Origin of the sequence: Pseudomonas sp. WS 5021, assembly GCF_012985535.1 — a bacterium.
Taxonomy (GTDB): Bacteria; Pseudomonadota; Gammaproteobacteria; order Pseudomonadales; family Pseudomonadaceae; genus Aquipseudomonas.
The window spans coordinates 112478-167073 of sequence record NZ_JAAQWP010000011.1; the positions used below are offsets into that span (position 1 = coordinate 112478).

Below are 54596 nucleotides of genomic sequence, written 5' to 3' on the forward strand. Positions count from 1 at the left end.
ATGATGAACAACGTTGCCGCCAGCGCGATGCCGTTGAGCGCCATGCTCGGGGGCACTTGCTGCACGCCGATGGCGTTACGGGTGATCATCAGCACAATGATGATTTTCAGAAAGGACGTGCACACGATCAACAGCATCGGCATCAAGGCCAATGCCCCGATGAACAGCGCCAGGATAAGGGGTTCAACCCCCTGCAGCGTCATCGCGCGAAAATCACACGGGACAACTGCAAGCCCAGGCGTCCATCCATCTCGACCAACTGGCCCTGGCCAATCGGCCGGTCGCCGTAGTACAGGCCAGCCATGCCGGGGGCGTAGCCGGCGATACTCAATACCGCGCCGGGGGCCAGGTTGCGCAGCTCGCCAAGGGTCAGGTTCAGGGTGCCACAGCGTACATTCAGGGCCATGCTCAACTCGTCGAAAGGCTCATGGCCAAAGACATCCACCACCGGTTCATCAAGATCATTGTCTTCATACTCCGAGTAGTGTTGTGCTGAAAGATCCTCGTCCACGGACGTTTCCTCGATAGATGTAAGTGTCAGGCACACAGGCCCGGATTCATCGTCAATGCACCCGCGCAAGCGATGCTTGCCAGCGCGCACCTGGCCATTGCCCCGCACATCAAAAAAGGCTTGTTCGAGCATCAGCACGTCGCCGGCACGCAGGCTGCGCACCTGCGTCACGGGCAGTAGCAAGCGCCCCAGCGTCACGGCAATCGCCAACTGAAACGAGGGCGGTAATGGCAAGGCTGTCGGCTGCCAGCGCCCGGTCTCACACAGCGCCAGCAAGCTCTCGGGGGCCAGCAACAGATACCCCACCACCCTGGAGGGCCCCAGCGTCACCGTGAGCCGGCAACCGAAGTTCAGTTTTCCAGGGGCCGTGCGCAGCCGCAGGTAACCGAACAGCGCTCGCACTTGAGGGCTCAAGTGATGCTGGAATAACTCCCAGAACCAGGAGTCCGGATCATTGCCGGCCTCTGCCAGCGTCACCGGGCACTCCCCCAGCAGGCTGAACATTGGCCCTGGCTCGCTGAAGGCCAATAGCCCACAGGCACTTTCGAAGTACAGCGCGGCAGCACTCCTGGGCGCACGCCCAGGCTCGAGCAGCAGCTCTCCGTGCTGGCCTGTCACCTGGAACGGCATGCGCAGGCCTCGCCCCAGTCGCAGGCGTGCCGCAACCGTGGCGCTCTTGACCTGCGGCAGCGCTAAAGCAGGCATGATCATGCCGCGCCCACATTGACCAGATGCAAATCGACGGGCTGGCCCAGCACCTCGGCCAGGCGCTCCTGGCAGCCCTGCCGCACGCCGGTCAGCCAGCGCGCGGCAAGTTCCTGCTCTGCCGCCAGCTCGATGCTCCAGCCCCCCTGTTCACGGCGCACGCTGGCGTTGATCCGCCCCAGGCGCGGCAGGTAAAGCACCGCGTGCAGAGGCCATTGCGCGCTCCCGTGAATCCGGGGAGTCAATTGCGCCGTCATCGCCTCGATCATCAAGGCATCGGCTGACACTCCGGCTGCCGATGCCGAGGTGCCGTAACCTGCACCATCCGCATCACCGCCCAGCAGTTGGGCAAACAACAGTCCTTGCTCCCAATGCACCACACCCGACAGCGCAGGCTCCTGTTCCGCGCGTGGCTCACGGGGGCGCGGTCGCTCAGGCTTGCTTGCTGGAACTTGCGTCATAGCTCTTCCTGTACCTCTTCCTCGGTCAATAAAACGGACAACTCCTGGAGCTTCTCAACCTCGCGCAGGCATTGGGTGACCTGCTTTTGCGCAGTGGCGACGTGAACCACCTGTTCCTCGCGCCGGCCCTGTAGTGCCTGCAACTGCCCTTCTTCGCGCTGGGTTCCGGCAGCCAATGAGCGCTCCTGGGTACTCCAGGCCTTGAGTTGCTGCAGTGAGAGCACCTGCCCTTGATGCTGATTCAACAACTGCGCGGACTTCTGGATTTCCTCCAGGCGGGTTTGCTCAAGTGCGTCTTGCGCCTGCTGGATTTGCGCCAGCAAGGCTTGCTGGTGCCGCTTGGCCTCACGTAGCGCCCGCTCGGCACGGTCGGCCCGATGCCTGCGCAGGCGCCGCAACGTGTCGATTTCAGAAAGGGACATGGGTCGTCAGGCTCATCAATTGATCGAGGGTCATCGACATCGATGCCGGTTCGCGCAAGTCCTGGCGCAGGAAGCCATCCACCGCCTGGCGACTGTCCACGGCCAGGTCAGTCAGGGCATCGTTGCCGGGCTGGTACTCCCCCAGCTTGAGCATCAACTCGATCTGCTGGTACGCCGACAACAAGCGGCGCAGTGCCGTCCCGGCCTGGATATGCACGGGCTCGGCGACGTTGCTCAAAATCCGTGACAGGCTGGCCAGCACATCCACCGCCGGATAGTGGCCGCGCTCGGCCAATTTGCGCGACAGGACGATATGGCCATCGAGCAACGAGCGCACCTCATCGGCCACCGGATCGCTCATGGAGTCCTGCTCGATCAGCACGGTATAGATCGCCGTGATCACCCCCTCGCGGGTCAGCCCGGCACGCTCCACCAGGCGCGGCAACAAGCTGTACACCGACGGCGGCAGGCCGCCACGCCCCAGCGGCTCACCGGCAGCCAGGCCGATTTCACGTTGGGCCCGGGCAAAACGGGTCAGGGAGTCGATCAGCAACAGCACCCGCTTGCCCTTGCGTCGATAACCTTCAGCCAATGCAGTGGCGGTGAAGGCGGCCCGGGCACGCTCCACGCTCGAGCGGTCGGACGTCGCACACACCAACACCGCCTTGGCCCGCAGCTGGTCATCGAGTTCGTGATCGAGGAACTCGCGCAGCTCGCGGCCACGCTCGCCAATCAGGCCAAACACAATCACATCACAGTCAACGTTGCGCGCGATCTCCGCGAGCAAGGTGGTCTTGCCACAACCGGCGCCCGCAAACAGGCCGACGCGCTGGCCTTCGCCCAGGGTCAGCAGGCCATCGATCGAACGGACCCCGGTGGACAACGCCCGATGAATCCGCGGCCGCTCGGTGGGCAACGGCGCCTCGCACAACACCAGGCTGGTGTCTTCGGCCTGCGCCTCGACAAATGCACTGGCGCCCTGCCCCGTGATCGGGCGCCCAAAGCCGTCCAGTACCTGGCCCAACAGCTGATCACTGACACGCACCCGATGTGAGACGCCCAACTGCTCGACACTGGCGCCCACCCGCACGCCTTCAAGATTGCCCAAGGCGCTGAGCACCGCATCCTGCTGATCGAAGCCAATGATCTCGGCCAGCATGTAGTCGCCCGTGGCCTTTTCCACCTGGCACAAATCGCCGATACGCGCATGAGGCAAGCGGCATTGCAGCAACATGCCATTGACCCGCTGGATCCGCCCACGCACCGAGACCGGTGCGAAATTGGCCAGTGCCTGTGATCGGTCCTGCTGCCAGGCGGCCAGGCGTGCCTGCAATTCGGCACTCACCAGCGCACCTCATAGCGCTGTACGCCGTCGAACACCACCTTGCTGTTGTCGATCAGCACCAGGCGCAAGCCATCTACTTCATCCCCGACAAACAGGCGGCTGCCTTCATCCAGGACCACATGGCCATTGGGCCCGCCGACGATCTGCAGAATCTTGAACGGGAACACCGAGCTGCGCTCCTTGACCCGGCTGATCACCGGTACAGGCGTCTCGAACTGCTCGCCAAAACGACTGAGCATGCGTGATACCACCCCCACATCCTCCTGGGAAACATCACCGTCGAGCGCCACCTGGCCATTCACCACCTGTAGGCTGACGCGCTGGCTCAACTCCCGCTCGACGAGCATTTTCAGCAGTTGCTGACGGACTTCGTAGGGTGAGTCCAGCGCGCTTTTCTGGTTCTGTACCGGCATCAACGATGCCTGGGCCTCGTGCTCTCCCGTTGTGGCCAGACCCACCGCCATGATGATGGCCGCGACCACCACCGCCAGGCTGATCAACCGCTTTTGCTGCGACCCGGAGATCGACGACAACGTCAGCCCCGCAGCCGCCTCCTTGACCGACCTGGCGGGTGACGGAACAGGCGCGGCAGCCGGAGCTTGCGGCCACGGCTGATCAGCCAGGGTCACACACAGTCGAATATTGCCAATCGAAAACGGCACATCCAGTGCCAGGTCGGCAATCTGTGCCAGGAGCCGACCGTCATTGGCGCGCACCAGTCCCTCCTGGGCCTGTACCGACCAGCACTGCTCGATATAGCGCAGCACCACATGGCGCTCGGCAATCCCCTCGTCATATAGCGAAAGGTCAGCCTCCGGATGGGCACCAATACTCCATTGCCCGCCAAACAGCGGCAACGCCGCCCCCTGGCGCGAACCATCCAGCACTCGTAGCTCAAACATCGCCAGGCCTCATGCCACTTCCTCTCGAAACAGATTCTCCTGGGCCAGATCAAAACGCCCCAGCACCTTGACCTTGGACGATGCACTCAACTCAGCAAACGACAGCACCGGCACATGGTTGAACTCCTCCAGCAACAAGGTGCGCAAGGGGCTGCGCAGATCCTGCGCAACCAGCAGCACGCTTTTGCTCTTGGGGCGCACGGAGAAGGCCTGCTTGAGCAAGCTGACCAGCGCCGCACTGCTTTCGTTATCCAAAGAAAAGAACACCCCGGTCTGGGTCTGGCGCAGGGCGTCGCGCAACACGTTTTCGGTGTGCGGTGACAACAGCCAGGCATGCAGGCCATCGGTTTCGCTGTACTGGTGCAGGATCTGCGACTTGAGGGCAATACGCGCATAGTCGGCCAGGGCATCCGGCTCACGTTCATGCTGGCCGTGCTCGATCAACGCCTCGACAATCAGGCGCACCGCCCGTAACGGTACGCCCTCGCCGGCCAGGCGCTGCAACACCGACGAAAAACGCGACAACGGCATGATCCGCTGTAGCTCCTGCACCAATTCCGGCTGGTTGAACTCCAGCCAACTGAGAATCGCCTTGCTCTCCTGGATGCCGAGGAACTGCGGGCCGCTGAGCAGCATCGCCCGCGTCATGCGCTCCTGGAGCAGGCTGTAGGCCGTCGAGCGCGCCAGATGCTCGTCCGCCAGCAGCGGGTCATCGGGGGCAAACCACATCCAATCCTGTTCGTCGCGCTCCGCCAGGCCCCTGCTGCCACTTGCGGGCTCGCCCGCAAATGCCGCCATTTCCACACCCACCCAATGTCCCAGCGTGGCCTTCAATATCGGCACTTCATGCACGCAGAAACGAAACTCATCGTCGGCCAATGCCGGGGCGAACTCGACTTCAAACGGCGGTAGGGTCAAGCCAATCTGGGTCACCAGGCTATTGCGGCTCTGGCGCACCCCGTGGATCACATCCGATACCAGCGGGCTCTCCTGCAAGGCCAGCGGAAACTGCAACAGGTACGGCCGCGACGGGTCAAAGCCGCGCAGATCCTCCACCCCGTTCTGCTCTGGGGGGACAGTATCGGTGGCCGGTTCCTGCGACTGTTCCTCACGCTGGCGGCGGCGCATCAGGAAATAGCCGAGGCTGCCGGTCATCAACGAAATCAGGATGAACACCACCGTGGGCATCCCCGGCAGCGTGGCGAAGGCGAGCATGCCCACCGAGGCAATCATCCAACTCTTGGGCTCGCTGGTCATTTGCCGGGCAATCTCGGCGCCCATGTTGTTGCTGCCTTTATTGCGCCCGGAAGGCGCTACACGGGTGATGATCATGCCGGCGGTCAGCGAGATCAGCAGGGCCGGAATCTGCGCGATCAGGCCGTCACCGATGGTCAGTACCGAGTACAAAGCCATGGATTCGCCGGCACTCATGCCATGCTGGAACATGCCGGTGGCGAAACCGCCCAGCAAGTTGATCACGACAATGATCAGCCCCGCGATGGCGTCACCCTTGACGAACTTCATGGCCCCGTCCATGGCCCCGAACAACTGGCTTTCGCGTGACAGTTGCTCACGTTTGTCCCGGGCCTGGTTGCCGTCGATCAGGCCGGCGCGCAGGTCGCTGTCGATGGACATTTGCTTGCCGGGCATCGCGTCCAGGCTGAAACGCGCCGCCACTTCCGCAACCCGCTCCGAACCCTTGGTGATCACCAGGAAGTTAACCAGGGTCAGGATCATGAAGATCACCAGGCCCACCGCGAGGTTGCCGCCCACCACAAAGTTGCCGAACGCCTCGACAATGTCGCCGGCGTCCTGCTCCAGCAGGATCAGGCGCGTGGTAGCAATCGACAGCGCCAGGCGAAACATCGTGGTCAGCAGCAGGATCGACGGGAACGATGAAAACGCCAGCGGCCCCGGCAGGTACAGCGCCAGCACGATCAACAGGCAAGAAATACAGATATTGAGGGCGATCAGGATATCCACCAGCCAGGTGGGCAGCGGCACGATAAAGATAAACACAATGGCCATGACCACCACCGCGCCCAGCACCTCGGCGCGTTGTGCAACCTTCAACAGCACGCCGTTGATGGCCCGCAAAGCACTCATGCCTTCAATTCCGGCCACGTGTGGGTATGCCGCGTGCCTCGCTCCTGGGTGGCGTACTCCAGCAGGACCTGCTTGTAGCTGTTCAGTGCCTCCTCGCGCCGTCTTGCATCACACCACCAAGCCAGCGGCAAGGCCTTGAGCTCCGGGAAAAAGGTGCTCAGCGACTGTAATTGGTGAGCCCACTGATCGCCCCCCAGGTCCCGGGCCAGGTGCTTGATTTCGTGGGGCGCAAGACCGCTGGCCGCATACCCCAGCAAGCGCTGCAACAGGCCCACCGCGTCCAGGGGAAGTTCGGGGTACAACAGAAGGAACTTGCCGATCAGATCCTTGCAGCGGGCGAGCACACCACTCAGGCGGCTGCAGTCATTCAAGCCCAGCAACAGGGTGCGCAACTGGCCCCGGTCTACCGAAGAGGTCTGCGCGGCAATATCGTCGGCCAGGGCGCGGCGGATCAGCTTGAGCCCGGACTCAAAGTCCCCGCCCCCGAACAGCCCCAGCAGCGACTGCATAATGGTCGCCAGCGATTGGGTCGTGACCACGCTGGTGTAATACAGGCTGCGCACCGCCTGGCGCAGCTGCGGGTCATCACTGCCGGCCTGCAATGCCAGTGCGGTGTTCAGGCCCGCCTGGATCTGTGGTTTGTAGTGGGCCTCAAGGTCAACCAGCGAACTGCGCGCCAGGCTCGCCTCGGCGGTACGCCCCTCGGCGTCCGCCTGCAGCGCCACGTGCTTGAGCACCACATACGCGCGCGCCGGGTCGTTGCCCGTGATATCCATCAACTTGCCGACCTTGGCGCCGACCAGCAGTTGCACCCTGACGTTACGGGCAACGGTCGCCATTGTCGTCTGCGCCGGGTGCCCCAGTTGATCATAGAGCTGCGTCAACTGCTCGGCCGCTGGGGCCCGCAGGCCCAGTTGGCGCTGGCCCAGCGCCCGGCCATTGAATTCGACCTCCTGGGTAAACAGCACACTCAGATCGTCAGCAACCGGAGCGTTTATCGGAACCGGCAGCCCACCCTCAATCCGTGCCGGGGCCGGTTGATTCAGGGGCGCGGGGGTTTGCACTTCAAGATTGGGATCGACTTTCATGGGAGTGCCAGCACAAGAGATTCGTATCCTTGTGTGGCTGGGACAGCCCATACGGTTCCATCCTCATCCGCTTTGCATCAGCAATGAAAATACCCGCACAAACCCACGGCGGCTTGCGCAAGCTCTTGCATGAAAAACACCTAAAACAAGATATTTCGCTATATATATCAATTAGATACAGACAATTTCCGATTGGCACAAGCGGTGCTAACAGGGTTCTCGTCGAAGCCATTTCGACTGCTTATACCCTGAGGAAAAATCATGGATATCCCTATCAGTGTTTTAGTTAATCTTCCCCGTGCCCCTGGCCAATCCATCCAAGATCTGTCCGACGACCACCACAAACGCCTGCGCCGGTTCATTCATAAACGCGTATTGAACCCGGAGGATGCGGACGACATCCTGCAACTGACGTACCTGGAGGCCTGGCGTAACCGCCATCACTTCAGCGCGCAGGCATCATTAAGCACGTGGATGTGCGGGATCGCGCTGAATCTGATCCGCAATCACTTCCGCCGCCTCTATGCCAAGCCGGTGCATTGCGAGTTCGATGAGTCGCTGTCCCATGGACATAACGAAGAGCAGGACCTGGCGCGCCAATTCGAGATCAACCGCCGGCTGGAAAACACCCTCAGCGCAATCCAGAACCTGCCCCTGGAAATGCGCAACACCTTGTATGCCTCACTGGAAACCGACGGTAGCTACCAGGACACCGCCGATGCCCTGGCGATCCCGATTGGTACCGTCCGTTCCCGCCTGTCCCGGGCACGGGAACAGCTCAAACGTGCGACAAAATCTCATCCATTCCAATAGGAGAGGGAATGCCCATGGATAGGGCCCTCCCCCGGCTTCAAGCCTTTTTCGAACGTGGCAACAGAATCGCCAGCACCCCGAGCAGCGGCAGGAACGAGCACAGCGTGTACACGTACTCGATGCCGTGGATGTCTGCCAGGTAGCCCAGCAACGCCGCACCAATCCCGCCAAACCCGAACATCAGGCCGAAGAACACCCCGGCGATCATTCCCACATTGCCCGGTACCAATTCCTGCGCGTAAACCACAATCGCCGAGAACGCCGAAGCCAGGATAAAGCCGATCACCACACTGAGCACGCTGGTCCAGAACAGGTCGACATGGGGCAACAGCAGGGTAAAAGGCGCCACACCCAGGATCGAGAACCAGATCACCGCCTTGCGGCCGATCTTGTCGCCAATCGGCCCGCCAAAGAACGTGCCCGCCGCCACCGCCCCCAGGAACAGGAACAGATGCAACTGCGAGCTGGCCACCGACAGGTCGAACTTCTCGATCAGGTAAAAGGTGAAGTAACTGGTGAAGCTGGCCATGTAGAAGTACTTGGAAAACACCAACAGCCCCAGCACCACCAACGCACCGAGCACGCGGTTTTTCGACAGGCCGTGGGTAGCGGCCTGGCCCTGCTTGAGCTTGAACAGGTTCAAATGGTTGCGGTACCAGCGGCTGATCGCATACAGCACACCCAGGGCGAATACCGCGAACAAGCCGAACCACGCCACATTGCCCTGGCCATACGGAATGATGATCGCCGCCGCCAGCAACGGGCCAAACGCCGAACCTGCGTTACCGCCAACCTGGAAGGTCGACTGCGCCAGGCCATAGCGCCCACCCGAGGCCAGGCGCGCCACGCGGGACGCCTCCGGGTGAAAGGTCGAGGAACCAATGCCGATCAACGCCGCCGCCAGTAGGATCAGCGGGAAACTGCCGACCTGGGACATCATCAAAATCCCCACCAGCGTACAGATCATCCCGCAGGGCAGCAGGAACGGCTTGGGATGGCGGTCGGTGTAATACCCCACCCACGGCTGGAGCAGCGAGGCCGTGAGCTGGAACGTCAGGGTAATCAGGCCGACCTGGGTAAACGTCAGGCCATAACTTTGCTTGAGCATCGGGTAGATCGACGGCAACACCGCCTGGATCAAGTCATTGATCAAGTGCGCCAGCGCCACGGCGCCGATGATACGCATGACCAACGGGCTGGATTGCGCCGCGGCCGGCGTCGTAGCCACTGAAGGCTGGGAATTGGTAAGAGCCATGAGGAACGTTTCCGTACAGCAGATGGATGCACAGGTGCAGGTGCGACAATGTGCCATTTTTCGGGGCAGGAAGGCTATCCCGTTAGCAGGCTAACGAGTAGGTGAATCGATGCAGCGCTCATGGGTTGTAAAGGGCCAACAAGATGGATCCGTCTAATTTGAGGGACATTTCCTAGAGAATCCTTCGGCCTTGTACCTGGTAAGAACACCCCACATCAAAGGTGGGAGCGGGCTTGCCCGCGATGGCGGTGGGTCAGTCAACTTCTGTATTGGCTGGCCCACCGTCATCGCGAGCAGGCCCGCTCCCACACTTTGATTTTCGCGACCTGAGGAACCGCACAAATCCCCAGCCATTGGTCGCCTCACCCGATGTTTTTGCTTAAACAGTTGATAGCGTAGATAAATTTTCAAAAAAAGCGCTTGACGCATTCCCGTTCTCCGCGAATAATGCGCGCCACTTGGCTACATAGCTCAGTTGGTTAGAGCATAGCATTCATAATGCTGGGGTCCGGGGTTCAAGTCCCTGTGTAGCCACCAAGTACTAAAAACGGCTTACCGAAAGGTAGGCCGTTTTTTTATGCCCGCAGAAATCCTGGAGAGCAAGCCCGCGAGCAGCTATAGCTCACGGGCCATGTCTACACCTTAGAAGTAAGTCGTAGCCCCGGCAAAAAACGCCCGGCCCGGCACATAGAACGTCGTCGAACCATCCCGCGCATCTTCGTCCAGCAGGTTCTGCACGCCGCCATTGAGCGTCAGCCACTTGGTCACGGCCAGGTTCGCCGTCAGGTCGTAGGTGGTGTAGGACTTGACGAAGTCATTGCCCACTCCGCGCTGTTTACCCACATGCTGCGCCGACAGTTCGGTGTTGAGCTTGTCGGTGGCCTGCCAGTTGATTGCACTGAAAGCAGACAACTTGGGCGCGCTGATCAGGTCTTCGCCGGTGGACAGGTTTTTGCTTTCCAGCATGTAGGTGGCGTTGGTGCGCCAGTCCAGGGAGTCGGTCAGCGGCACGCGAACCGAGCCTTCCCAGCCGCGGGTGCGCGCTTTTTCGACGTTTTCCAGCATGGTCCACCAGCGACCCTGGAATTGGCCCAGTGGCGCATATTCGATCTTGTCTTCGAAGTCGGTATGGAAGTACGTCAGGCTGGCTTCCCAACCATCACGGTCGAAGGACACACCCATTTCCTTGTTGACGCTGGTCTCTGGCGACAGGTTCGGGTTACCGGCCATCCAGCAACTGCCGCTCACATAACCCAGGGGTTTCAACGAGCCGCAACCGCGACCGCCGGACTCGGTGGCGGCACCGGCGCTGCCCTCTTTCAGGCTTGGCGCACGGAAGCCCTTGGACACACCACCGCGCACGGTCCAGTCCGGGTGCGGATGGTAGACCAGGTACGCCCGTGGGCTGTTGTGGTTGCCGTAGTCTTGACTGTGGTCGAAACGGTTGCCCAGGGTCAGGGCCAGGTTGTCGAGCAGGTACAATTCATCTTCGATAAACGCGGCCGAGTAGTCCCCCTTGAGCGACGAGCCGGAAACCGCAGCGCCCTGATAGTCCACGGGCACCGTGCCCAGGGTGTCGCTGTTGGTCAGCTCTTCACGCTTCCACTGCCCGCCCACGGTCATGCGCTGGCTGAGGAGCAATTCAAACGGAATGTTCAGGCTGCCTTCGGCGATTTTTTCTTCGGCGCTGGATTTGCCCCAGTCGATATCGTTCTTGAATTTGTTCAGGTACAGGTCGACCTTCGAGGTGCCGAAACTCCAGTCCCCGCTGTGGGAAACGGAGTAGCTGTCACGAATCAAACGGCCAGGACCAAAGCTGCCACCAATGGTTTCGCCCCAGTCACCAAAGGTCTTTTTACTCGACCAGGACCGCTCCACACCATGCACGGCCTCGAACGACAGGCTCTGCTCATCGTTGATCTTCCAGTCGAGCAAGGCGTTGACGCTGTGGTCCTTGGCGCCGCCAGCGCCGTCGCCGTACATGAACTCGCCATCCTTATCCAGACGCGCCGTGACCTCATCGGCGGCCCGCCGGGTCAGGTTGGCGCCCAGGCGCAGGCCCACCGACTCAGTCAATGGCCCGGACAGGTTGAGGCTGGTCTGGGTGGTCTGGCCCCGGTCGGAGTCTTCGGGAATCGTGGTGTTGACGTTGGCCGAACCACTCCAGGTGCTCGATACCTTGCGGGTGATGATGTTGATCACCCCGCCCATGGCATCCGAGCCGTACAGCGAAGACATGGGGCCGCGCACGATCTCGATGCGCTCAATCATGTTCGGGGTGATCCAGTTCAGGTCCTGGCGCGCCAGGTCGCGGCGATAGCTCAAATCCCCGGAACCGCCGAGGCGTTTGCCGTCCACCAGGATCAAGGTGTACTTGTCGTCCAGGCCACGCAGTTTGATTTTCGATTGCTCGCCCACCGGGCCGAAGCCACCGGTAACGCCGGGCACACGCCGCAGCAGAGTGTTGAGGTCATACACCGGCTGGCGCTCGATTTCTTCGCGGGTAATCACGCTGACGCTCGCGGGTGCATCGCGCAGGTCCGTGGCGCCGCCGGTGGCGGTGACGAACGAGGTGTCGAGTTCGGTGACGGCGTGTTTATCGACCTCACCAATCTCTTCTGCTTGCAACGCCGGGGCGGCGATCAGCATGCCGACGGCCAGGAAAAGAGAGCTGAACAGGTAGGGGGGATTATTCATTGCAAACAGTCCTTGTTGAGCCGATATGCACCAAGACGGAGCACTAAAGGTCGCGGAGTGTAATGCAAATCTTTATCATTTAGAAAAGCATTTATGACAATACCGACACAATTCCATACATTTCAAATAGATTTATTTTCTGCTAAATACAGCGAAAATCCGATTAAATCGTCAATCAGAGGATATTTTGCAACGTTAAAGTATTTACTAAAAATTCGAATTAATGCCCTGCTCGCCGCCCCGCAATGGCCTGAATCAGGACCGTTGCGGGGCGGCAATGCCATCAGAAAGCGTATTTGGTGCTCAGCATGAAGTTTCGCGGCTCCCCGTAGGAACCGCTGTAGAAGTTGCCATCCAGGGAGCTGATGTACTTCTTGTCCAGCAGGTTGTTGAGCGTGGCAGTCGCGGACCATTGTGGCGTCAGTTGATAGCGGGCCATCAGGTTGACAGTGGCGTAGTCGCCCTGCTTGACCTTGGCCGGCTGGCTGAAGCGCCAGGAGTCCACCGTCAGGTTGATCGCGCTTTGCCAGTTCACCCCGCCGCCAAGGGTCAGGCGCTCCAGTTCGCCGGGCAGGCGGTAGGTGGTCCAGACCTTGACCAGGTCGGCGGGGATGCTGCTTTTGACGCGTTCGCGCTGCTCATCCTTGACCACACTGTGGCTGTAGCTGGCGGCAAGGTTCCAGTCGGGCAGCAGCTCGCCGCTGACTTCCATATCCACCCCCCGGGTCTTGGTTTTTTTCGCCGCATAGGCGGTCAGGGTGTCACTGCCGGCGACCATGCCGTCGGCCACGGCGTCGTTCTCCAGGTCGACCTCGAACAAGGCAACAGAGGTGTTCAAGCGCCCACCGTAGTAGTCGCTCTTGAGGCCGATTTCGTAGTTGTTGCCCTCACGCGGGTCCAGCAGCCTGCCGCTCCTGTCACGGTAGGGCTGGGGTTTGAAAATGCTCGTGTAGCTGGCGTACAGCGAGTGGTTGGGCGTGAGGTCATAGACCACGCCCGCATATGGCGTGACCTCACCATTGACCCGCACGCTGTCGTCGGTGTTGAAGCGCACCATGTTCGCCACGTTGTAATGCAGCGAGGCGTCATACCGATAGTTGCTGACCCGTGCCCCGAGGATTACCGACAGCTCATCACTGGGTTTTAGGCGCGTGGCCAGGTAAACCCCGTTCTGCCACTGGTCGATGTTGTCGTCTTCGCGGTTGAAGTTGTAGGACGCATGCGGTGCATAGTTGTTCCAGCTGTAGATATTCACCGGCTTGCCGCTGACACCGTTGTTGCTGGTGCCGTCGGCCAGCAGGTTGCCGAAGCCGTTACGACGGTTTTCGTAGTCCTGGAAGTTGAAGCCAAATACCAGCTCATGCTCGCGCCCCATCAGCTGGAACGGGCCGGAAAACATGATATCCAGGCCTTTCTGTTCCTGGGTGTTGTCGCCCTTGGTGGCGGTATAGCTCAGGCCATTGCCGGTCTGGGCATTCACGAAGCCTGTGGTGGTGCCGACGATGATCGAGTCGTAGTCGCGGGTGCCATACATGGCATTGGCGGAGACTTTCAGGGTCCAGTCATAGGCCAGTTTCTGCTCGATGGAGGCGAAGGTGTTGACCGACTCCTGGCGGTTGCTGCTGTCACGGCTGGCCGGGTTGTCGGAGCGCGAGGTGTGCAGGCGCTTGCCATTGCTGTCCAGCAGCGGCAGGCCGGTGGTGGAAAAGCCCTTGGGGTCGTTATCGAGGTATTCCACGCCCGCCGTCAGCAGGGTGGTCTCACTCAAATCGGCTTCGACCACGCCATACACAATGGTCTTTTCCTGCTGCAAATGGTCGGTGAAGCTGTTGCCCTGCTGATACGCCGCTACCGCCCGGCCACGCAGGTTACCGGTTTCGGTCAAGGGCCCGGACACGTCCACTTCGCTGCGGTACAAGTCCCACGAACCCAGCCCGGCACTGACGTAGCCCTTGAACGTATCGGTCGGTTTCTTGCGGATCAGGTTCACCGTGCCGGACGGATCACCGGCGCCCGACATCAGGCCCGAAGCGCCACGCAGCACTTCAATCCGGTCGTAGATGGCCATGTCCGACAAGGCCTGGGGCAATGCCTGACTGAACGCGAAGGATGTGGTCGGCATGCCATCGTACTGATAGTTGTCGATGGCCAACCCACGGGAAAATACATACAAGCGGTCGCTGCCGGGGCTCTGTACGTTGATCCCCGGCGTCTGCTCCAGCACCTGGCCGATGCTGCGCAGGTTCTGGTCATCGATACGCTGGCGAGTGATCACGCTGACGGTCTGCGGGGTCTCGCGCAGCGAAAGGTTGAGCTTGGTCGCGGTCTGGGTCGACGCCACGGTGTAGGACCCCGTACCCTCGCTGGTAGTCCCCAGGCCGGAAATGGTGGTAGCGCCCAATTGCAGGGTGTCGCCCTGCACCGCCGGCACCAGGATGTAAGTGCCATTGCCCTGGCGCTGGGCCTGCAAGCCGCTGCCGGCGAGCAGGCGCGACAGGCCTTCCTCGACACTATAAGTACCGCTCAGGCCCGGCGTGGTCATGCCTTGGGTCTGCTCGCTGCTGAACGACAAAGTGACGTTGGCGGCCGTGGCAAACAGGCTTAACGCCGAGCCCAGGGCGCCCGGCTGGATCTGGTAGACCACCGGCAGGCTTTGCGCCATGGCCTGGGTTGGCGCCAGGTTCAGGGCCGAAAAGGCACCAAGGGCCAATGCCAGGTGCACCGCCTTGGCAAGCGGCCGGGCGGCCCGCAGAGAGAATCGTGACATGGGGGTTTCCTTCCGTTGGCAGAACATAGCAACAGTCGTAATCGCTGCTTTCGGTACATGGCCGAACGAAAATGAAAATCAGCAACCGCCAATGGGAATAATTCGCAAAAAAAAAGCAGAGGTCGCTCAGGCAGGTTCCACCGTGACCCAGTAACGCGTCACGTAACGCACATTGACCGCGAGGGATTGGCGCAGGTTGTCAAGGACGGTGTCGGTGTCATCAATGCGAAACGCCCCGCTCAGGCGCAGGTCGGCAATCGCCGGCGCACAGCGCAGCACGCCGGCACGATAGCGCCCCAACTCGGCGAGGAAATCCGCCAGGCGCCAGTCCAGTACCGTCAACATCCCCTGGCTCCAGGCGCCTGCGCCTGCAGGGGCCGCAGTCATCGGGCCGACCTGCTGGCGATTGAAACCGGACTGCTGCCCGGCATCGAGGCGCAAGACCTGCGCGGGGTTATCCAGGGGACGCAACTCCACCGCCTGTTCGATCACACACACATCGGTGTGACCGGGCCCGCAGCGCACGGTGAAACGCGTGCCCAGGGCGCGCACCGTACCCTGGGGCGTCTGCACCACAAACGGCCGGCCCAGGGCATCGCGGGCGGTCTGCACCAGAATCTCGCCACGGTGCAGATGGATCGCGCGCAGTTGCCCGCTGAAGACAATATCCATGGCGCTGTCAGTGTTCAGGTCGACCTGGCTGCCATCTGAAAGACGCAGATGGCGACGCTGGCCGGTAGCGGTGCGTTGATTGGCCATCAGCGCCTGGTAAGGCACGGTCTCGGTGGCCAGCCAACCGCTGCCGCCCACCGCCAGCAACACCGCAAGGATCTTCAACACCTCCCGGCGCCGGGCGCGCCCACCAGCGAGCGTGGGCAACGCCACATCCGCCGGCAGGCCGGCCCATTGGCTGTGCAGTTTTTCCACCCGGGCCCACGCCCGCGCATGCTGGGGACTTGCCTGCAGCCAGGTGCGCCAGGCCTGGCGGTCGGCATCGCAAGGGTTCGTCCCCTTGAGTTGCACGTACCAGGTGGCCGCGGCTTCCAGGGTCTGGATATCCAGGGCGGTGCTCATCAATCTTCCGTGAGCAGCAGGCAGCGGGTCATGGCGCGGATCAAGTGCTTTTTGACCGTGGTGACGGACACGCCGTAACGCTCGGCGGTCGCCACATAGTTCAAGCCTTCCAGCTGTACCGCGAGGAAAATCTGCCGGGTACGTTCGCCCAGGCCGTCGAGCAAGGTGTCCACCGCCACCAGGGTTTCAAAGATCAGCAGGCGGGTTTCCGGGGAAATCTCCAGGGGTTCCGGGCGCAGGGCCAGGGCCTCCAGATAAGCCTGTTCGAGCGCACGGCGGCGGAACTTGTCGATCATCAGCGCCCGGGCGATGGCACTGAGGTAGGTCCGCGGCTCGCGAATCTGTGCCACGTCCCGGGAGGTCAACAGGCGCACGAAGGTGTCCTGCGCCAGGTCCGCGGCATCGCTGGCATTGCCCATGCGCGCGCGCAGCCAGGCTTTGAGCCAGCCATTGTGTTCGCTGTACAACACGTGCAGCGCAGCATGATCGGGAGCGGACATGGGCGGTAAAGACCAATAATTCAATTGATAATTAATCGCATTGTCTTGCCCGCACGGGATTTGCGCAAGATCGATTCTGTTACCCATCGGTTTTTGACGCTCTTGCATCCCCGCTGTTAGTGTCCGCCCTCCTTCCCCGCAGATATCTGCCAGGTGCGATTTACCGCAAAGCATCATCCCAGGGACAACAGATCATTCTCAAAATGAACGGAGTTCAGCGCGTGCTTTTCAACCTACGCTTGCAGCGCCTCACCAGCCTTTCGGTGATCGCCGCCGCCATCAGCCTCGGCGCCTGCCACAGCACCAGCCCCCCCGACCTGCCGCCCGCCCCGGAGCTGGGCTCGGGTTACCGCACCGACATGAAAGTACGCCACGCCGAGCGCCATATGGCGGCGGCGGCCAACCCGCTGGCGGCCGAAGCCGGGCGCAAGATCCTGCGCCTGGGCGGCTCGGCAATCGATGCGGCCATCGCCATGCAAGCGGTGCTGACCCTGGTGGAGCCGCAGTCCTCGGGGATCGGCGGTGGCGCCTTTATCATGCTGTGGGATGGCAAGCAGGTACGGGCCTATGACGGCCGTGAAACCGCACCGGCCAGCGCCACGGCCGATATGCTGTTGAATGCCGACGGCACACCGATGGCCTTTGCCCAGGCGCAGATCGGTGGTCGTTCGGTTGCCACCCCCGGTGTGCTGCGCGCGCTGAAAATGGCCCACGAACACAGCGGTCGCCTGCCCTGGGCGCAGTTGTTTGCACCGGCGATCCAGTTGTCCGAACAAGGCTTTGCGATTTCTGCGCGCCTGCACAGCCTGATCGCCGCCGACCGCTACATCAGCCAGTCACCGGACATGGCGGCGTACTTCCTCAACGCCGACGGCAGCCCGAAAGCCACGGGCACGCTGTTGAAAAACCCGGCGCTGGCCAATGTATTCAAGCGTATCGCCAAGGAGGGGCCCGAGGCACTCTATAGCGGTCCAATCGCCGAGGAGATTGCACGCAAGGTCCAGGGCCATCACAACACTGGCCGCCTTGCGCTGAACGATCTCCAGGGCTACCGCGCCAAAGAGCGCGCGCCGCTGTGTACCGACTACAAGCGCTGGCAAGTGTGCGGCATGCCGCCGCCCTCTTCGGGCGGGGTGGCCATTGCGCAGATCCTCGGCACCTTGCAGGCCCTCGAAGCCCGCGACCCACGCTGGGCCCTGGCGCCGCTCAAGCCGGTGCAGGCCGCAACAGCCGCCGGCCTGGAACCCGTACCCGAGGCCGTGCATTTGATTGCCGAGGCCGATCGCCTGGCCTATGCCGACCGCGCCCAATACATCGCCGACACCGACTTCGTCCCAGTGCCGGTCGCGGGCCTGGTCGCCCCCGGCTACCTGGCCAGCCGCGCCGCATTGGTGGGTGAGCGCAGCATGGGCGTGGCCACGCCCGGCCAACCGGCGGGGATTCAGGTGGCCTACGCGCCGGATCGCTCGCCACTGCGTATTTCCACCTCGCAAGTGGTGGCCGTGGATGACCAGGGCGGCGCAGTGTCGATGACCACCACCATCGAAGCCGCGTTCGGTTCCCACGTGATGGTCCAGGGCTTCCTGCTGAACAATCAGATGACTGACTTTTCCTTTATCCCCGAGGAAAACGGCCAGCCGGTAGCCAACCGCATCGAGCCGGGCAAACGCCCCCGTTCGTCCATGGCGCCGACCCTGGTCTTCGACCGCCAAAGCGGCGAGCTGCTGGCCACGGTCGGCTCTCCCGGCGGATCGCAAATCATCGAATACGTGAGCAAATCCCTGGTGGGCATGCTCGACTGGAACCTCGACCCGCAAGCCGCCATCAGCCTGCCCAACTTCGGCAGCCGCAACGGCGCGACCGAGCTGGAGCAAGGGCTGTTCAGCGAGCGATTGAAGGCGGCGCTCAAGGCGCGAGGGCACACCTTGAGCGAGATCGAGATGACCAGCGGCACCCAGGCCATTGTGCGGGTACGCGATGCCCAGGGTAAGGCGACCTGGAGTGGTGGCGCGGATCCGCGGCGTGAGGGGGAAGCGTTGGGGGATTGACCCAGGGTTGTATCGCCTTTACGGGCCTCATCGCCGGCAAGCCAGCTCCTACAAGGTTAACGGCAGGATACGCCACACCCTGTAGAAGCCGGCTTGCCGGCGATGGCGGTGGAAGCTTAGCGACTGATCTTCAGCCCCTTGCGCACCCCATGCCGCTCCAGTGCCAGTTCGATCAGGCGGCTGACCAGTTCGCTGTAGCTCATCCCCGCCGCCTGCCACAACTTGGGATACATGCTGATGCGGGTGAAGCCGGGCAGTGAGTTGACCTCGTTGATCAGGACTTCACCGTCCTCGCACAGAAACACATCGACCCGCGCCAGCCCGGCGCAGCCCAGCACTTCAAAGGCCTCAATGGCCAGGGCACGAATGCGTTCGCTGGCTTGGGCGCTGATATCCGCCGGCACCAGTACTTGGGCGGCCTGGTCGTCGATGTACTTGCTGTCGTAGGAATAGAAGCCGTCACGTACCACGATCTCGCCACAGCCGCTGGCGATGGGACGCTCGTTGCCCAGCACCGCACATTCGATTTCGCGGCCTTTGACGGCAGACTCCACCAACACTTTTTCATCGAAGCCCAGGGCCAGTTCAATTGCAGCCAGGTACTGGGCTTCGTCAGCCACCTTGCTCACGCCCACCGAGGAGCCTTGGTTGGCCGGTTTGACGAACAACGGCAAACCGAGCTTTTGCCGGGCCTGGTCGAAGGTGGTGCGTGCCGCGTTGCCGCGGTTGAGGGTGATGAAGGGCGCCACCGCGATACCGGCATCGCGCAGCAGGCGCTTGCTGATGTCCTTGTCCATGCACACCGCCGAGCCCAGCACGTCGGACCCCACGAACGGCAGGTCGGCCATGCGCAGCAACCCTTGCAGGCAGCCGTCTTCGCCGAGGGTGCCATGGACGATGGGGAAGATCACATCGACATGTTCCAGCAAGCCCTGGCCCGAGGTTTCCACCAATTGCTGGCTGGCCTTGCCCGGCACCACCGCCAGTTCACGGTTGGACTGGTTGAGGGCGATCAGCGCCGGGTTTTCCTGGTTGAGCAGGAAGTTCGAGGTGTCATTGAGGTGCCAGTGGCCGGCCTTGTCGATGCCGATCAGTACCGGCTCGAAGCGTGTGCGATCGAGGGCGTCGACGATGTTGCGGGCCGACTGCAAGGACACTTCATGCTCGGCCGAACGCCCGCCAAAAATAATACCCACCCGCAACTTGCTCATAGCCTGCCTCACATTGGAAATGTAGGGCTTATTACCACGAGCGGTCAGCAATTTGCCACCGTTGAAGCCGCGCACAATCGTACAAGACCCTGGCAGACAGCCGCCCCAGACTCAGTTAACGTAACTCCATCCGACATCTTTCGAAAAACATCCCATGGGCAAACCCACCGCAAACATCGACTGGCTGCACCGGGCGCCCCATGCCAGCGGGCTGGAGCGAATCGAGGCGTATTTCTCCGGGTTCGGCTTCGACCCTCATCGCCACGATACCTACGCCATCGGCCATACCCTGTTCGGTGTGCAGAGCTTTCATTATCGCGGCAGCCAGACTCACAGCCTGCCGGGCACGACCATGGTGATCCATCCGGATGAGGTCCACGATGGCTGGGCCGGCAGCGACGAGGGCTTCAAGTATCGGATGATTTATGTGGAGCCGGCGCAGATCCAGCAGATTCTCGGCGGCAAGCCGTTGCCGTTTATCCACAACGGGCTGTCCAACGACCCATGGCTGCACCGGGCCTGCCAGGCCTTTGTGCAGCAGCTCGACTGCCCGCTGGACCCAATGCAGGAGCAGGACGCGTTGTTCGACCTGGCCCATGCCCTGAACAACGCGTCGGGCATCAGCGTCAGCCGCAAGACGTTTGATTACCAGGCCGCCGAACGCGCCCGGGAATTTATCCACAGCGCCCTGGGGCGCAGCATCACCCTGGATGAAATGGCCGCGCACTGCGGGCGGGATCGCTGGGCCTTGTCGCGGGACTTTCGCCTGTTGTTCGGCACCAGTCCCTATCGCTACCTGACCATGCGCCGCCTCGACCTGGTGCGCAATCTGCTGGGCCAGGGCCAGTCACTGGTGGATGCGGCGCTGATCGCAGGCTTCACCGACCAGAGCCACATGACCCGGCAGTTTCGCAGCACCTTTGGCATACCACCGTCGCGGTGGGTGAAGATGCTCGGCCGCTAAAACCCGATCAACGGTGGGCAACCTATGTGGCTTCGGCTAGCGCCTCCTGCCGTGGAGCTCGCAGCCGCATCGCCACCACCGCCCCGGCCAGCGCAATCCCCGCGCTCCACCACAATGCCAACTCGATGCCCTGGGCTTGACCCGCCCCCGTCGCCCCACCGGCATTGGCCAGCGACACCAGCACCGCCAACCCCAGCGCGCCGCCGATCTGTTGCGTGGTCGAGGCCATGCCCGCCGCCACACCCTGCTCCCCCGGTTTGACACCCAGGCCTGCGGCCACCCACATCGCGGTCCAGGTCATGCCCTGACCAAGGCTCAAGATAAAGATCCCAGGCAACAACCACCAGAATCCCGCGCCGGTGGGCAGCGCCAGGCACACCAGGGCAATCCCCAGCGCCCCCGCCAACTGGCCGCTGACCAGGGTGTTGCGCAAGCCGATTTTTACCAGCGCGCGCTCCGCCAGCCAGATCCCCAAAGTACACACCAACGTCGCCGGCAAGAACGCCAGCCCGGCCTGCAACACGCTGTAGCCGTAGACCTGCTGGTAGTACAGCGCGAGGAAGTAGTACTGCACGCCAAAGCTGCTCATAAACACCGCCGTCAGCACCATGGCCATGCGCAACTCGCGGTAGCCCAGCAGGCGCAGCGGCATCAATGGGTCGCGGCCACGGTGTTCAATCCAGGCGAACAGCCCAAGCAAGGCCAGCGCCAGCAGCATGCAGCCCAGGGTCGCGGGCGCCGTCCAGCCCCACTCCGGCCCCTGCACCAGGGCGAACACCAGCAGCGTGCCGCCGACCGTGACGGTCAACGCACCGCTCAGATCGAAACTGCGACCACGGCTGCGCTCACCGTCGGCCGGGATCCAGTAGCGCGCCGCCAGGGCACAGCCACCTGCCAACGGCACGTTGACCAGAAACACCGCCTCCCAGCCCCACCACTGAGTCAGCACGCCACCCAGCAACGCCCCCAACGCCAGCCCGGCAGCGGATGCCGCGCTCCAGACCGCAAACGCCCGGTTGCGCTGCGGCCCTTCGGCGTAGTGGGTGTTGATCAAGGCCAGGGTCGCCGGAAACAACAGCGCGCCGCCCACCCCCTGCACCGCACGCGCCAGCACCAGCAGCAACGCGCTACCGCCCAGTACCGCCGCCAACGACGACAGCGCATACAACGACTGGCCCACCCGGTACAAACGGCGCTTGCCCAGCAAGTCCGTGGCCCGGCCTCCGAGCAATAGAAAGCCGCCAAACGCCACGGTGTAGGCACTGACCGCCCACTGCAATTGCTGGGCAGAAAAGCCCAGGTGGCTGCCGATCTGCGGCAAGGCAACAAACACGATAGTCGCGTCCAGGGCGATTATCAGTTGCGCAGTAGCCAGCAACATCAGCATCCAGCCCGAAGGACGGCTTGAGGGAATGGCAGGCATCACAACATCCTGTGCAAAAAAGAGTGCGGCCAGTGTCTTTCATGCCCAACAGATGATAAATAGCCATAACACTCTTTCAGTTATGACTTTAATCATGGACCTGAACGCCGTTCGCCTGCTGGTACGCGTCGCCGAAACCCGCAGTTTCACCCGCGCTGCTGCTGACCTGGGGCTCACGCAATCGGGCTTGTCCCGTGCTATCTCGCGCCTGGAGGCCGAGCTAGGCGTACGCCTGCTGCAACGCAACACCCGCAGCGTCAGCCTGACCCCGGATGGGCAAATGCTGTATGAACGCAGCGCACCGTTGCTGGCCGAGCTGGCCGAAGCCGAAAAGCTCATGCTCGATCGGCGCTGCACACCTTCCGGTTTGCTGAAAATCAGCACCCCGTCGTTGTTCGGGCGCAAGGTGGTGATGCCCGTGATCGGTGAGCTGACCTTGCGCTACCCCGAGTTGCGCATCGAAGCGGTGATGACCGACCGCCTGGTGGATATTGTCGACGAGGGTTTCGATGCATTGCTGCGCACCGGCGAGATCCAGGACCAGCGCCTGATTGCCCGCGCCTTGAGGCCCTTGCGCTGGGTAACCGTCGCCTCCCCCACCTACCTGGCCCGCTTTGGCACGCCGCAAACCGTCGAAGAACTGCGCGACCACAACTGCCTCACGGTGCGCAACCTGCGCAGCGGGCGGATGGTGGACTGGCAGTTCATGCTCGACGGCAAGGTGCGCGATGTGAATGTGGAGGGGCGGTTGATTTTCGATCTTGGCGATGCCCTGGTGGACGGCGCGGTGGGCGGCTTCGGGATTGCCCAGGTGATGGATTTTGCCGTGCGCGACGACCTCGCCGCCGGGCGCCTGGTGCCATTGCTGCAGGACTTTGCGGGGCGCAGCCGCGCAATTTCCCTGGTGTATCCACCGTCACGCCAGTATTCGCCGAAGCTGATCGCCTTTGCCGATGCCTTGGCACAGGCGCAATGGTAAGCAGAACTTGAACCCGGCGCCCCGAGTGTGAGAAGAAAGGATGCGCTATCGCCACCGCGAGGTTTTCCACGGATGAACCTGACATTGACGCCCCCCCAGTGGGATGACGTGAACGAGCTGCTGGCGTTCGAGCTGGCCAATCGGGCCTTTTTCGAACGTTGGATCAATGCCCGGCCCGAGGCGTACTACAACGTCGAAGGGGTACAGCGCGCCATCGAAAACGCACTGCTGGAGGCCAGTGAAGACCGCGCCTATCAGTACCTGATCCGCGAAAACGGCGTGCTGGTGGGGCGCATCAACTTTACCCAGGTGCGCCGCCGCTACTATCACTCGGCGTCCCTGGGCTATCGCATGGGGGCCGAGTTCACCGGCCGCGGCCTGGCAAGACAGGCCGTGGCACTGGGCCTGCAGAAAGCCTTTGGCGAGCACGCCCTCAAGCGCATCGAAGCCACTGTACGCCCAGAGAACCCGGGCTCGCTGCGGGTGTTGCAGCGCAGCGGCTTTACCCAGTACGGGCATTCACGCAAGGCGTTCCTGCTCGATGGGCAGTGGTTCGACCTGCTGCTGTTCGAGGTGCATGCCCCGGCCTTGAGCCAGGCATCTAGGTAGATAACTGATTGGCAAACTGGCCAACCGCACTCACCACTTTCTGCGCGCCGTCCTGGATCTCGACGATCACCGTGCCCGCCTCTGCCGCCAGGGACAATCCCTGCTCGGCCTGCAACCGGCCATCGGTCATCAGCGCCACGGCATCGCGGGCCATGTCCTGGTTCTGACGCACCACGCCGACGATTTCTTCAGTGGCTTTGCTGGTACGCGAGGCCAACTGCCGCACTTCATCTGCCACCACCGCAAACCCGCGCCCCTGCTCGCCGGCACGGGCGGCCTCAATGGCGGCGTTGAGCGCCAGCAGGTTGGTTTGCTCGGCAATCGCGCTGATGGTCTTGACGATGCTGCCAATCACCTGGGACTGGGCATTGAGCGCCTCGATGCCCTCGCCGGCCTGTTCCATGTGCTTGGCCAGGTCACGCATCACCTCCACCGCCTGGGTGACCACGGCGGTACCGCGCTGGGCGCTGCTGTCGGTGTGCAACGAGGTGCTGTAGGCAATGTTGGCGGCCTCGGCCACCGCGCGCTCCTGATTGATCTGGTCGGTGATCACCGTGGCGAACTTGACCACTTTGTACAGTCGGTCGTTGGCATCCAGCACCGGGTTGTAGGACGCTTCCAGCCAGACTTCGCGGCCATGGGCATCAACGCGCTTGAAGCGCCCGGCGACAAATTCACCACTGTTCAAGCGTTTCCAGAACGCCTGGTACTCGGCGCTGTTGTAATCCTGGGGCTCACAGAACATGCGGTGATGCTTGCCCTGGATCTGCGCCAGGCTGTAACCCATGCCCTGCAGGAAGCGCTCGTTGGCGCCCAGCACATTGCCATTGAGGTCGAACTCGATCACCGCCGTGGAACGCACCAGCGCAGTGATCAGGTTTTCGTGCTCGCGCGACGCCTCGATGGTGCGGGTCAGGTCGCTGGAGTACACCGAAAACCGCTTGATGCGCCCATCCGCGCCCCGCACCGGCTGCACGATGGAGCGCAACCACGCTTCCTTGCCATTGCCGCGCAGCAGGCGCACGGTGCCGGCAAAATGTTCGCCACGGCTCAAGGCGTTGTTGAAGCGCTGCTGGAACTCGTCGCGTTTCACATGCTCGGGCACAAACCCATGGATGGCATGGCCCAGCAGGTCGCTGGACTTGTAGAGCATTTCTTCGAGAAAGTTCTGGTTGACCGACTCGATCCGGCCCTCGGGGTCGAGGCTCAGGGCCAGCATCTCGCTCTCCAGGCTTTCCTTGACCTGCTGCAGGCTGGACAGTTCTTCGCGAAGAGCGGACAGCTCCTGCTTCAAGCGGGTATTGAACATAGGAACACCGGAGGGCAGTCAATAGTGGATTGTCTAACCATCGGCGCATCCAGCATTTTCTGAAGAGTGCTTGAGGCCCTGACTCAACTATTTTTTCAGCACCTCAACTGCCGTTGTTCCGGCACAATCCCATGACCTGATATTCAAGGGTCTTGAGCTGGCCGCTGGAGTCTTCATACGTCATGCGCGAGGGCACCACCTTGCAGCTACGGACCGGCGGCGTGACGCTCACCACCCGGGCGATATCCAGCTTCATCCCATACCGATAGGCCTGCACCTCAGGCGCCGGCTTGCCCTGGTTGGCAGCGTAGCGAGCCATGGCCTGCTGGTTGTTTTCCATCATTTGCGCGATGGCGCGATCCCCGCCCCCTTCGGCCATCGCCCCCATGGACAGAGCAAAAACCACTACGCCCAGGGCTCGTGTTAAACGCTTCATTAAAGTGTCCTCGTCTGATTTCAAGTCGTTGAAAGTTCAGGCTCGAGGGTAACCAACACTTCCTGTCAGCAGCTTCACGGGCGCATTACGTATCCGTAATAGAGCGCTGAACTGGCAAAATTGTAATGCGCGTGCCACCTCCGCGTTATCCGCTGTTTGCAACTATGAGCCGGGCTCCCCGCATCAGGGATAGCTCTCCAATAAGAACGCCCAAGGCGACTAAAAAAGCTCATAGCTGCCAACACCGAGGAGCGATACATGCGCACTAACCGCACACTTTCCCTTTCCATCATCGCGGCACTGGCCGGCGCTGCACCGCTGGCAGGCATGGCCGCCGAAGACAAACCCGAGGGGTTTATCGAAGGCAGTACGCTGAACGTGCTGGCGCGCAACTTTTACTTCAACCGCGATGACCGCAAGGGCCAGTCCAGCCCGACCGGCAACGGCTATTCAGAAGCGTGGGCCCAGGGCCTGATCGGCAAGTTCGAGTCCGGGTTCACCCAGGGCACCGTGGGGTTTGGCCTGGATGCGTTCGCGATGTACGGTCTCAAGCTCGACTCCGGCACCGGGCGCAGCGGCGGCAAGGGCTCATTCGGCATGCTGCCGGTGGACAGCGGCAACCGCCCCGAAGACGACTACAGCAAACTCGGCGGCGCGGTAAAAATGCGCCTGCTCGATACAGTGGTCAAAGTCGGCGACGTCTTCCCGCAAACCCCGGTGGTGCACTACGGTGACTCACGCCTGCTGCCGGAAAGCTTTCGGGGCGTGACCCTGGAAAACACCAGCCTGGAAGGCCTGACCCTGCAAGGTGGGCGCCTGCACGCCATGAGCCAGCCCACCCAAAGCGGCATGCGCGAGGGCTTTGCGACGTTTTACGCAGGTAATGTGAATGCACCCTGGGTCGGCTACTTCGGCGGCGACTACCAGGCCACTGAACATTGGAGCCTGAGCCTGTACAGCAGCCGCCTCAAGGACGCATGGGACCAGTACTACTTCGGTACAGCGGTCAATTTTCCGCTGACCGAAGAGGTGGCGATGTTTGCCGGCTTCAACTATTACAACGCCCAGGACGAGGGCAAGCGGTTGCTGGGCGAGCTCAACAACAATATCTGGAGCGCCAAGCTTGGGGTGAAGGTCGGTGCCCATCGCCTGGCCCTGTCCCACCAGCGCAACAATGGCAACAACGACTTCGATTACCTGCGCCAGTCAGACTCGATCTTCCTCGACAACTCGATCCAGTACAGCGACTTCAACTCGCCCAAGGAGCGCTCGTGGGCGCTGCGTTATGACCTCGACATGCAGACCCTGGGCATCCCCGGCCTGTCGTTCATGACCCGCTATGGCAAGGGCACGGGCGCTGACTACAGCAACGCCAACTCGGTGTACATGCGCCGCGACGCCTTGGGTGACCCGCTCACTGACCAGCGCCGCTGGGAGCGCGACATCGAGGCCAAGTACGTGTTTCAGGGCGGCAGCCTGAAAGATCTGTCGGTGCGCATTCGCCAGGCGACGGTACGCTCGAGTGCCTTTGAGTCGGACCTGGAAGAATTCCGGCTGATCATGGAATACCCGCTGGCCATCCTCTGATGACACTCAACGGCAAGTGCTTACATTCACTTGCCGTTGACTAGCACTTCTTCACAATTTGCAGCCTGTCAGAACTGTAATATGCGCCTCACGTTCTCGTTAAGTTGCACTTCATATACTGCCTGCATCGACCGACCGCGAACTAACGGCACGGGTCTTTTGCGGAGAACGTTCATGAAGCCACTGCACATTTTATTCATCGCTGTCATCAGCGCGGCATCCACCGCTGCCCTGGCCGACGACGGCGGTGAGCGATCCCGCCAGTTGCTGGTCGAGTTTCGCCAGCAACAGCAACAGATCCACGGCAGCCAAGCCGTGACCGAGCAAACACCAGCCCCCTCGGATACGCCGGCCCCAAAGGCCACCTGAGCGGCGCACCCTGTGCACATTCATCTCTTGAAGCTTTTTTTGTGGAGCTCCTTTGGAAGGAGATGAATTTTTAGCGCCCTCACGGGCGCTTTTTTTTGCCCGCTCGATATCATCCAACGCCGCCCTTGACCCTGAAGCTACTTCAAGGCTCAGAATTTTCCTACTTTTGGGACTACAGCCCTACTCGGTGTAGCTCCCGTCGCCTGTTTGCTTATCAGTAAGAGGTCAATCTGCATGCGTATCCTTGTGGTTGAGGACGAACCAAAAACTGCCGACTACTTGCATCAAGGCTTGAGCGAGAGTGGTTATGTCGTCGATCGCGCCGCCAGCGGCATCGACGGCCTGCACCTGGCCGGGCAGCAGCGCTATGAACTGGTGATCCTGGACGTCAACCTGCCGGGCAAGGACGGCTGGCAGGTACTCGAACAACTGCGCCGGGACAGCACCCTGCGGGTGATGATGCTCACCGCCCGCGGCCGTCTGGCCGACAAGATCAAGGGCCTGGACCTGGGCGCCGATGATTACCTGGTCAAACCCTTCGAGTTTCCCGAGTTGCTGGCCAGGGTGCGCTCGTTGCTGCGGCGCAGTGAGCCAATTGCGATGCCGGAGATCTTCCGCGTCGCGGACCTGGAGCTGGACCCGCGTCGCCATCGCGCCTACCGGGGCACGCGGCGCATTGACCTGACCACCAAAGAGTTCGCGCTATTGCAGGTATTGATGCGCCAGAGTGGCGAGGTGCTGACGCGCACGCAGCTCATTTCCCTGGTGTGGGACATGAACTTCGACTGCGACACCAACGTGGTGGAGGTGTCGATCAGCCGGCTGCGGGCCAAGGTCGATGACCAGAGCGAGGTCAAGCTGATCCATACCATTCGTGGCGTGGGTTACGTGCTGGAAGTGCGCCAATGAGATCCGGCAGTCTATCCATGCGCCTGGGGCTCACCGTCAGCCTGATGGGCGCGGGCCTGGTGGTGTTGCTGGCGAGCCTGGCGTACCTGGCCCTCACCCACGAGCTGGAAAACCTCGCGCGCAAGGGCCTGGAAAGCAAGATGGAGCAGATCCAGCACAGCCTGCTCCAGGACCTCAACACCCGCGACATCAGCGCCCGGCCCCATTCGCTGCTGGACCTGGTGATGGGCCATGACAACTTCTACCTGACCATCATCGGCCCGGCGCCCGCCAACGCGGTGCTGCTGAGCGTCGGCGCCAGGCCCCAGGAACCGTTGCTGCTGGACTTTGCCGCCGGGCAAACCCTGGGTTTTCTCAACTGGACCGATGGCCGCGACAACCAGATCCTCAGCGCGTCGAGCCTGATGCGCCTGCACACCGGGGAAAACGTACGGGTGTTGCTGTCCCTGGACCGTTCCGACGATCAGGCATTGCTCAGTGCCTACCTGCAATCCACGGTCATCGCCCTGCCAATGTTGCTGATCCTGATTGGCATGGGCGCCTGGTGGCTGGTGCAGCGCGGGCTCGCGCCGTTGCAGCAATTCAGCCGCGTCGCCGGCAAAGTCACCACCCAGGACCTGAGCCATCGCCTGTCCGTCGAGAACCTGCCCAGGGAACTCAGCGAACTGGCCCGGGGCATCAACGTGATGCTCGATCGGCTGGACGCTGGCGTGCAGCAGTTGTCGCAATTTTCCGACGACTTGGCCCACGAACTGCGCGCGCCCCTGACCAACCTGATGGGCAAGGCCCAGGTCACGCTGTCCCGCGCCCGGGCGCCGCACGAGTACAAGTCGGCGCTGGAGTCCAGCACCGAAGAGCTGGACCGCCTGGCCCGGATTGTCGCCGACATGCTGTTTCTGGCGCAGGTCAGCCATCCGGCGGCGCGGGCTTCGTTTACCACGGTGAACCTGCGGGATGAAACGCTGCGGGTCATGGAGCTGTTTGCCTTGAGCGCCGAAGACAAAGGGTTGAAGTTGACCCAGGCCGGCGACGCCTGGGTCCAGGGGGATCGGTTGATGATTCAGCGGGCCATTTCCAACCTGCTGTCCAACGCGATCCGCCACAGCCCGCACGGCTCGCGTATCGCCCTGCAGGTCGACAGCCACGAGCAGCGCATATCGCTGGCCGTGAGCAACCCGGGCCCGGGGATTGAAGCGCAACACCTGCCCCACCTGTTCGAGCGTTTCTACCGCGCCGACAACAGCCGCGCCCGCTCCGAAGGTGGCACCGGGTTGGGGCTGGCGATCGTGCGTTCGATCATGAGCCTGCACCAGGGCCAGGCCGAGGCCAGCAGTGTGCCGGGCGAGGTGACCCTGTTCCGGCTGATATTTCCCAACCGCCCGGCCACCCCACAAGTCCCCTAGCGCCCCCGCGATCAAGACGCTGCCTGCTCTTCATCGCGGCGATGGGCCCAGTGGTAAAGCGCAGGCAATACCAGCAACGTCAGCAGCGTCGAAGAAATAATCCCGCCAATCACCACCGTCGCCAGCGGCCGCTGCACTTCGGCGCCGGTGCCGGTGGCCAGGGCCATGGGGATAAACCCGAGGGACGCGACCAACGCGGTCATCAACACCGGGCGCAAGCGGGTCAGCGCGCCTTCGTTGATCGCCACCGACAGCGAGCGCCCTTCCTCACGCAGGTTGCGGATAAACGCGATCATCACCAGGCCATTGAGCACCGCCACCCCCGACAGCGCGATAAAACCCACCCCGGCGGAAATCGACAACGGAATATCCCGCAGCCACAGCGCCATGATCCCGCCGGTCAACGCGAAGGGAATCCCGGTGAACACCAGCAGCCCATCCTTGAGGTTGTTGAACATCATGAACAGCAATCCGAACACCAGCAGCAACGCCACCGGTACCACCACCCGCAAGCGCTCGGACGCCTCCTTGAGTTGTTCGAACTGGCCGCCCCAGGTGGTCCAGTAGCCGGCAGGGATTTTCACCTGCTCTGCCATCACTCGTTCGGCTTCTGCGACAAACGAGCCGATATCCCGCCCGCGCACGTTGGCGCTGACGATCACCAGGCGCTTGCCGTTTTCGCGGCTGATCTGGTTCGGGCCCAGTACCAGGTCCAGGCTGGCCACTTGCGACAAGGCGATAAAGCCCAGTTGCCCCGTGGTATTGCCGGCCAGCGCCGGGATCGGGATCAACAGCCGCGACAAGCCCTCGATATCGGTACGCAGGGTTTCCGACAAGCGCACCACCATGTCAAAGCGTCGGTCGCCTTCATACATCGTGCCGGCCTGGCGCCCACCCACGGCCACCGCGATGGTGTCTTGCACGTCGCCCACGTTCAGGCCAAAGCGCGCGGCCTTGTCGCGGTCGATATTGATGGTCAGCACCGGCAGGCCGGAGGTCTGTTCCACTTTCACTTCCGAGGCGCCATTGAGCTTCTGAAGGGTTTCGGCAATTTCCCCGGCGGTCTTGTTCAGCACGTCCCGGTCATCGCCAAACACCTTCACCGCCACGTCACTGCGCACCCCGGAAATCAGCTCGTTGAAGCGCAGCTGGATCGGTTGCGACAACTCGTACTGGCTGCCCGGCACAATCGCACTGGCGCGCTGGATATCGGCGATCAAGGCCTCGCGGGATTTTTTCGGGTCCGGCCACTGGTCCTTGGGCTTGAGCATCAGGTAACTGTCGGAAATGTTCGGCGGCATCGGGTCGGAGGCGATTTCTGCGGTGCCGGTGCGGGCAAACACCCGCTGGATTTCCGGCACCTGTTCCATCAAGGTTTTCTCCAGTTGCTGCTGCATCTGCACCGACTGCGTGAGGCTGGTACCCGGCACGCGCAAGGCTTGCTGGGCGAAGTCACCTTCACTGAGGCTGGGGATAAACTCGCTGCCCATGCGACTGGCCACGGCGCCAGACACCACGATGGTCAACAGCGCCAGGCCAAACGCCCAGGTACGGTGCGCCATCACCCAATCCAGCACCGGTGCATAACCCCGGCGCGCATTGCGCATCACCCAGTTTTCGTCTTCCTTGACCTTGCCGGTGACGAACAGCGCAATCGCCGCCGGGACAAAGGTCACCGACAGAATCATCGCGCCCAGCAAGGCCATGACCACGGTGAATGCCATGGGGTGGAACATTTTCCCGGCAACGCCCGTCAGGGCGAAGATCGGCAGGTACACCACCATGATGATCAGTTGCCCGAAGATCAGCGCGCGGCGCGCTTCCTTGGCGGCGGCGAACACTTCGTGCAGGCGTTCGCTGCGGGTCAGCAGGCGGCCATGGCGTTGCTGCGCATGGGCCAGGCGGCGGATGGCGTTCTCGACGATCACCACCGCACCATCGACGATAATCCCGAAGTCCAGTGCGCCCAGGCTCATCAGGTTGGCGCTGACTTTGTTGGTGAACATCCCGGTAAATGTGAACAACATGGCCAGCGGGATCACCATCGCGGTGATCAACGCCGCGCGGATGTTGCCGAGGAACAAAAACAGAATCACGATGACCAGCAGCGCGCCTTCGAAGAGGTTTTTCTTCACCGTGGCGATGGCTTTTTCCACCAGGTTGGTGCGGTCGTAGACCGTGACCGCGACCACGCCTTCGGGCAGCGAGCGGTTGATCTCTTCGAGTTTTTTCGCCACCGCCTGGGACACGGTGCGGCTGTTTTCGCCGATCAACATGAACACCGTGCCAAGCACCACCTCGCGACCATTTTCGGTGGCCGCGCCGGTACGCAACTCACGGCCGATATCGACCTGGGCCACATTGCGCACGCGGATCGGCGTGCCGTCCACGGTGTTGATCACGATATTGGCGATGTCGTCGATGGACGCCACCTGACCCGGCGCGCGAATCAGCAACTGCTCGCCGCTGCGCTCGATATAACCGGCGCCGACGTTGGCGTTGTTACGCTCAAGCGCCGTCACCAGGTCACTCAAGGTCAGGTTGTAGGCCGCCAGGCGCTTGGGGTCCGGGGCGATCTGGTATTCCTTGGCAAAGCCGCCGATGGTATTGATCTCGGCCACGCCGGGCACGTTGCGCAACTGCGGCTTGATGATCCAGTCCTGGATCACCCGCAAGTCTGTCGGGGTGTAGGCCGAGCCGTCTTCCTTGCGCGCGCCGTCTTGCGCCTCCACGGTCCACAGGAAAATTTCCCCCAGGCCCGTGGAAATCGGCCCCATCGCTGTTTCAATGCCGTCCGGCAGTTGCTCGCGGGCCACTTGCAGGCGCTCGTTGACCAGTTGGCGAGCGAAGAACAGGTCGGTGCCGTCCTTGAAGATCACCGTGACCTGGGACAAGCCCGAGCGCGACAGCGAGCGGGTCTGCTGCAAGCCCGGCAGGCCGGCCATGGCGGTTTCGATGGGGAAAGTGATGCGCTGCTCGGTCTCCAGCGGAGAGAAGCCGGCCGCCGCCGAGTTGATCTGCACCTGGACGTTGGTGATGTCCGGTACTGCGTCGATCGGCAGTTTCTGGTAGCTGGCGATGCCGACACCGGCCATCAACAACACCGCCAGCAGCACGATGATGCGCTGCTCGATGGCAAATTGAATCAGACGTTCAAACATGGGGAATCACTCGCAGGATCAATGGGCGTGCTCGGCCGAGGCCTTGCCCAGCTCGGACTTGAGGACGAAGCTGCCAACGGTCGCCACCTGGGCGCCGGCCTCCAGGCCCTGGCGCACTTCGACAAAGCCGTTTTCGCTGACACCCAGTTCAACGTGGCGGGTGACAAAGCCTTCGGCGGTGCGCACAAACAGCGAGGGTTTGTCTTCCACGGTCTGGATCGCATCCACCGGCACGCTGACCGGTGCCAAGTAGCTATCCGTCGCCACCTGCACCGCCACGAACAACCCGGGGCGCCAGGAGTCGTCGGGGTTGGCCACGGTGACCCGCACCGTCGCGGTGCGCGTCTGCTCGCCCAGCAGATTGCCGACATAGGCCACGGTGCCCATCACGTCGGTGCCCATTTCCGTGGAGCTGACCTTGACCGGCCGCCCCACCTGGACCTTGTTCAAGTCCTTGGGAAACACGCCAAAGGTGACCCACACCTGGGACAGGTCCGACAGGGTGAAGGCGGCACTGGTCTCACTCACCACCTCGCCGACGCCCAGGTGTTTTTCCACCACCACGCCAGCAAACGGCGCACGCAATTCATAGCGATTGCCGCCGGCCAGGACCGTGCTGCCACTCAGGGCGTTCATCTTTTGCCGCGCGTTGTTCAGGGCGATCTCGGCTTCTTGCAGGGTCTGGCGGGCCAGCAGGTAATCCTGTTCGGCAGAGATCTTGTCCTGCCATAACAGACGCTCGCGCTGGAACGTAGTGCGCGCCAGTTCGACCCGGCGTTCGCTGGCCGCCAGCTCGCTGCGCTGATCGGAAATCTGCTGGCTGGCGATCACGGCCAACAGCTCACCCTGCTTGACCTTCTGGCCCAGGTTGACCTTGACCGACTCCACCACACCCGCGGCACGGGGCACGATATGGGAGGTGCGGTCTTCGTCGAAGCGCACCTCGCCCGGTAGCGACAGCAGTGTGCTGATCTGCCGGGGCTGGGCCTTGGCCAATTGAATGCCGGCAGCCTGGATCTGCTGCTCGTTGAGCACCAGCACACCCTCTTCCTCTTCTTCCTCCGGCGCTTCGACGCTTACGACCGGTGCCTGGGGCGCCACGCTGGTGGCCGGCCAAAACACCATCGCCCCAAGGGCAATGGCCACTGCGACGGCCAAAGCCAGGCCTTGTTGTTTGTTCATGGGGAACTCCTGAAAGATCAAATGCGGGCGAGGTCGCCGTAAATCCGTTCGATGCGCACCCAGGCGTCGGTGGCCTGGGCGAGTGCGGCGAGGTATTGGGTACGGGCGGCGATCAGGGTGCGCTGGGCGTCGAGTACATCGAGGAAGTTGAACTTGCCCATCTCAAAGCCGCGGGTGGCACTGTCCACTGCGCTTTGGGCGGCGGGCAGGATCACTTTATTAAAGGCACTCACCTCATTGTTGGCCGTCGCCCACAGGTCCAGGGCCTGGCGGGTTTCGGTGCGCAGGCGCAGCTCGGTGGCGTTGCGCAGGTCCCGGGCCTGGTCGGCTCGGCGGCTGGCGGCCAGCACATTGCCCTGGTTGCGATTGAACAGCGGGATCGGCATCGACACGCCCACCAGGTTCACCCGCTCGCGCACGCTGGCGTCGTACTGGCTGCCGATGGATATATCCAGGTCGGGAATCCGCTGGGCCTTTTCCAGGCCCAGGCCGGCCTCCCGTTGCTGGATTTGCAACTGCGCCAGGCGCAGCTCGGCGGTGCTCTCCAGGCGCGCCAGCAGTTGGGTGGCCGAAGGCAGCGCTGGCGTATTCACGGCACCTGCCTCGACACGCTCAAAACTGATGTTGGCGCTGCCGGTGATGGCGGCCAGGCGGCGATAGGCATCGCTCACGCCGATCTCGGCGCGGCTGCGCTCCAGGCGGATTTCCGAGACCTGCACCTGGGCGCGAGTGGCTTCGACCGGCGACGACTTGCCCGCCGTGACCCGGCCATTGGCAACCACCAGGCCGCGCTCGGCCAGCGCCATTGAGCGTTGCGCCAGCTCCAGGCGTTCCTGGGCCCGCAGCGCGCCATAAAAGCCATCGATGACTTCGGCCCGCAACAGATTGCGCCGCTGTTCCAGCTCCTGGGCCGCCGCATCTTGTGCCCGCGAGGCCACATCGATGCGCGCCCCGCGCTTACCGCCCAGCTCCAGGGTCTGGCTTAGCTTGACGGTGGTGGTGCGGGTGCTGCGGCGGGTGTCTTCGGCGTCCCAGGAGGCCACCGGGTTGGGGATCAGCCCGGCCTGCTGCCGACCGCCCTGGGCGATGTCGATTTCCCATTGCGCAGCGGCCAGGTCCGGGTTGTCGGCAAATGCACTTTGCAGGGCCGATTCGAGGGTCAGGGTCTGGGCGCTTGCCACTTGGGCCATCGCCAAGACCCCCACTACGGAGCACACAATTGTTCTTAAAAACGTTGGCATAACAAGCGTTCCACACCCATGAGTTGGCGGACAAATCCAAGCAGGGGCAATGTAACTTTCGCTACTTATCAGAGGGGTGGCCGAAACATTACAAATCCGTTAGCAAAGGCTCTGGTCCGGGCTTTTGCTTTAATCTTCGCGGCGATTGCAGATACTTTCCCTTGCACCGAGGCACCCTCGACATGCGCATCCTGGTTATCGAAGATGAACTGAAAACAGCCGAGTACTTGCATCAGGGACTGAGCGAAAGTGGCTATGTGGTCGATTGCGCGGCCAGCGGCGCCGACGGCGTACACCTGGCGCGGCAACACACCTATGACCTGGTGATTCTGGATGTGAACCTACCGCTCATGGACGGGTGGGATGTGCTGCAGCGGATCCGCCAGACCAGCAACACGCGAATCATGATGCTCACCGCCCAAGGCCGCCTGGCCGACAAAATCAAAGGCCTGGAACTGGGCGCCGACGACTACCTGGTCAAGCCTTTCGAGTTTCCCGAACTGCTGGCCAGGGTCCGCACCCTGATGCGCCGCAGCGTCGAGGCGGCAGTGCCGGACGTGCTGCGGGTGGCCGACCTGGAACTGGACCAGGGTCGCCACCGGGCCTTTCGCGGCAACCAGCGCATTGACCTGACCACCAAGGAATTCGCCCTGTTGCACCTGCTGATGCGCCAGAGCGGCGTGGTGCTGTCACGCACGCAAATCATCTCGTTTGTGTGGGACATGAACTTCGATTGCGACACCAACGTGGTCGAGGTCTCGATCCGCCGCCTGCGGGCGAAGATCGACGACCCGTTCGAGCGCAAGTTGATCCACACCTTGCGCGGGGTTGGCTACGTGCTGGAAGACCGCGAATAGCGGTCAGTGCGCGATCGGTTCCGGATGAAAACCCTCGCCTTCGATCTGGATGGTGACGTGGGAAATATCGAATTGTTCGTGCAGTAACTCGGTCACCTGGGCGAGGATCTGCTGCTCGCTGCCCAGCGCCGGCTCCACCACCAGATGGCTGCTGAGCACGTTCTTGCCGCTGGTCAGGGCCCAGATATGCAAGTCATGCACCTCCTTGACCCCAGGCACCGCGCAGATGGCCTGCTCGACCGCGTCGATATCGATGCCGTCCGGCACGCCTTGCAGCAGCACATTCATGCTGGCCTTGAGCAGGGTCCAGGTTCTGGGCACGACCCAGAAGCCAATCACCGCGGCCACCACCGAGTCGACCCAGGCCCAGCCAGTGAGCATGATCACCACGGCCGCAATGATCACGCCGATGGAGCCGAGCATGTCGCTCCAGACCTCCAGGTAGGCACCCTTGACGTTCAGGCTCTCGCCACTGGCCGCGCTGAGCAGGCGCATGGAGATCAGGTTGACGATCAGCCCCAGCACCGCAATCACCAGCATGCCGGTGGACTGGATCTCGGCCGGAGCCTGCAGGCGCAGGTAAGCCTCGTAGAGGATGTAGAACGCCACCCCGAACAGCAGCAACGCGTTGAACGCGGCGGCGAGGATTTCAAAACGCGCATAACCGAAGGTGCGCTTGCGGTCAGCGGCGCGCTTGGCGACCTGGATGGCTACCAGGGAGATGGCCAGGGCCAGGGTGTCGGTCATCATGTGCGCGGCGTCGGACAACAGCGCCAGGCTGCCGGTGACAAAGGCGCCGATCACTTCGGCAATCATGAAACTGCCGGTCAGGCCCAGGGCTAGCCATAACTTGCGTTCGTGGCCGGCGCGTACGGTGGCGTGGCTGTGTCCTGCACTCATGGCGATTCCTCGTGGGGGGATGTGCGCTGATCATAGAGCGATAAGGGGAAACCTTTGGTATGGATTTCACAATTGTCATAACGCTGCCAGCGGGGTGTTAACCACATGGGGGAGCTGGCTTGCCTGGGATAGAGGTACACCCTCAAGCCCCAATGCCAGTCAGTTAAGCGCAGATCCCCTGTGGGAGCGGGCTTGCTCGCGAAGACGTCGGCCCAGCAAACATTGATGTTGACTGACCCACTGCTTTCGCGAGCAAGCCCGCTCCCACAGGGGAATGCGGCGGCTCTAAAACGCCGGGCGCCGGCCAAACCGTAATGCACTGGCCACGCCGACCGCGCCCATCACTACACAGTAAAAAACGCAGATCCACGGGCTGCTGGGCATCAATGCAATCAGCATCAAAGGCGTAGTACTCGCCCACAGCGCGTAGGCAATGTTGTAGGTAAAGGAAATACCCGACACACGAATCTGCGCTGGAAACAGGCTGACCATCACCGATGGCACCGCGCCCACCACTCCGCAGCTCAACCCCGCAATGGCATAGGCCGCGCCCAGCCACACGCCGCCGGCGATCAGGCTGGCGTAGAGCACGGCGATGCCCACCGGCAACAGCAGACTGTAGACCAGGACCGCGCGCCAGGCGCCGATGCGGTCCACCAGCAGGCCGGCCAGTACGCAACCGATGTTCAGGAAGACGATGCCCAGTGCGCTCAGGGCGAAGGTGTGGCTGGGGCTCATGCCGAAGGTTTTCTGCATCATGGTCGGCGTGATCACCACCAGCACCACCACCGCCGAGGTGAGCACACAGGTCAGCAACATGGCCGGCAGCAACGCCTGGCGATGGTCGCGCAACACCGTGCGCAGCGGCAGTTCGGCGTCGGCCTGGCGGCGCGCCTGCATGGCCAAGAACACCGGGGTTTCACTCAGCCAACGCCGCAGCCAGACACCGATCACGCCAAACACCCCACCCAACAGAAACGGGAAGCGCCAGGCGTAATCCAGGATTTGTTCTGCGGTGAACATCTGCGCCAGCAAGGTCGCCGTCAATGCCCCCAGCAGGTAACCGAAGGTCAGCCCGGCTTGCAGGAAACCCAAGGCATAACCGCGGTGGTTGGCCGGCGCGTGTTCGGCGACGAAGACCCAGGCGCTGGGCACTTCACCGCCCACCGCCGCGCCCTGCAAGACCCGCAGCGCCAGTAGGATCAGCGGCGCGAAATAGCCGATCTGTGCGTAGGTCGGCATGATCCCGATCAGCAGGCACGGCAGGGCCATCATCAGAATGCTCAGGCTGAACACGCGCTTGCGCCCCAGGTGATCGGCAAAGTGCGCCATCAGGATCCCGCCCAATGGCCGCGCCAGGTAGCCGGTGACGAAAATCCCGAAGCTTTGCAGCAGGCGCAGCCATTCGGGCATTTCCGGGGGGAAGAACAGCTGGCTCAGGGTCAGGGCGAAAAATACGAAAATGATGAAGTCGTAGATTTCCAGGGCACCGCCCAAGGCGGCCAGGCCCAGGGTCTTGTAGTCGGAGCGGGAAAAACGCTGCGCCTGTGGATAAGTGCTGGCAGTCATGAAAGAAGCTCGGCAGACAGACAAAATGGCGTGCAGGTTATGAGCTGGACCGGATCCTGGCAATCGCCGCGGATATATTGGGTTTACTCATTGATCCATGAAAATAACAACATTCCCAAATAAATGGCCGTGGGCCAAGATGCGGCGATACCTTGCCAAAATAACTACAAGAGGTAATCCCACGTGGCCGATCCTATCGAAGATAGCCGTTATGCCCGCTTCGCCCTGCGTTGCTCGAATTTCGCCGAACGCTGGTTTCCTGACTCCTGGGTGTTTGCCGCCCTCGCCGTGATCATTGTCACCGTGGCGACCCTGGGCATGGGCGCCGCGCCCACCGAAGCAGCCAGGGCCTTCGGCGATGGTTTCTGGAGCCTGATCCCGTTCACCATGCAAATGGCCTTCGTGGTGATTGGCGGCTATGTAGTCGCCAGCTCGCCGCCCGCCGTGAAGTTGATTGACCGCCTGGCGCGCATCCCGAAAAACGGCCGCTCGGCCGTGGCGTGGGTGGCATTGATCTCGATGGTCGCCTCGTTGCTCAACTGGGGCCTGTCCCTGGTGTTCGGCGGGTTGCTGGTGCGAGCCCTGGCCCGGCGCACGGATTTGCGCATGGACTATCGCGCGGCCGGCGCGGCGGCCTATCTAGGCCTGGGCGCCGTGTGGGCGCTGGGGTTGTCGTCATCGGCCGCACAATTGCAGGCCAACCCGGCCAGCCTGCCGCCTTCGATCCTGGCGATCACCGGGACCATTCCCTTCACCGACACCATCTTTTTGTGGCAATCGGGGGTGCTGTTGCTGGCGTTGATCGTGGTGTCGCTGATCATCGCCTACGTCACCGCACCGGGCCCCAACTCGGCCCGTGACGCCAAGGCGTGTGGCGTAGACCCGGCATTCAACCTGCCCAAGCCACAACCGCCAAGCCGTCCGGGAGAATGGCTGGAACACAGCCCGCTGCTGACCATTTTGCTGGCGCTGCTGGCTGCCGGCTGGCTGTTCCATGAGTTCTCGACCAAGCCGGCGATCAGCGCGATCTCGGGGCTCAACACCTATAACTTCCTGTTCATCATGGCCGGCGCCTTGCTGCACTGGCGCCCGCGCAGCTTCCTCGACGCCGTGGCCCGCGCGGTGCCGACCACCACCGGGGTGCTGATCCAGTTCCCGCTGTACGGCTCCATCGCGGCGCTGATGACCGTGGTCAAGGGCGGTGACGGCCAGACCCTGGCCCACCATATCTCGACCTTCTTCACCTCCATCGCCTCCCACGACACCTATGCGCTGCTGATGGGCGTGTATTCGGCGGTGCTGGGGTTCTTTATCCCATCGGGCGGCGGCAAATGGATCATCGAGGCGCCGTACGTGATGCAGGTGGCCAATGACCTGCAATATCACCTGGGCTGGGCCGTGCAGATCTACAACGCCGCCGAGGCCCTGCCGAACCTGATCAACCCGTTCTACATGCTGCCATTACTCGGCGTACTGGGACTCAAGGCACGGGACTTGATTGGTTTCTCGTTTGTGCAACTGCTGGTGCACACGCCGCTGGTGCTGTTTTTACTGTGGGCGCTGGGGACGACCTTGAAGTACATGCCGCCGGTGATGCCTTAGTCATTGGACGTTGCGCCCGTCGTTGTGGCGGGTGCAGCCAGGCCGACATTGAGCGCCTTTTTCCTCGGAGGGAACCCAGCACTACTGTAAAACCACCTACATGGTGTCTTTTAGTAGCACCAGACAATCTTCAACTTAACTAAGAGACCACCACTAAATTATTTAGAGCTATAACTGGAGCGCCCATGAATATCACGCCTACAACTACCATGCCTGCCTCTCAAAACAGTGCTCAAACGGGCAACACCCAAGAAGCCAGCCAACAGCAAAACCCCCAGCTAAAAAAATTCAAACAGTTCAAATCGGCTTTCGGCCAACCGGCGGGAAGAATAGTCTTTGCAGAGTCAAACCCTAACAAAAATCTTTTCAAGCCTGTTGTATCGTTTAAAGGCTGATTTCTGTTAGCCAAGTCTAAAGGCATCAACTTTTTATAGAGGCTGTGAAAGTCATCAAGCATTCCGGCTTCGCAGCCCATATTGAACACTTACAAATGTTGCAACTACCTCGGGTCTAATTGCAATCCCATGGATAACCGAAGCAATGCGTTGCACGTCACGATATATGAGAGGCGGCCAAGCCCTACAAAAAAACCGCATTTGCCGACGCATTTTCCCGGTCAGCCGCTACTGTGTGAGGGTAGGCATTCATCCCGCGCAGACGGGCTTTAGCTGACAAGGAAACACGCATGTTTAAACTGACCAGGCTGTCCTTCACCCTTGTCGCACTTAGTGTGAGCACGGTCGTACAAGCCGATGTCGAACTCGACCTGGGCACTGCGCAACGGGTCAGGCAATTGTTCGCCTACCCCAACAATTGCAGTGTGATCTGCTTTCGGCCGCTGACGTTGGAACAGACAGTTGAACACTACCTGACCCAGAGTTTGCAACGTGATGGCTACAGTCGGGCCAGGGTCAGTGTGAAAACCCAGCAGGATCAGGTGCGCGCGCACTTTACCGGTGTACCCGATGGCTATGGCCAGCCCTTGACCGCGTTGTTGAATACCGCCGACCTGGCCTATGAAGGCGCCAGCCAGTTGAACCGCGATGGCAAATGGCAATTTAGCTGGTACCTGTTCCTGCCGCTGGGCATGGCCCTGGAGAACCGCAAGAGCATCGAGTTGATGCATTTCCCGCCCGACTACTCCCTGACCCATTACCAGGACTACCTGGAGTCGGCCACCACCGACCGTTGGGCCACGTTATTGACCGCCAATGGCATAGCGGCGGCCCAGACCCCGGAATACCAGACCATCATCGATATTGCGCCGATTGCCGCGCCCTCCACGGCTGGCAAGGACCTGGAAGGGGTCTATGGCTACTTCACCGAGTACCAGACCCGGATAGTCCGCGAGTTGAGCCTGCACCCCACAGGCTCATTGCCCATGGTCGCCTTCGGCGCACCGGTACGCAGTTGGATCCAGCAACAGTACGGGCAAACTCTCGGGGTATTGGGCCTGGGGCAGATCAGCCCGGCCGAGGGCAGCTATGTCGCCGTACTGGGGGCCAATCACCCCAGTTACATCTGGTACGCCGCCGACCCGGCCAGCTACGGCGGTGACGAACAGAAAGCCGACGAGGCCGGCTTGAAAGTCATGGGCCAGGACTTGAGCGCCGCCTGCTGGCAGGCTGGAATGGGCCAGCAGCCCGCCAGCGACCCCAATGTGCTGCTCAAGGGTTGCATGAATACCTGGCAGGTGACGCGCAAGGAGCAGACCTGTGAATTGTTCTATACCTCGGTGCGAGAGCTGCCCGCCGAGCAGGCCAAGGAAAAATGTAGCAGCGCGTCGATCAAGGCCCAGCTCAAGCGCCTGAAAAGCCCCATGCCAGAAGCATCTGTGCCGGCGCCGGCCCTGTAGGTTCCTGGCTTTATCAGCATTGTCTTACGCGAAAAAACGCCGATAGCTACTGTCAGATTTGACAGTAGCTATCGGCGTTTTTTTGCGTAAATCTTGGACAGTGCCCATTTGCTGCAAGACCGGCAGTCTAATCAATATCAGGAGGTCGATGCAGCCCGACAAGGAGCCCTATGAAAACCCAAGTCATGGAAGAAGCACCTGCGGCCGCGAGTGACTGTCTGTATCCCTTCGCAACACTGCTGGCGAAAAAAGGTTACCCCTCGCGTCGTGACTTCGAGGTGGTGCGCACCCGCAACGGACGTGGAACCGGGATCAAGGCCAAGGTCGCCTTCGACAGCCGAGTGCGTATCGCCAAGATTTCCGGGCACGCCCTGAGCGAACGGCGCTTGCACACGCTGCAGGTGTCTTCGCGCATCCACTTGTACGACCCATGGTTCAGCGGCTTGCTCCTGCATTCATGCGACCCGAATGTGTTCCTCGATATCAGCGAACTGGAGCTGTGGTCGATCCAGGCGATCCGCCCCGGCGCGCTGCTGACCATGGATTACGCCAGCACCGAGGACGTGCTGTTCCGGCAGTTCCCGTGCCGTTGCGGCGCCGGCAACTGCCGAGGCTGGATCACCGGCATGAAAGAGCCCTTGAACGCCGAGGGCCAACTGTTCATGGAACAGTGGCGCCAGCGCAAACGCTATTAAATGGCCTCGATCGGGCGCAGGCGGTACTGCGGCGGCAGTTGCTCGAACCCGGTGATGGTGGCGTTGAGGCTCTTCCAGCGGCCGTCCTTGATCCCGTAGATGCAACCGTGGATCGACAGGCTCTGCCCACGATGCCAGGCGTTCTGCACAATGCTGGTGTGACCGACATTGGCCACTTGCTGGATGACGTTGAGTTCACACAGGCGATCGACGCGTTCTTCTTCCGTGGGCAACTGGGCCAGTACTTCGCGGTTCTCGTAGTACAGGTCACGGATCGTACGCAGCCAGCCGTCGATCAGGCCGAACTGGCGGTCCTGCATCGAAGCACGCACGCCGCCGCAGCCATAATGGCCGGTGACCAGGATATGTTTGACCTTGAGCACATCCACCGCGTACTGGATCACCGACAGGCAGTTGAGGTCGGTGTGCAGCACCACATTGGCCACGTTGCGGTGCACAAACAGGTCGCCCGGCAGCATGCCGACGATCTCGTTGGCCGGTACCCGGGCGTCCGAACAGCCGATCCACAGGTATTCCGGGGTCTGCTGGCGGGCAAGCTTGGCGAAGAATTCGGGATCTTCCTGTTTGATCGCATCCGCCCAGCGTTCGTTGTTATCAAGCAGGTCTTGTAGTTCGTTCATCAGGAAAGCCTCAGGAATGATGCGCAGTTTTGTGACTGACAACCTCTCGCCCAGGTCACGCCTCACGCAAATTAGCTTGAATCTTTGGGAGGCCGGGCCTGTCCACACACTATAAGCCCCACAGTATGAGGATTGGCCATGACGCAATCACGACGTCCCTACGGCGCCCCGACGCCGGCACCGATTGATGACAACGAAGATCGCATGGGCTCGATGCGCGAGCTGGATTTTGACGAGCAAGAGCCAACGGCGGAAATCGGCGAGGAGATCCCGCGTGGAGAGCGCGAGCACCTGATGCCCGACGAGCGGGAGCGCGAGGCCGGAATGACCGGGGCTTCGACGGCGGATCATGAGCCCACGGATGATGATATGAGCCCCGAAACCCTGATCCATGAAGATGGCGCGCGCGATGCCCGCGAAGAAGGTGAAGGCGAGCAGGCGGATTGGGACCTGAGTATCGTCGATGAGGACGAGATTGGCGGCGGTAATGGGTTGGATGAAGCCGAGTTGGCGGACATTGATCCGGTCGACGGCAACCGCTGACACAGCGCCTGACTTATGGTGAAGCATGGCGGTGTGGGAGCTGGCTTGCCTGCGATAGCGGCGCTGGATTCACCACCGCTATCGCAGGCAAGCCAGCTCCCACATAAGACTGCTCCCACACGGGATCGTGTGTTTTAGTCGACCAGGGTGCAGGCCATGACGACGGCGTCTTCGCGACCACCGACGGCCGGGTAGTAATCGCGGCGACGGCCGATTTCGTTGAAACCGTAGCGCTCATACAGGCGGAATGCCCCGGTATTGCTATCGCGCACTTCCAGGAAGCATTCCCGCGCACTGGCGGCATAGGCCCGGGACATCAGGTGCTCCAGCAGCGCCAGGCCCAGGCCGCGGCCCTGGTTTTCCGGCTTGACGGTGATGTTCAGCAAATGCGCTTCATCGAGGATGATTTGCACCACGCCGTGGCCCACCTGCTGCTCGCCTTCGAACATCAACCAGATCTGGTACTTGCCCAGCCCGTCGAGAAAGATGCCACGGGTCCAGGGATGGCTGAACGCCGCGTATTCGATTTTCAGCACGGCGTCGAGGTCAGCCTCGGTCATCGGGCGGAAGGATAAAGCCTCACTCATCGGTTGTTTTCCAGCGCGCCATCAGCCGGCGCATGGCTTGCCAGACATCAGCCTTACGCTGTGGCTCTTCCATTAATAATTCCAGGCCCGGCAAGGCCCAGACCGAACCCAGTCCTTCGACCTGCAGTTCGCGGTACCAGGCCTCGGCGTTGGCTTCGCCGGCAAATCGCACGGCCGGCAGGCCGATCAGCCACAGGCACACACAGGGTTCATCTTCCAGGCGGGCCGAGACAAAGCCCTGCACGAAGTCACGCGCGGCGTCCGGCCCCTGGTCCATATTGCCGCGCACCAGCAGCGGCCAGCGCACCGGCTCGCCGACGATCTGCGGGCTGTCGGGCAGGCCGGCAGCGCGCAGCATGTCCTTGAGCAGCAGGTAGGCCGGGTCGCGCGCCTGGAAACGTTCGCCGGTGGGCAGTTCGACCAGCAACAGGCAGCGCCCGGCCCGCAGCAATTGCAGGGCAAAACGCGGTGGCGGCACGACCGGGGCCTTGGCCACCGGGGCAGCGTCGGCCACTGCAGCGGGCTTGGGCGCCGCCGAAGGGCGTGGCACTTCGATCTTGACCCGCTCCGATGGCCGCACAGGCACCTCGGCCACAGGCTTTACCAGCGCGACCGGCGGCGCCGCTTCCTCGCCCGAGGCGTCGAATGGCTCGAACGGTTCCAGCGGCTGCAGCAGTTCGGGCCGCGACGGGGCGGCAAAGGGCAATTCGGTGCGCGGCAGCCAGTTGACCACCTGCATGGCGGTCAAGTAAGCGCGACGTCGGGACTCGATAAGCAAGGCGCGACCACTTGTGGATAACTAAAGAGCGCAGATTCTACCGCCCTTCGACGACGATCGCCCACCGTTGATGATTTTCTCTGCATTGCTGACCGCCCATCGCGAACGCGCCCTGACCGGCTGTGGATAAATCCCGCGCCTGATGCAGTACAATCGCTGCTTTTAATTCGCCAACCAGCCGGCCATTCCGATGATCGAACCCAAGCGCGTCTTGCGCGCCCTCGCCGAACACTGGGCCCTGCTTGAGCCACTGTGCGAACACTTCGACCAAGGCACCCTGAGCCTTGGCGAGTTGCGCGTGCAACTGGCCGCCCAACAACTGGACAGCACGCCACAGGACATCACCAGCCTGCTGGACGTGTGGATTCGCCTGGATATCCTGGTGCCTGTCGCCAAGAGCCCGAACCGTTTCGAGCTCAACGCGCAGATCCATGACTTCCTGGCCTATCTTCGCAAGGAGCACCGGCTAGGCCTGTGCCTGGAAATCGAAGCCTACCTGCGCCACCTCGAGCGCCTGGCCGGTTATATCCAGGACGCCTTCGACATCCGCGACGGCCATGACCTGGCCCGCCAATTGCGGCTGCTGGATATGCGCGTGCGCGACGTGCTGAAAAAACTCGCCAATGACGAACAGGCCCTCGCGGCCGTGGCTGACCGCGCCAAGACCAGCGACCGGCAGATCCCGTTGCGCCAGCGCTATGCCGAGGTCCTGGCGACCTGGGACGAGTACGTCGAGCCGATGATCCAACTGGTGAACGCCGACGGTGCCTTCGAGCAAGGCGTGCGCAAGGTTGAGAACGTGCTGCTGCGCATGCTCACCGAACAGCAGCGCCTGGGCCACCTGGTGGATGACGATATGTTGCTGCGCACCCACGCGCGCATCCTCGAAATGCAGACCAGCGCCCAACTGACCCTGCGTCATGCCCGCGAGCTGCTGCTGCCGCTGCGCGAAGAGGCACGCCGGCACAACGCCGTGACCCGTGGCGCGGCGCTGGCCCTCTCGGCGATCCGGCGCAAGGGCCTGGACGCGGTGCCGCAAGCGGCGATGCCGATGTTCACCCGGCCACAAAGTACCTTCCTCGGTAGTGCCAGCCAGGTCGAAGCCTATGTGTATGCCCTGGCGAATTTCGAACCCAAGCCTGCGCGGTTCCCCAAGGCCCACAAATCCCACAAGGGCCAAGCCCAGCGTGCGCCACGCACGGTCAAGGAGATGCTGGAGCGTTGCGAAGACGCGCTGCCGATGCCGGACCTGATGACCTGGCTGCTGGAACAGGAACCGGACGGGGCCACCGACGAGTTGCTGTACTGGTTCTCGCGTTTGTCGCGGGAGAAGCGTTTCAAGCGCGAGCGCCTGGAACGCCGGGATTACCACACTCACGAGCACCAGGTCAGCCTGCGCTCATTCGCCCTGCTCCCGGCCAGCACCGACGTAGCCGAGAATTCTGCGAGCACACCCTATGCATCTTGATCTATCCGAACTGTCCCAGCTGGCGCCGATCTTTCGCGAGCTGTTCAAGGGTTACCACGTCAGCCGCCGCGACCCGGAGCTGTACGCGCAATTGTCGAACTTCCAGGACCAGTACCGCACGCTGTTCAAGGCCCTGGGCTTTGAGCTGGTGTGCGACACCCGTGGCTTCTATTACTTCGTGCCGGACACCGCCGTGGCCGCCGCGCAGGTGAACAAGACCGCGCAGCGCCTGGCGTTGTTCACCTTCATCATCGTCGAGCACCTGGCCGACCAGGGCCGCGACCCGATTGCCGTGCTCGACGGTGGCAGCCTGGGCCGCGATGAGCTGCCCTCGTTGCTGGAGAAGTACCGCGACCTGTTTATCCAGGCCGAAGTACAGACCGTTGAGGAGCTGGAAGAAAAAATCATGCGCCGCATGACCCAGCTCGGCTTTGCCGGTGAAGACAACGGTGTTTACCGCTTCCTGCCACCGATGCACCGTTTCCTCGACGTGTGCCTGTCGGTCCAGGCCGACCGCGACCTGGCGGCCAGCGTCCACAGTGTGCTGCCGTTGCCGGCGCCGGTGATCATCGACGAAGACAGTGATGAAAAGCTGCTGCAGACCGATGACCCGCTGGACTTGAGTGAATTTGAAAGCGAAGAAGATGCCCTCGCCCGTGCCATTGCCGAAGAACAGGAGACCGATGCATGAGCAAGGAACGTTATGGCATTCGCCGCTTCGCCCTATTGAACACCGCCGGCTACAGCCTGGGCCTGTTCCCGCTGGAAGAGCCGCTGTCGGTGTACGGCGCAAACAACCTCGGTAAATCGGCTTCGATCAACGCCTTGCAGTTCCCGATCCTGGCGCGCATGTCGGACATGAGCTTCGGCAAGTACACCCTGGAACAGTCGCGGCGCTTCTACTTCGCCACCGACACCAGCTACATCCTCGTCGAAGTCTCCCTGCCCCACGGCCCGCACGTGATTGGCGTGGTCGGGCGCGGCCCGGGGGGCGGTTTCGGTCACCAGTTCTTTGCCTACGCCGGCAAGCTGGACCTGGCCCACTACCAGAAGAACGACACCTGCCTGCGCCAGAAAGAGCTGTTCACCAACCTTGAGCGCGAGGGCCTGAAGGCCTATGAGCTCAAGCCCGATGAGCTGCGGCGCTTGCTGGTGGGTGGCCATACCTCGATCCCGCTGGACCTGACCCTGATTCCGCTGCGCTCCACCAGCGAGCAGAGCCTGAAGACCTTCCGTGCGCTGTTTATCAACCTGCTGCACATGCGCGAAATCACCGCGGCCAAGCTCAAGCAGTTGTTCCTCGATGCCTTCGAGCACAGCCTGCGCTCGGGCAGTGTGGATTACATTGCGGCGTGTGAAGAAGCGTTCCGCGATGTGCGACGCATGGAGCAGGACTACAACTCACTGGTAGCCGCCGGCCCATTGGTCGAGGCCTTGGCCAATGGCGTGAAACAGCGCGACATCCTGCGCGGCAAACTGCATCGCCTGTCGCCGTTGCTCGATTCGCTGCTGGGCACCTGGTCGGACTACGCCAGTGCGCGCAAGGAAGAGCTGACGATCCAGGCCGAACACTACCGCAACGAGCAGGATGCGCTGCAGAACGATCAGCGCGGCGGCACCCAGGAGCTGATGCGCCTGGAGCGGGAAATCAGCGGCATCCAGCGCTGGCTGGGCGAGTTGTCGGTGCTCAAGCATCGCTTTGCCCTGGTGGATGACGTCAAGGTCCTGGAGCAGCAACTGCTGGCGGCCAAGGATGCCCACGACGAACTGGCCGGCGCCCTGGCGCAATCGCGACAGTTCAGCGCCGAGGACCTGGATGAGCGCCTGCGCGACCTGGAAAAGCGCCTGAAGTCGGTCAAGCAACAACTCGATCACGCCGACAACAACAGCTACGCCAAGCTGCGGGAAGAATTCTCACAGCAGGACGTCGAGCGTCTGATGCGTCTGTTCAACAGCTCGTTGTTCAGCCTGCCGCTGGGCGAGCATGGCATCACCCTGGATGAAGACGGCCAGTGGGTAAAATCCCTGGAGCTGATCCTCGATGGCTTCAAGGGCGAGCGCTTTGAAGTGCCGGGGCTGTCCATCGACATCTCGCACATCGAGCCCCCTGCCTTGCAGGCCCTGGCGGATCGCGCGGCATTGCGCGACCAGAAGGAGCGCCTGGAAAAAGAACTCAAGCAACTCAAGACCCAGCAGGCGGTGGCCTCTGACCGCGCGGCAAGCAAGACCCAGACCGAAGCGCTGTACCAGCAGGTACTCGATGCGCAGAAAGCCCTGGAAGACTACCGTCGCGCCCAGACCCTGAGTGCCGAGGAAGGCGAGAAGCTGGAAAACCTGGCGCAGATGGAAGCCGCCCAGGATGAACTCAAGCGCTCCAGCGATGCGTTTACCGAACGTGTGCAGCAGCTGTCGGCCAAGCTGCAACTGGTCGGCCGCCAGATCGGCGATATGGAAGCCAAGCAGCGCACCCTGGATGACGCCCTGCGCCGTCGCCAGTTGTTGCCGGCCGACTTGCCGTTTGGCACGCCGTTCATGGATCCGGTCGAGGATTCCATGGACAACCTGCTGCCGCTGCTCAATGACTATCAGGACAGCTGGCAGGGGTTGCTGCGCGCCGACGGGCAGATCGACGCGCTGTACGCCCAGGTGCGCCTCAAGGGCGTGGCCAAGTTCGACAGCGAAGACGATATGGAGCGCCGCCTGCACCTGTTGATCAATGCTTACGCGCACCGCACCGACGAAGCCCTGACCCTGGGCAAGGCGCGCCGCGCGGCGGTGACTGATATCGCGCGGACCTTGCGCAATATCCGCAGCGACTACGACAGCCTCGAGCACCAGTTGGCCCTGTTCAACCGCGAGATCAACAAGCGCCAGGTATCCAACCTGCAGAGCTTCCGTATCGTGTTGGCGCCGAATAAGGAAGCGCTCAAGCATATCGACCAGATCATTCACAGTGCCGGTCAGTATGAGGAAGGCGAAACCCTGTCGGTGTTCGACCTCAGCCAAAGCGCCGAGCAGGACAACAAAAACGAAGAGGCCAAGGAATACCTGGCACGCCTGGTGGCCGCCAACCACAACCAGTTGGGGCTCAAGGACCTGTTCGAACTGGCGTTCGAGATTACCAAGGTCAACGGCCAGCCGATCATTCACACCGACATCGATGGCGCTGCGTCCAACGGCACCACCATGACCATCAAGGCGCTGACCAACATGTACTTGTTGCTGCACTTGATGGACCGCGACCAGGCCGGTCGCGTGCGCCTGCCGTACTACCTCGACGAGGCGGCGGATATCGACGAGAAAAACCAGGCAGCATTGCTGGAGACCAGCCTGCAACTGGGCTTTGTGCCGATCCTGGCCAGTGTGAAGCCGCAGGTTTCCGCCCAGGTGGCGATCGACCTGGAAGGCGGCAGCGGGCCGAACGGGATCTACATCGATGAGGCGGACTGGAAGTACATCCGCCGCCATGATGTGGTGAAGGCGACGATCAATGTTCAGGCGGATGAGCCGCAGTTGGATGAGGTCTGATCGGCGCCTAGCAGGGCATTAAAAAGGCCGCGATCTTTTGGATCGCGGCCTTTTTTTTGGCTCCTGGATTTATTTACCCAGGGGAATCTTCGGCGCCCAGATCAGCCACTCGTCTTCAAACTTGTCGAACAACGGGAAGGTCTGCTCGGGCAGTGCCGGGTTGCCCATGCGCTCGCCATCCGGCGTCGCAAAGGCGATGCCGCCCTGGACCAGGGTTTCCAGGGATTCGGTACGCACTGTCGCGCCCTTGAACAGGCCAAAGTCCAGGCCAAAGCCACTGCTGTTCCAGAAACGGCTGCCGCCACGCACCAGCGGGGCGTACTTGGGCTCGATCAGCACATGAATCAGCACACGGTCGGCCGTCTTGCCCAACTCGTAGCCGGTGACCTTGCCCACCGTGACTTCGCGGTAGGTAACCGGCACGCCGACTTTCAACGAGCCGCGGCGGGCCGCGCTGAGGACCAGGCTCAAGCCGGCTTCCTGCACGTTAGCCTCGGGCGGTTGGGCCAGGGCCACGAAGTTCTTTTGTGCCCCGGTGCTTTTCACCGCCGGCAAGACTTCGATGTACTGGCCGGTGACCAGGGTTTCCAGGTTGGCGGTCTTCATCAAGCCCAACTCCGGCTTGACCACCCAGAACTGGCTGCCGGTGCGGGCGATCCGCTCAGGCACTTCGGTGATGCGTGCACTAAGCATCACTGACTGCATGTCGGCGCTCAGGTCGACGCTTTCGATCTTGCCCACGTCCAGGCCTTTGAAGCGAATCGGCGTACCGGGGCGCAGGCCGTCGGCGCGGTCGACCTTGATCGTGATGAGGGTGCCACGCTGGGTGGAAGCTTCGTGATCGGCAAACAGGCGGAAACGCGGGATGCGATTTCTCAGCGGTACGTTTGGCTCTGGGGTCTCAAAGGCGATCCCCCCGGCCATCAGGCTTTGCAGGGATTCGCTTTTGACCTGGATGCCGCCGGTGAGCCCGCCGGTCAGGGTCACGCCACTGGCGTTCCAGAAACGCGTCGAGCCGTTGACCAGGCCTTCGTATTCCTTCTCGATATGCACACCGATCACCAGTTGCTTGCGCTTGCGCGAGAACTGATAGCTCTGGACCGAACCGACCTTGACCTGTTTGTAGAGGATCGGGCTGCCAACCTCCAGGGAGCCGAGGTTTTCTGTGAGCAGGACCAGGTGCAGGCCTGGGGAGCGCAGGTCCAGCGGTGGCGCCTTGGGCCGGGCGACGAACTCACGTTGGGGACTGGCGCCTTTGTCGCCGGGACGGATGGCAATGTAATTGCCCTTGACCAGGGCTTCCAGGCCGGTGATACCGGCCAGGGAGATGGACGGCTTGACTACCCAGAATTGTGTGCCTTCCACCAGGTAATCTTCGGCCAATGGGTCGAGGGTCAGGTCGGCGCTGGCGCTGGACAGGTCGGAGTCGACCTTGAGGGCCTTGAGACTGCCGACCTGGATGCCTTTGTACATCACCGGCGTACGCCCGGCTTGCAGGCCCTCGAAGTCACTGAGCTTGACCTTGATGCGGATGCCCGCGGCGGCGGCGTCGAAGTCTTCGTACAGACGGAACGGCAGGCTTGGGTCGGTGGGCGGGCTGTCCTTGCGGTTTTCCGGCGTGGCGAAGGCAATCCCCCCGGAGACGATGCTGGCCAGGGACTCGCTGCGCACTTTGACCCCGGACAGGTTGGCGTCGATACTGATGCCGCTGGCGTTCCAGAAACGCGTATGTTTGCGCACCAGGTTGGCGTAGGTCGGCTCGATATAGACTTTTATCTCGACGGTGTTTTGATCGGCTGACAGCAGGTAGCTTTTGACCTGGCCAACCTGGATCTGTTTGTAGAAGACCGGGCTGCCACGGTCGAGCGAGCCGAGCCGCTCGGCCTTGACGGTCAGGTGCAGGCCGGGCTTGGCGTCGGACAATGGCGGCTCTTCGGAGAGCGCCTTGAATTTGCGCGTAGGCTCGCCGTCACCTGGGCTGGCGGCGATGTAATTGCCCGAGACCAGGGTTTCGAGGCCGGTGATCCCGGCCAGGCTCACGCTGGGCTTGACCAGCCAGAAGCGCGTATTGGCCTTGAGGTATTGCTCGACATCCTTGTTCATCTCGATGGTGGCAATCACCCCGCGATTGCTGCCCTCGTCATCCAGGGCCAGGGTCTTGACCTTGCCCACGGGCATGCCTTTGTAGACCACTTCGGTCTTGTTGGCCTGGATACCTTCGCCGCTTTCAAAGCGTACCTGGATCTCGATGCCCGTCTGGGTGTAGGCACGCCATCCGAGCCAGCCGCCAATCACCAGGGCGATCAACGGCAGTACCCAAATGGCCGACCAGTTCGAAGCGGGGCGGGTTTTAGCCTTTGGCAAATCAGTCATGGTCGTCGTCCGACTCCGTGTTATCCCAAATCAGTCGGGGATCGAAAGTTACTGCGGCAAACATCGTCAAGATCACCACACTGGCGAACGCCACGGCACCGAGATTGGCCTCGATACTGGCAAGTCGCCCAAAGTTAACGACCGCCACCAGAATGGCGATCACGAAGATATCCAGCATGGACCAGCGACCGATGAATTCGATAAAACGGTACATGATAATGCGTTGTCGGGCGGAAAGCGGCTGGTGACGCTGCACCGAGAATAGCAACAGGGCGATGCCCACCAGCTTGAAGGTCGGCACCAGGATACTGGCAATAAACACCACGGCGGCAATCGGGAACATACCGTGCTGAACCAGTTCGATCACGCCCGCCATGATAGTGCTCGGCGCACCCTGCCCCAGGGAGTTGATCGTCATGATTGGCAACAGGTTAGCCGGAATGTACAGAATTGCCGCAGTAATCAGCAAAGCCCAGGTGCGCATCAGGCTGTTCGGGCGGCGGGCATGGACCAACGCACCGCAACGGGTGCAGGTTTGCTCGTCGGTCTCCGGGTCCTGCCTGTTCAGTTCGTGGCATTCGGTACAGATCAGAATGCCAGCATCAATCGCCCGCATGTTCGTCCTCCCCGGACAATGCCTGCCAGATTTGGTGCGGTGACATGACCACCTCCAGCAGCACCTGAACCATCAACAGGCTGACAAAGCAGGCCAGCCCCAGGCCTACACTGAGGGCGGCCATGTCGGCCAGCTTTACAATCGCCACCAGCACGCCCATCAAGTAGACCTCAAGCATCCCCCAATCGCGCATATGGTGATAAATACGGTAGAGCAACAGGCCGTAGCTGCGGCCTATGTTCCAGCGAATACTCAGCAGCACCGCCAGTTGGCACAGCAGCTTGAGCAACGGGATGCCCATGCTGCACAGGAACACCACCACCGCGACGCCTTGCATCCCGGTATTGAACAGGGCGACTACACCGCTCCAGACCGTGTCTTCAGAAGACTGCCCGAGTAGGTTGAGCTGCATGATGGGTAAAAAGTTCGCCGGGATGTACAGCAATAACGCTGCGATCACCAAGGCCAGGCTGCGCTCGACGACATTGTAGCGGTGGGCGTACATCTCATAACCACAGCGCGGGCATTGGGCCTTTTCACCGTGCGCAAGCTCTGGCTTGCGCATCAGCAAGTCGCACTCGTGGCAGGCAACCAGGTCCTCCAGCGGTAGGTCGGACACCTGGGTGGTATCAACCGGGTCGGACATATAGGGCTCTAAGTCTAAAATGATCAGGCGTCTATTCTAGTGTTCTGGTTGGGAAATAACTGTGCAAATTTGTCGGGATGAACAATGGTGTTATGCCAGCGCCTTTTCGCCCGCCCAAAACAAAACCCCAACTGCTTTCGCAATTGGGGTTTCGGAATTTAATCTTGACGATGACCTACTCTCACATGGGGAAACCCCACACTACCATCGGCGATGCATCGTTTCACTGCTGAGTTCGGGATGGGATCAGGTGGTTCCAATGCTCTATGGTCGTCAAGAAATTCGGGTACTGAGTCGCGGCAAGTGCCTCGCTTCAGCAAATTGGGTATGTGATAGCTTTCGGTGTTTTGTGAGATTCGAACTTTCGGTTCATTTCGTCTTCACACACCGCAATCTGATGCTCTTTCGAGAAACAAATTGCTTGGGTGTTATATGGTCAAGCCTCACGGGCAATTAGTATT

At 61.8% G+C, this 54596-nt stretch carries 46 protein-coding genes, 1 tRNA gene and 1 rRNA gene (1 of these 48 cut by a window edge); 19 read left to right on the forward strand and 29 right to left on the reverse strand.

What is annotated here, in order from left to right; genetic code table 11:
- The 8 genes in view from sctR to sctW are tightly spaced (at most 9 nt apart) and all read right to left on the reverse strand, a layout consistent with a single transcriptional unit that may run on beyond the window.
- Positions 1-203, reverse strand: the beginning of a protein-coding gene (sctR, locus tag HBO19_RS26135; protein WP_170058590.1) for a type III secretion system export apparatus subunit SctR. The gene continues 451 nt to the left of window position 1, outside the view; 203 of the gene's 654 nt are visible here — the first part of the coding sequence; the start codon lies at positions 201-203; the stop codon falls past the left edge of the window.
- On the reverse strand, positions 200-1222 hold the full coding sequence (locus tag HBO19_RS26140; protein ID WP_169954840.1) for a FliM/FliN family flagellar motor switch protein: 1023 nt from the start codon (positions 1220-1222) through the stop codon (positions 200-202). Before HBO19_RS26140 ends, sctR begins: the two co-directional genes overlap by 4 nt.
- Positions 1219-1677 (reverse strand): type III secretion system HrpP C-terminal domain-containing protein, encoded by a 459-nt coding sequence (locus HBO19_RS26145; protein WP_170058591.1) that lies wholly within the window; start codon positions 1675-1677, stop codon positions 1219-1221. Before HBO19_RS26145 ends, HBO19_RS26140 begins: the two co-directional genes overlap by 4 nt.
- Complete coding sequence (locus HBO19_RS26150) at positions 1674-2099, reverse strand: YscO family type III secretion system apparatus protein (RefSeq protein WP_170058592.1); 426 nt, start codon at positions 2097-2099, stop codon at positions 1674-1676. Before HBO19_RS26150 ends, HBO19_RS26145 begins: the two co-directional genes overlap by 4 nt.
- Positions 2086-3444: a FliI/YscN family ATPase gene (locus HBO19_RS26155; RefSeq protein WP_170058593.1), complete on the reverse strand. Its 1359-nt coding sequence runs from the start codon at positions 3442-3444 to the stop codon at positions 2086-2088. Before HBO19_RS26155 ends, HBO19_RS26150 begins: the two co-directional genes overlap by 14 nt.
- The gene (locus HBO19_RS26160; RefSeq protein ID WP_170043046.1) at positions 3441-4346 is read right to left on the reverse strand and encodes an FHA domain-containing protein; all 906 of its coding nucleotides are present in this window, start codon (positions 4344-4346) and stop codon (positions 3441-3443) included. Before HBO19_RS26160 ends, HBO19_RS26155 begins: the two co-directional genes overlap by 4 nt.
- Before the next feature lie 9 nt (positions 4347-4355).
- Positions 4356-6452, reverse strand: a complete 2097-nt coding sequence (sctV, locus tag HBO19_RS26165; protein ID WP_170058594.1) for a type III secretion system export apparatus subunit SctV — start codon at positions 6450-6452, stop codon at positions 4356-4358.
- Positions 6449-7540: a type III secretion system gatekeeper subunit SctW gene (gene sctW / locus HBO19_RS26170; RefSeq protein ID WP_169954834.1), complete on the reverse strand. Its 1092-nt coding sequence runs from the start codon at positions 7538-7540 to the stop codon at positions 6449-6451. Before sctW ends, sctV begins: the two co-directional genes overlap by 4 nt.
- A gap of 261 nt (positions 7541-7801) precedes the next feature.
- On the opposite strand from sctW, the gene HBO19_RS26175 reads away from it, so the two are divergent.
- Positions 7802-8353 carry an RNA polymerase sigma factor gene (locus HBO19_RS26175; RefSeq protein ID WP_170058595.1) on the forward strand — a complete coding sequence of 184 codons (552 nt, stop codon included), beginning with the start codon at positions 7802-7804 and terminating at the stop codon, positions 8351-8353.
- Between the two features lie 37 nt (positions 8354-8390).
- Here HBO19_RS26175 and HBO19_RS26180 read toward each other — a convergent pair whose 3' ends face one another.
- The gene (locus tag HBO19_RS26180) at positions 8391-9608 is read right to left on the reverse strand and encodes an MFS transporter (RefSeq protein ID WP_169954832.1); all 1218 of its coding nucleotides are present in this window, start codon (positions 9606-9608) and stop codon (positions 8391-8393) included.
- A 460-nt stretch (positions 9609-10068) separates the two neighbouring features.
- Between HBO19_RS26180 and HBO19_RS26185 the strand changes: the two genes are divergently transcribed.
- Positions 10069-10145, forward strand: a tRNA-Met gene (locus HBO19_RS26185).
- A 105-nt stretch (positions 10146-10250) separates the two neighbouring features.
- Here the strand turns inward: HBO19_RS26185 and HBO19_RS26190 are convergent.
- From HBO19_RS26190 to HBO19_RS26205, 4 genes are all read right to left on the reverse strand, one after another.
- Positions 10251-12305 carry a TonB-dependent receptor gene (locus HBO19_RS26190; protein ID WP_169954831.1) on the reverse strand — a complete coding sequence of 685 codons (2055 nt, stop codon included), beginning with the start codon at positions 12303-12305 and terminating at the stop codon, positions 10251-10253.
- A 283-nt stretch (positions 12306-12588) separates the two neighbouring features.
- Positions 12589-15072, reverse strand: a complete 2484-nt coding sequence (locus HBO19_RS26195) for a TonB-dependent receptor (protein WP_262386321.1) — start codon at positions 15070-15072, stop codon at positions 12589-12591.
- Between the two features lie 126 nt (positions 15073-15198).
- Positions 15199-16146, reverse strand: a complete 948-nt coding sequence (locus HBO19_RS26200; RefSeq protein WP_169954830.1) for a FecR domain-containing protein — start codon at positions 16144-16146, stop codon at positions 15199-15201.
- Complete coding sequence (locus HBO19_RS26205; RefSeq protein WP_169954829.1) at positions 16146-16646, reverse strand: sigma-70 family RNA polymerase sigma factor; 501 nt, start codon at positions 16644-16646, stop codon at positions 16146-16148. Before HBO19_RS26205 ends, HBO19_RS26200 begins: the two co-directional genes overlap by 1 nt.
- Before the next feature lie 203 nt (positions 16647-16849).
- Here HBO19_RS26205 and ggt point away from each other — a divergent pair, with 203 nt between their 5' ends.
- Positions 16850-18694, forward strand: a complete 1845-nt coding sequence (gene ggt, locus HBO19_RS26210) for a gamma-glutamyltransferase (protein WP_170058596.1) — start codon at positions 16850-16852, stop codon at positions 18692-18694.
- Between the two features lie 116 nt (positions 18695-18810).
- On the opposite strand, the gene ddlA is transcribed toward ggt, so the two are convergent.
- Entirely contained in the window at positions 18811-19905 is a 1095-nt protein-coding gene (ddlA, locus tag HBO19_RS26215) for a D-alanine--D-alanine ligase (protein WP_170058597.1), read from the reverse strand.
- A gap of 154 nt (positions 19906-20059) precedes the next feature.
- Between ddlA and HBO19_RS26220 the strand changes: the two genes are divergently transcribed.
- Positions 20060-20869, forward strand: a complete 810-nt coding sequence (locus tag HBO19_RS26220) for an AraC family transcriptional regulator (RefSeq protein ID WP_169954826.1) — start codon at positions 20060-20062, stop codon at positions 20867-20869.
- Between the two features lie 22 nt (positions 20870-20891).
- Here HBO19_RS26220 and HBO19_RS26225 read toward each other — a convergent pair whose 3' ends face one another.
- Positions 20892-22292 carry an MFS transporter gene (locus HBO19_RS26225; RefSeq protein WP_170058598.1) on the reverse strand — a complete coding sequence of 467 codons (1401 nt, stop codon included), beginning with the start codon at positions 22290-22292 and terminating at the stop codon, positions 20892-20894.
- A 94-nt stretch (positions 22293-22386) separates the two neighbouring features.
- On the opposite strand from HBO19_RS26225, the gene HBO19_RS26230 reads away from it, so the two are divergent.
- Positions 22387-23271 (forward strand): LysR family transcriptional regulator, encoded by an 885-nt coding sequence (locus HBO19_RS26230; protein WP_170058599.1) that lies wholly within the window; start codon positions 22387-22389, stop codon positions 23269-23271.
- Between the two features lie 72 nt (positions 23272-23343).
- Entirely contained in the window at positions 23344-23880 is a 537-nt protein-coding gene (locus tag HBO19_RS26235) for a GNAT family N-acetyltransferase (protein WP_170043053.1), read from the forward strand.
- Here HBO19_RS26235 and HBO19_RS26240 read toward each other — a convergent pair.
- Positions 23873-25189 (reverse strand): PAS domain-containing methyl-accepting chemotaxis protein, encoded by a 1317-nt coding sequence (locus HBO19_RS26240; RefSeq protein WP_169954822.1) that lies wholly within the window; start codon positions 25187-25189, stop codon positions 23873-23875. The genes HBO19_RS26235 and HBO19_RS26240 overlap by 8 nt on opposite strands.
- A gap of 103 nt (positions 25190-25292) precedes the next feature.
- Complete coding sequence (locus HBO19_RS26245; protein ID WP_169954821.1) at positions 25293-25625, reverse strand: DUF2790 domain-containing protein; 333 nt, start codon at positions 25623-25625, stop codon at positions 25293-25295.
- 258 nt (positions 25626-25883) lie between these two features.
- Between HBO19_RS26245 and HBO19_RS26250 the strand changes: the two genes are divergently transcribed.
- The 4 genes from HBO19_RS26250 to HBO19_RS26265 all read left to right on the forward strand — a co-directional run bounded on the left by HBO19_RS26250 (position 25884) and on the right by HBO19_RS26265 (position 29893).
- A complete protein-coding gene (locus HBO19_RS26250; RefSeq protein ID WP_169954820.1) occupies positions 25884-27212 on the forward strand; it encodes an OprD family porin in 1329 nt (442 codons plus the stop codon).
- Between the two features lie 174 nt (positions 27213-27386).
- Positions 27387-27581 carry a hypothetical protein gene (locus HBO19_RS26255; RefSeq protein WP_170058600.1) on the forward strand — a complete coding sequence of 65 codons (195 nt, stop codon included), beginning with the start codon at positions 27387-27389 and terminating at the stop codon, positions 27579-27581.
- A 234-nt stretch (positions 27582-27815) separates the two neighbouring features.
- The gene (locus HBO19_RS26260; protein ID WP_169954818.1) at positions 27816-28490 is read left to right on the forward strand and encodes a heavy metal response regulator transcription factor; all 675 of its coding nucleotides are present in this window, start codon (positions 27816-27818) and stop codon (positions 28488-28490) included.
- Complete coding sequence (locus tag HBO19_RS26265) at positions 28487-29893, forward strand: heavy metal sensor histidine kinase (RefSeq protein ID WP_170058601.1); 1407 nt, start codon at positions 28487-28489, stop codon at positions 29891-29893. The genes HBO19_RS26260 and HBO19_RS26265 overlap by 4 nt, the downstream gene beginning before the upstream one ends.
- 11 nt (positions 29894-29904) lie before the next feature.
- Here the strand turns inward: HBO19_RS26265 and HBO19_RS26270 are convergent, their stop codons facing one another.
- From HBO19_RS26270 to HBO19_RS26280, 3 genes are read right to left on the reverse strand one after another with little or no spacing between them, the layout of a single operon-like run.
- Positions 29905-33054: a CusA/CzcA family heavy metal efflux RND transporter gene (locus HBO19_RS26270; RefSeq protein ID WP_169954816.1), complete on the reverse strand. Its 3150-nt coding sequence runs from the start codon at positions 33052-33054 to the stop codon at positions 29905-29907.
- A gap of 18 nt (positions 33055-33072) precedes the next feature.
- On the reverse strand, positions 33073-34236 hold the full coding sequence (locus tag HBO19_RS26275; protein WP_170058602.1) for an efflux RND transporter periplasmic adaptor subunit: 1164 nt from the start codon (positions 34234-34236) through the stop codon (positions 33073-33075).
- Between the two features lie 17 nt (positions 34237-34253).
- Positions 34254-35477, reverse strand: coding sequence for a TolC family protein (locus tag HBO19_RS26280; RefSeq protein ID WP_169954814.1), 1224 nt, complete (start codon positions 35475-35477; stop codon positions 34254-34256).
- Between the two features lie 182 nt (positions 35478-35659).
- Here HBO19_RS26280 and HBO19_RS26285 point away from each other — a divergent pair, with 182 nt between their 5' ends.
- On the forward strand, positions 35660-36334 hold the full coding sequence (locus HBO19_RS26285) for a heavy metal response regulator transcription factor (RefSeq protein ID WP_169954813.1): 675 nt from the start codon (positions 35660-35662) through the stop codon (positions 36332-36334).
- Positions 36335-36337: 3 nt separating this feature from the next.
- Here HBO19_RS26285 and HBO19_RS26290 read toward each other — a convergent pair whose 3' ends face one another.
- Both HBO19_RS26290 and HBO19_RS26295 read right to left on the reverse strand, forming a co-directional pair.
- Positions 36338-37234 carry a cation diffusion facilitator family transporter gene (locus HBO19_RS26290; RefSeq protein ID WP_169954812.1) on the reverse strand — a complete coding sequence of 299 codons (897 nt, stop codon included), beginning with the start codon at positions 37232-37234 and terminating at the stop codon, positions 36338-36340.
- A 285-nt stretch (positions 37235-37519) separates the two neighbouring features.
- Positions 37520-38803: an MFS transporter gene (locus tag HBO19_RS26295; protein WP_170058603.1), complete on the reverse strand. Its 1284-nt coding sequence runs from the start codon at positions 38801-38803 to the stop codon at positions 37520-37522.
- A gap of 183 nt (positions 38804-38986) precedes the next feature.
- Here HBO19_RS26295 and HBO19_RS26300 point away from each other — a divergent pair, with 183 nt between their 5' ends.
- The 4 genes from HBO19_RS26300 (at position 38987) to HBO19_RS26315 (ending at position 42955) form a co-directional block, all read left to right on the forward strand.
- The gene (locus HBO19_RS26300) at positions 38987-40405 is read left to right on the forward strand and encodes a TIGR00366 family protein (RefSeq protein ID WP_169954810.1); all 1419 of its coding nucleotides are present in this window, start codon (positions 38987-38989) and stop codon (positions 40403-40405) included.
- A gap of 185 nt (positions 40406-40590) precedes the next feature.
- Positions 40591-40800, forward strand: a complete 210-nt coding sequence (locus tag HBO19_RS26305; RefSeq protein WP_170058604.1) for a hypothetical protein — start codon at positions 40591-40593, stop codon at positions 40798-40800.
- 290 nt (positions 40801-41090) lie between these two features.
- The gene (locus HBO19_RS26310; protein WP_170058605.1) at positions 41091-42260 is read left to right on the forward strand and encodes a hypothetical protein; all 1170 of its coding nucleotides are present in this window, start codon (positions 41091-41093) and stop codon (positions 42258-42260) included.
- A 170-nt stretch (positions 42261-42430) separates the two neighbouring features.
- Positions 42431-42955 (forward strand): SET domain-containing protein-lysine N-methyltransferase, encoded by a 525-nt coding sequence (locus tag HBO19_RS26315; protein ID WP_169954808.1) that lies wholly within the window; start codon positions 42431-42433, stop codon positions 42953-42955.
- On the opposite strand, the gene can is transcribed toward HBO19_RS26315, so the two are convergent.
- Positions 42952-43596, reverse strand: coding sequence for a carbonate dehydratase (gene can, locus HBO19_RS26320; protein ID WP_169954807.1), 645 nt, complete (start codon positions 43594-43596; stop codon positions 42952-42954). The two genes, HBO19_RS26315 and can, sit on opposite strands and share 4 nt — an antisense overlap.
- 138 nt (positions 43597-43734) lie before the next feature.
- Here can and HBO19_RS26325 point away from each other — a divergent pair, with 138 nt between their 5' ends.
- The gene (locus tag HBO19_RS26325; RefSeq protein WP_170058606.1) at positions 43735-44139 is read left to right on the forward strand and encodes a serine kinase/phosphatase; all 405 of its coding nucleotides are present in this window, start codon (positions 43735-43737) and stop codon (positions 44137-44139) included.
- Between the two features lie 134 nt (positions 44140-44273).
- Here the strand turns inward: HBO19_RS26325 and rimI are convergent, their stop codons facing one another.
- Entirely contained in the window at positions 44274-44726 is a 453-nt protein-coding gene (gene rimI, locus HBO19_RS26330; RefSeq protein ID WP_005784514.1) for a ribosomal protein S18-alanine N-acetyltransferase, read from the reverse strand.
- Positions 44719-45465 (reverse strand): energy transducer TonB, encoded by a 747-nt coding sequence (locus HBO19_RS26335; protein ID WP_169954932.1) that lies wholly within the window; start codon positions 45463-45465, stop codon positions 44719-44721. The genes rimI and HBO19_RS26335 overlap by 8 nt, the downstream gene beginning before the upstream one ends.
- A gap of 229 nt (positions 45466-45694) precedes the next feature.
- Between HBO19_RS26335 and mksB the strand changes: the two genes are divergently transcribed.
- From mksB to mksF, 3 genes are read left to right on the forward strand one after another with little or no spacing between them, the layout of a single operon-like run.
- Positions 45695-46972: an Mks condensin complex protein MksB gene (gene mksB, locus HBO19_RS26340; protein WP_170058607.1), complete on the forward strand. Its 1278-nt coding sequence runs from the start codon at positions 45695-45697 to the stop codon at positions 46970-46972.
- Positions 46962-47663 (forward strand): Mks condensin complex protein MksE, encoded by a 702-nt coding sequence (mksE, locus tag HBO19_RS26345; protein ID WP_169954804.1) that lies wholly within the window; start codon positions 46962-46964, stop codon positions 47661-47663. Before mksB ends, mksE begins: the two co-directional genes overlap by 11 nt.
- Positions 47660-50500, forward strand: coding sequence for an Mks condensin complex protein MksF (gene mksF / locus HBO19_RS26350; protein ID WP_170058608.1), 2841 nt, complete (start codon positions 47660-47662; stop codon positions 50498-50500). Before mksE ends, mksF begins: the two co-directional genes overlap by 4 nt.
- A gap of 69 nt (positions 50501-50569) precedes the next feature.
- Here the strand turns inward: mksF and HBO19_RS26355 are convergent, their stop codons facing one another.
- The 4 genes from HBO19_RS26355 to rrf form a co-directional block, all read right to left on the reverse strand.
- The gene (locus HBO19_RS26355; protein WP_170043062.1) at positions 50570-52873 is read right to left on the reverse strand and encodes an MlaD family protein; all 2304 of its coding nucleotides are present in this window, start codon (positions 52871-52873) and stop codon (positions 50570-50572) included.
- The gene (locus HBO19_RS26360; protein ID WP_169954801.1) at positions 52866-53489 is read right to left on the reverse strand and encodes a paraquat-inducible protein A; all 624 of its coding nucleotides are present in this window, start codon (positions 53487-53489) and stop codon (positions 52866-52868) included. The genes HBO19_RS26355 and HBO19_RS26360 overlap by 8 nt, the downstream gene beginning before the upstream one ends.
- Complete coding sequence (locus HBO19_RS26365; RefSeq protein ID WP_169954800.1) at positions 53476-54135, reverse strand: paraquat-inducible protein A; 660 nt, start codon at positions 54133-54135, stop codon at positions 53476-53478. Before HBO19_RS26365 ends, HBO19_RS26360 begins: the two co-directional genes overlap by 14 nt.
- A 162-nt stretch (positions 54136-54297) precedes the next feature.
- Positions 54298-54413, reverse strand: a 5S ribosomal RNA gene (rrf, locus tag HBO19_RS26370).
- Positions 54414-54596 lie beyond the last annotated feature (183 nt).

What these genes read in the sequence shown, in the direction of transcription:
- HBO19_RS26140 (WP_169954840.1), bottom strand. Translation starts at nt 1,222, where the DNA reads ATGATCATGCCTGCTTTAGCGCTGCCGCAGGTCAAGAGCGCCACGGTT.
- HBO19_RS26145 (WP_170058591.1), bottom strand. Translation starts at nt 1,677, where the DNA reads ATGACGCAAGTTCCAGCAAGCAAGCCTGAGCGACCGCGCCCCCGTGAG.
- HBO19_RS26150 (WP_170058592.1), bottom strand. Translation starts at nt 2,099, where the DNA reads ATGTCCCTTTCTGAAATCGACACGTTGCGGCGCCTGCGCAGGCATCGG.
- HBO19_RS26160 (WP_170043046.1), bottom strand. Translation starts at nt 4,346, where the DNA reads ATGTTTGAGCTACGAGTGCTGGATGGTTCGCGCCAGGGGGCGGCGTTG.
- sctV (WP_170058594.1), bottom strand. Translation starts at nt 6,452, where the DNA reads ATGAGTGCTTTGCGGGCCATCAACGGCGTGCTGTTGAAGGTTGCACAA.
- sctW (WP_169954834.1), bottom strand. Translation starts at nt 7,540, where the DNA reads ATGAAAGTCGATCCCAATCTTGAAGTGCAAACCCCCGCGCCCCTGAAT.
- HBO19_RS26175 (WP_170058595.1), top strand. Translation starts at nt 7,802, where the DNA reads ATGGATATCCCTATCAGTGTTTTAGTTAATCTTCCCCGTGCCCCTGGC.
- HBO19_RS26180 (WP_169954832.1), bottom strand. Translation starts at nt 9,608, where the DNA reads ATGGCTCTTACCAATTCCCAGCCTTCAGTGGCTACGACGCCGGCCGCG.
- HBO19_RS26190 (WP_169954831.1), bottom strand. Translation starts at nt 12,305, where the DNA reads ATGAATAATCCCCCCTACCTGTTCAGCTCTCTTTTCCTGGCCGTCGGC.
- HBO19_RS26195 (WP_262386321.1), bottom strand. Translation starts at nt 15,072, where the DNA reads ATGTCACGATTCTCTCTGCGGGCCGCCCGGCCGCTTGCCAAGGCGGTG.
- HBO19_RS26200 (WP_169954830.1), bottom strand. Translation starts at nt 16,146, where the DNA reads ATGAGCACCGCCCTGGATATCCAGACCCTGGAAGCCGCGGCCACCTGG.
- HBO19_RS26205 (WP_169954829.1), bottom strand. Translation starts at nt 16,646, where the DNA reads ATGTCCGCTCCCGATCATGCTGCGCTGCACGTGTTGTACAGCGAACAC.
- ggt (WP_170058596.1), top strand. Translation starts at nt 16,850, where the DNA reads ATGAACGGAGTTCAGCGCGTGCTTTTCAACCTACGCTTGCAGCGCCTC.
- ddlA (WP_170058597.1), bottom strand. Translation starts at nt 19,905, where the DNA reads ATGAGCAAGTTGCGGGTGGGTATTATTTTTGGCGGGCGTTCGGCCGAG.
- HBO19_RS26220 (WP_169954826.1), top strand. Translation starts at nt 20,060, where the DNA reads ATGGGCAAACCCACCGCAAACATCGACTGGCTGCACCGGGCGCCCCAT.
- HBO19_RS26225 (WP_170058598.1), bottom strand. Translation starts at nt 22,292, where the DNA reads ATGCCTGCCATTCCCTCAAGCCGTCCTTCGGGCTGGATGCTGATGTTG.
- HBO19_RS26230 (WP_170058599.1), top strand. Translation starts at nt 22,387, where the DNA reads ATGGACCTGAACGCCGTTCGCCTGCTGGTACGCGTCGCCGAAACCCGC.
- HBO19_RS26235 (WP_170043053.1), top strand. Translation starts at nt 23,344, where the DNA reads ATGAACCTGACATTGACGCCCCCCCAGTGGGATGACGTGAACGAGCTG.
- HBO19_RS26240 (WP_169954822.1), bottom strand. Translation starts at nt 25,189, where the DNA reads ATGTTCAATACCCGCTTGAAGCAGGAGCTGTCCGCTCTTCGCGAAGAA.
- HBO19_RS26245 (WP_169954821.1), bottom strand. Translation starts at nt 25,625, where the DNA reads ATGAAGCGTTTAACACGAGCCCTGGGCGTAGTGGTTTTTGCTCTGTCC.
- HBO19_RS26250 (WP_169954820.1), top strand. Translation starts at nt 25,884, where the DNA reads ATGCGCACTAACCGCACACTTTCCCTTTCCATCATCGCGGCACTGGCC.
- HBO19_RS26255 (WP_170058600.1), top strand. Translation starts at nt 27,387, where the DNA reads ATGAAGCCACTGCACATTTTATTCATCGCTGTCATCAGCGCGGCATCC.
- HBO19_RS26260 (WP_169954818.1), top strand. Translation starts at nt 27,816, where the DNA reads ATGCGTATCCTTGTGGTTGAGGACGAACCAAAAACTGCCGACTACTTG.
- HBO19_RS26265 (WP_170058601.1), top strand. Translation starts at nt 28,487, where the DNA reads ATGAGATCCGGCAGTCTATCCATGCGCCTGGGGCTCACCGTCAGCCTG.
- HBO19_RS26270 (WP_169954816.1), bottom strand. Translation starts at nt 33,054, where the DNA reads ATGTTTGAACGTCTGATTCAATTTGCCATCGAGCAGCGCATCATCGTG.
- HBO19_RS26275 (WP_170058602.1), bottom strand. Translation starts at nt 34,236, where the DNA reads ATGAACAAACAACAAGGCCTGGCTTTGGCCGTCGCAGTGGCCATTGCC.
- HBO19_RS26280 (WP_169954814.1), bottom strand. Translation starts at nt 35,477, where the DNA reads ATGCCAACGTTTTTAAGAACAATTGTGTGCTCCGTAGTGGGGGTCTTG.
- HBO19_RS26285 (WP_169954813.1), top strand. Translation starts at nt 35,660, where the DNA reads ATGCGCATCCTGGTTATCGAAGATGAACTGAAAACAGCCGAGTACTTG.
- HBO19_RS26290 (WP_169954812.1), bottom strand. Translation starts at nt 37,234, where the DNA reads ATGAGTGCAGGACACAGCCACGCCACCGTACGCGCCGGCCACGAACGC.
- HBO19_RS26295 (WP_170058603.1), bottom strand. Translation starts at nt 38,803, where the DNA reads ATGACTGCCAGCACTTATCCACAGGCGCAGCGTTTTTCCCGCTCCGAC.
- HBO19_RS26305 (WP_170058604.1), top strand. Translation starts at nt 40,591, where the DNA reads ATGAATATCACGCCTACAACTACCATGCCTGCCTCTCAAAACAGTGCT.
- HBO19_RS26310 (WP_170058605.1), top strand. Translation starts at nt 41,091, where the DNA reads ATGTTTAAACTGACCAGGCTGTCCTTCACCCTTGTCGCACTTAGTGTG.
- HBO19_RS26315 (WP_169954808.1), top strand. Translation starts at nt 42,431, where the DNA reads ATGAAAACCCAAGTCATGGAAGAAGCACCTGCGGCCGCGAGTGACTGT.
- can (WP_169954807.1), bottom strand. Translation starts at nt 43,596, where the DNA reads ATGAACGAACTACAAGACCTGCTTGATAACAACGAACGCTGGGCGGAT.
- HBO19_RS26325 (WP_170058606.1), top strand. Translation starts at nt 43,735, where the DNA reads ATGACGCAATCACGACGTCCCTACGGCGCCCCGACGCCGGCACCGATT.
- rimI (WP_005784514.1), bottom strand. Translation starts at nt 44,726, where the DNA reads ATGAGTGAGGCTTTATCCTTCCGCCCGATGACCGAGGCTGACCTCGAC.
- HBO19_RS26335 (WP_169954932.1), bottom strand. Translation starts at nt 45,465, where the DNA reads ATGCAGGTGGTCAACTGGCTGCCGCGCACCGAATTGCCCTTTGCCGCC.
- mksB (WP_170058607.1), top strand. Translation starts at nt 45,695, where the DNA reads ATGATCGAACCCAAGCGCGTCTTGCGCGCCCTCGCCGAACACTGGGCC.
- mksE (WP_169954804.1), top strand. Translation starts at nt 46,962, where the DNA reads ATGCATCTTGATCTATCCGAACTGTCCCAGCTGGCGCCGATCTTTCGC.
- mksF (WP_170058608.1), top strand. Translation starts at nt 47,660, where the DNA reads ATGAGCAAGGAACGTTATGGCATTCGCCGCTTCGCCCTATTGAACACC.
- HBO19_RS26355 (WP_170043062.1), bottom strand. Translation starts at nt 52,873, where the DNA reads ATGACTGATTTGCCAAAGGCTAAAACCCGCCCCGCTTCGAACTGGTCG.
- HBO19_RS26360 (WP_169954801.1), bottom strand. Translation starts at nt 53,489, where the DNA reads ATGCGGGCGATTGATGCTGGCATTCTGATCTGTACCGAATGCCACGAA.
- HBO19_RS26365 (WP_169954800.1), bottom strand. Translation starts at nt 54,135, where the DNA reads ATGTCCGACCCGGTTGATACCACCCAGGTGTCCGACCTACCGCTGGAG.